Source organism: Shewanella sp. SP2S2-6 (assembly GCF_031931965.1).
Taxonomy (GTDB): domain Bacteria; phylum Pseudomonadota; class Gammaproteobacteria; order Enterobacterales; family Shewanellaceae; genus Shewanella; species Shewanella baltica.
The window spans coordinates 1-57,671 of sequence record NZ_JAUOEQ010000003.1 but is presented as its reverse complement, the minus strand read 5'-3'; the positions used below and the strand labels follow the sequence as shown (position 1 = coordinate 57,671).

Genomic DNA, 57,671 nt, shown 5'->3' with positions numbered 1-57,671 from the left:
TGAAGCCCTTCCCGATTGGCAAATTGTCCAAGCCATTGCCAATGCGATGGGTGCCGCTTGGGATTACCCTAATGAAGAAGCGATTTGGCAGGAAATCAATGAGCTGACACCACAATATCGCGGCATTACTTGGCAGCGATTAAGCACTGGAGATGACGGTAAAATTCCCCAAGGTATTCAATGGCCTTGCCCAGATGAAGCTCATCCGGGAACGCCCATCATGCACCAAGGTCAATTCACCCGCGGCTTAGGCAAGTTCACGCCAGTGAGTTATCGCTTACCCGCAGAAATGCCCTGCAGTGAGTACCCGCTCACTCTGTCGACCGGACGTTTACTGGAACAGTTCCACACAGGCACCTTAACCCGTAAAACGGCTGGACTTGACTTACTCGGCTCGCCTAAAGTAATGATTTCAGTCTATGATGCCGAGCAACTCGGCATAGGCAATGGCGATAAAATCAAACTCACTACCCGTCGCGGTGAAATTGAAATCGACGCCTTTGTGACGAAAAGAGCCCAAGCTGGCGTGTTATTCCTGCCCTTCCACTTTGTGGAAGCTGCAGCGAATAAACTCACCATCAATGCGCTCGATCCTGTCGCCTTTATCCCAGAATATAAGGTCTGCTCTGTGAGGGTAGAACGGCTTGCCGAGAAGATTGAGTAAGACAAATAAGCTAAGGTGAATGAGCTTGGATGAATTCACTCAGCTGAATTAACGGTTAACGCTTTAAAAAAATATATGATCCAAATAAAACGGGAGACCTTAAGTCTCCCGTTTTTAATCAAGATTACTGCAATTAAATCCTAAACTGTCCCACTAAATCTTAAACTGGCCCACTAACTTGCCCAAGTTAATGCCTTCTTCCGAGACTGTCATACTGATCCTAGCCGCATCTTCGCTGGAATGCAGTAGCTCATTCACAATCTCTTGGATGGCATACACGTTACGGTTAATTTCTTCGGTTACTGAGCTTTGCTCTGTCGCCGCAGCTGCAATTTGGGTACTCATGTCGTTAATAGCCGTTACCGCTGAAGTGACTGAACCTAAACTATCGGAAATCGTGCGAGAAGAATCCACCGAACGCACGCAGCTTTGTTGACTCTCTTCCATGGCTTTCACGGCTTGGGTCACTAGCTTATGTAATGCCGATAACATCTCGTTGATTTCTAACGTACTGGCTTGAGTTCGACTGGCTAAATTACGTACCTCGTCGGCAACCACAGCAAAACCTCGGCCCTGTTCACCGGCACGGGCAGCTTCGATGGCGGCGTTTAATGCCAACAGGTTAGTCTGCTCAGCAATACCGCCAATCACAGACAGTACGCTGTTGATTTTTTGGGATTGCTCGCTGAGTGATTTGATACTGCCCGCCGCATTGTTGATTTGCGACATTAAAGAGGCAATCTCCTCAAGTGAAGCATCAACACAGCGTTGGGCATTAGCCACATCGCCAGTAGCAGCATGAGTCGCTTCGGCTACTTGAGTGGTATTCTTAGCCACTTCGCTGGCGGTGGATGACATCTCAGTAATCGCCGTCACCACCTGATCGGTTTCATTGTTATGACTGACTAACTGACTCGACATAACTTTAGTTTGCGCATGAATCGCATTGGCCGCGGTTTTCACTTTAGCGGTCGCCGTCGCCACATCGCCGATGATATTTTGCAGCTTATCGACAAAGAGGTTAAAGGAACGTCCAAGTTGAGCGATTTCGTCCTCCCCTTTTACGGCGAGTCGTTTGGTTAAATCCCCTTCGCCCTTAGCGATATCATTCAAGTTATCGGCCATATTCTTGATTGGCACGACCATACGGTGGGCGGCGATCATGATGATAAAGCCAGTAATACCCGTAAGGAACAGTGCTATCAGTAAAATGGCGAAGGATTTATCTGCCATTTGTTCTGTCACTGTGGCGCGATATTCCTCAACAACGGCATCGATATCATCGATATAGGCCCCAGTACCTAACATCCAGTCAGTGCCCGGGATCATCATGGCGTAGCTGATCTTCTCAATCTGCTCATTAGTATTGGGTTTTTGGTAGTAGTAGGAGAAACTACCATCGCCACGTTTAGCGGCGTCGAGCAGGCCGACGATAATTTTAGTGCCGCGGGGATCTGTCATATCAATCTTATTTTGCCCTTCTAAACTTGGGATTAGGGCATGAAAGATATTTTTACCTTGAGAGTCATACATGAAAAAGTAACCTGCGCTACCAAAACGTATGTCTCTGAGTGCTTGATTCACATTGCCTTGCTCTTTTAGCGATAATTGATAATTCACTATGCCTGCGGCAATTTCGGTGGCTTCTTTAATTTGTTGTTTACGCTCACCGACGAGCTTAGTTTTAAAAGTGACCACTTCAGCGGCAAGTGCATCTTGTTCGACATAATAGGAAACCGACATCAATATGAGTAATGCGAGGATCAAAGGGAACAGCGATAGCAATAGTAATTTATTGCGTAAACTCAACTTAGACATGCTTGAATGCTCCAAAGGAATACAACTTGTATCTTTGGAGTATAGCTAACATTGTTATTTCTCTATGCGCTTAAAGTAACAAAATCTTAATCTTGCTCAAGAAACCTGCAATTAATTGCCCTCAGTTCAAAGCAGATTTAGCAAGATCCCACACAAGCTAAAGCCTAAAACCAGCACCAGCATGGGTGGTTTAAATAACTTCAATGCACCAAAACCGAGCAATACCAAGGCCATATCTTTGCCCGAGAATACCGCCTGAGAAAAAACCGGTTGGTAAAGTGCGGCCGCGAGTAAGCCAACAACGCAGGCATTGACGCCAGCAATCGCACCAGCAATTTTCGGTCTTGCCGCAATCGCATGCCAACTCTTCAGGCCCACCAGCATAAGGAGAAATCCGGGTAAAAAAATGGCAGCAGTCGCGATGCAAGCCCCCATGAAAGGTTTATCTAGCATGACTTCGGCGCCTAAAAAGGTCGCGAATGTGAACATAGGCCCAGGCACAGCTTGGGCAAAGGCATAACCCGTCAGAAAACGATCGCCGCCCATGGTATCGCCCACTGCTGTTTCTAGCAGAGGTAGCACCACATGACCGCCACCAAACACTAAACTCCCTACGCGGTAAAACTCACTGAAGATCCAAGCCTCAGGTCCGAAATCCACCATAAAAAAACTGCCGATGAGCAGCACGAAAAAGAGCAGTAAATAGAGATAATTCAAGCGGATCGGTGCAAGCGGCGCAGTGTCATCTTGCGTCGCACTCAATTTATAAATACCGATAGCCGCAGCGCCGAGTAACAGCAGGATTTGCGTCCACATAAATGGCGCAATCAAAATCGCCGCAGCGCTGACTAGCATTAACAAACGGGCGGATTTGCGTTGGCAGAATTGTTTAAACATGGCAAGAACGGCATCGGCAACCACAACGACGGCCATCAATTTAAGCCCATAAATCATTCCTTGAACATAATGATTAGCGAGCCACGCCGACGTTGTTACCGCCAGTAAGTACATCAAAATAAAGGAAGGTAGCGTAAAACCAGCAAAGGCAGCAAGCGCCCCCACCAGTCCACCTCTTTGATAACCAATGGCAAAGCCCACTTGGCTCGACCCTGGCCCCGGCATAAATTGGCTTAAGGCGACGAGACTGGCGTAAAGCTTATCATCGAGCCAACCGAGTTCATTAACAAAGGTCTGGCGAAAATAACCAATGTGCGCCGCAGGTCCGCCAAAACTCATCAAGCCTAAGGTAAAAAAGCGTAGGAAAATCTGTAGCATAAATCGCCGCCCATCAATGCATAAAGTGCTGAAGATTATGCCACTAAAAAGACATTTTGATGAAGTTTCACGCGAGCAACGCAGATAAAATCATAACAAGGGCCCCACACAGCAGAGCCCTTAAGATAGTTTGAGCGGATTTGCAAGAATCATAAAGCGAGTGAGTACAGATGCTTAGAGATACATTGATGAGCTAAAAGATTAATCCTTCACCAACATAGCTAAGACTTCAAAATGATCCGTATGGGGAAACAAATCAAATAGCTGCACCTTGGTTAAGTGATAACCTTGAATATGCTCGAGATCTTTCGCTAAGGTTTTGGGATTACAGCTGGAATAAAGAATCGCCTTAGGTGCAAACTCGCTTAATGACTGGCATAAAGCCTCGCCAATACCACGCCTTGGTGGATTAACAATGATCAAATCCGGCTTATCGGCAGCGCTTTTGCCCTTGGCAAAGTCGGTGGAATCGAGCGCCATAAATTGCACGTTTTCGAGCCCCATCATTTGCGCTGACATCTGCGCGCAGGCAATCGCCTCGGCTTCAATTTCAATCCCTGTGAGTGCAATGTCTTTGGATGCGCAGTGCAGTCCGAAACCGCCGACGCCACAAAACAGATCCCATAACGAGCGAGGAGAAAACTCGGCAACCCACTCACGGGCGGTTTGATATAACTGAGCCGCAACCTGTGGATTGGTCTGGAAAAAACTCTTAGGCCGAATGAACAAAGGCACATGATTAAAACGTTCTTCAAGCCTAGTATTCTCAGTTAAGAAAATCTCCTCATCGCCCTCAAGGATTGCCATATGAACTGGTTGGATATTGACTGACACTACTTTTATCTGCGGATATTCCGCCAATAATGCTGGTAATTCGCGTTCGATACGTTCAATGCCATTGTGGGATCGCAGCACAAAACGCAGTAAATACTCGCCGCGCACTTGGCTGCGGGTCAGCAGAATAAACTTAAGCTCGCCCTTGGCTTTATCAACCCGATAGGGAGGAAGCCCCGCCTGCTGCACAAAGCGGGTTAAACGGTGCAACAAGGCTTGCATATCAGCGGTATATAACAGGCAGTCGCAAAGATCCACCGCCTCGCCACTTGGGCTCACAATCCCCAAAATGGGTTCATGGGCGGCACCAAGCACTACCATTTTGGCTTTATTACGAAAGCCGCTGTCATCGCCAGTGATGGGTGGCAGAAAAAGTTCTGCCGAATTTGCGGGAATAAAAGGCGCGAGTAATTGCTGTAACGTTTGGGTTTTAACCGCTACTTGCTGCACTAGAGGCTGCTGAATATGCCGGCAAGAAAGGCACTGACCTTGATTAAAATAACCACATTGCTTGACGGCATTCACAATAGCAGCACTCACGACAGATCCTAGATTCAGTAAAAAAGCGCCACACTGTAGCGGTTTTACGGGTAAAAATCATCTCGAAACACACTCAAACCAGTATCAAGGGCGCAATTTTAGGTTTATTCAAGACAAGCTGAGTTTATCAACATCGGCAATCGCCTCGCGCTTACCAAGGGCCTTTTCAATCCATTCAAGTACTTCTGCCGAGGTGCTGCGAAACGTCGTTAACTTACCGCCGTATAAACTGAGGATGCGCGGATGGGAAATTGATGTTTTCATCAAGGTATCCCGCGGCCGCTCAAAGGCTTGGCTATTTTGCTTAGGTAAAACCCGAATGCCGCAGAAGGTCTGGGTTATCTTCGTCTTAAGCTCATCAATCTCCGGCGTTAGCGGGAAGTAATGCTTATAAATACCAAGCAGATAATTAATTTCAGACTCAGTCGCTTGGGGTGGTTTATCTAAAGACGCCAGTTCCGTTTCTGTGGTGCCAACCAAAGTTTGCCCATACCAAGGCATCACAAATATGACCCGCTTATCAAAGCAAGACTCTAAATACAAGATGCCATCGGGCGCAGGAATATCCAGTAGCACATGGGCGCCTTGCACCCAATCGAGTTCAACACCCGCAAGTGGAGGCAAGACTTTGCTTAAAACCGCATTCACCCAAGGGCCGGCAGCATTGATCACTAGACTCGCTTCGGCTTTATGGATTTCGCCCCAGTGACTAAAACACAGCTCACAAGTTTCGCGCCTATATTCCAGCTCAAGAAATTCAGCCTCGGCATAGACTTCAGCGCCCAGTGCCTGCGCGCTGCGCGCCACCGCTTGAGTGAGTAATTTGTCATCGGTCTGCGCATCCCAATACTGAAAAACCGCCTTTAATCCTTTGAGTTTCAATCCTTTAAAACGATGCCAATGCACGGCAGGCACAGACACAAATTGACCCAAGGGATCAAACTCACTCAGCAGTGCATACATGCTTAAGCCCGCGCGAATAGTCCAGGGACTGCGCTGACTGTTGTCATACACTGGAATATAAAAAGGCACAGCTTTAACCAGAGTGGGCGCAAGATTGAGTAAATGGCGCCGTTCAAGCAAGGACTTACGGACTAAATTGATTTGCCCGGTTTCTAAATAGCGCAAGCCGCCATGGATAAGCTTGCTGGAATTAGCCGAGGTTTGGCCGCCAATTTCGCCCTTTTCAATCAGCAAGGTGGAATAGCCCGCCGCTGCCGCATATTGGGCAATACCGACACCGCAGATCCCACCGCCAATAATGGCTATATCGAAACTGGCCATAACTCACTCTCGCTAACATTCCATAGACGACCGACCTACTGAGCCTCATTCAATCAAGCTCAGTCGAACAGCTAATAAGCGTTAATATGTCAATAAGTTAGTCTTAGATCAAATCTCGACGATAAGAGTTTAATCAATACTGGCATGTAATTGTTTAAGTGCTTGATCGCACATGGCCTTTAAGGCTTTTAACTCGCTCGCCTCGCCGCCGACTTTGCAACGCATTAAATGGGGGATTTCACTTGCCTGCGTTTTGAGGGCAATTCCTGCGGCCGTTAAGGCGAGCACTCTCACGCGCTCATCCTGTTCGCTGCGACCGCGAGTCACTAATCCCTTAGATTCTAACCGCTTTAGCAATGGCGTTAACGTGCCTGAATCAAGGAAGAGTTTATCCCCTAAGGTTTTGACACTAATGCCCTGCTCTTCCCATAACACTAGCATGACCAAGTATTGCGGATAGGTGAGATCCAATTTATCTAACAAAGGGCGATAGGCTCGCACCATAGCATTCGCGGCGCTATAAAGTGAGAAGCACACTTGGTTTTCAAGGCATAAAGCATTATCTACGCTGGTATTTTCGGCCATATCGACAGGATTAACACGGGTGTTGGGTTGAGTTGTTGCCATAGGAAGATCCGACAAATTAAATATATTGCGCACAATATACTTGCATTCACACCAAAGATCGAATTATAGTTTATCACAATTTAATTGCGCGCAATTCAAATCAATTTACTTAATCCTTAATCTAAGAAGGTCAATATTATGAAAACACTTTATGAAACACGTGCCACAGCAAAAGCGGGTCGTCAGGGTCAAGTTAGCACTGATGATGGTTTACTGGATGTGGCGTTAGCCTATCCAAAAGCCATGGGCGGTAGCGGACTTGCCACTAACCCAGAACAACTGTTTGCCGCAGGTTATGCTGCCTGTTTCTCAAACGCCGTTCTGCATGTCGCTAAAATCGGCAAAGTCGATATTACCGAAGCGCCAGTCAGTGCGGTTGTCGGCATAGGTGCCAATGATGCCGGCGGTTTTGCATTAGCGGTTGCTTTAGAAGTTAGCTTAGATTTACCGCAAGAAGCTGCTGAAGCATTAGTGCGTCACGCGCATCAAGTTTGTCCATACTCGAACGCTACACGTAATAATATCGACGTGAAACTGAGCGTAAATGGTGTTGCGTTAGGCTAACCATAATCCATCATAGACACTTGTTGATAACGTCAGAAATAGAGCACCCTCGAGTGCTTTATTCTTTATTAGCCAATAACGACTCAAGCTGAGAGTGAATGTGCATCACACCATTTCACAGGGAGATAAACTGGTTTCAGTTCCCAAAAAATGGTTATTCGCGAGTTAACTAACACTTCTTAATATCTAATTTAATCAAAATGATTGATTTAAGTAGAGTAAGAGCTAATTGAACCGTTTGACGATACTTAAACCCACTCTCAGTGGGAGGCGCTATGACAAAATATCTATCTAAAATCTCGCTGTTTTGCTCTCTATTATTCCTCTTTGCCTTTTCCATCCCGAGCTGGGCCGAAACAGCGCCAGCAAGCTCAGCGGATCAAACTTGGCATTATGTGAATGCTCAAGGTGAACTCAAAATTAAACTGTATTTCTTCTGGTCCAAAACCTGCCCACATTGTGCAGAGGCCCATCCTTTTATTGATTCATTACCGCAAAAATACCCTTGGATAGAACTCGAATCCCATATGGTATCCGCTCCAGGCGTGCAGGATATTTGGCAAACTATCGCCGCAAAAACCACGACAGAGGCGCGTTCTGTGCCCTATATGGCCAGTTGCGAAAAAGCCGTGGTGGGCTATTCGAGCGAAGCGGTCACCGGCGAGTTTCTCGTCAATCGACTGAAGAATTGCTATTTATCCCTTGGCGGTAAACTCGGCGAAGCGGACTTGCCCAGCAAAGGAGTTGTCAGTACGAGCGCGAGTACAGAAACCGATGCGCCGCTATTTGGCACCTGCGGCACAGATACTGGCGAAGGCACCTGCGATGCCACCAGCTTGGGTGACGCTACAGAACCGTCGTCAGTGCAATCGGAAGTACAGCCCGTTGAGTTGCCTTTAGTGGGCGTAGTGACTCCTGAGACTATGTCTTTGCCGCTGCTCACCTTAGTGCTCGCAGGCGTGGATGCCTTTAACCCCTGCGCCTTCTTCGTTTTACTGTTTTTATTGTCGATCATGGTTAATGCCAAGAGTCGCAGCCGCATGTTGCTCGTCGGCGGGATTTTCGTGTTCTTCTCTGGCTTTATCTATTTCCTATTTATGACCGCATGGCTGAACATCTTCCAGCTGTTGGGCGCAGGCAGTGATGGCGGCATGATCATCTTAGCGGCGGGTTGTTTGGCCTTAATCGCTGGGGTCATCAACATTAAAGATTACTTCTTTACTAAGGGGGAAGTGACGCTATCTATGTCGGCAGAAAACCGGACGAGCTTGATAAAGCGCATGGGTAAACTGTCAAATTCGAGTAGCTTAGGCGCCTTACTTATTGGCTCTACCGTACTAGCCGTTCTCGCCAACGCCTATGAACTGCTCTGCACCGCGGGCTTCCCGATGATTTACACCAGCGTGCTTTCTATGCACAATCTGCCAGACATTGAACGCTATATGTATCTGGTTTTATATAACATTGTTTACGTGATTCCGCTGGCGATTATCGTTATCGTCTTCAGCGCGACCTTAGGTAAACGTAAACTGACTGAAAAAGAAGGCCAAGCCCTAAAACTCATGTCAGGTGTGATGATGTTGGGTATGGGTATCGCGCTGGTTATCGACCCTACTGCACTGCAAAATGTGGCGCTGGCACTGGGGTTGATCTTAGGCTCATTGGGGATTACAGCCATTATTGTCATCGGCCGCAAACTGTTCTCGGCTAAGGCCAAGTAATTGACGAAACAATCGGCGAAATAATTGGCAAAATAATGGAAGATTGGCAAATTTATGGCTAACGACTAAAGTTAACCTTGGGTTTGCCGATAAAGGGATCCAGCTTACAATCGAGGTTAGTTATGTCTATTTCACTGAACACCCAAGCTATCGCACCTAATCTAGAAAATGGTGCAGTTGGCGTTAAGGTTGCTCAATTAGCCAAAGAGCAGCAAAAAGCCGAAGGTAAAATCGCGGTAGATTTAATTGCAGCTGCGGCGCCAAAACCGGTAGGTAATGCAGGCCACAACATCAACACTACGGCCTAATTGTTAGCAATACAGCATTTAAAAAAGCGCCTCTGACTATAAGGGCGCTTTTTTTTGTTATTTTTCTCTAAATCGTCAGGCGAATTTAAGAAAAAGCGTTGCCATTCACATGCATAATTGTAAATGTCCACACCACGAACGCCAGTGGGATATGCACTAAGGCATAGAAAAACTGATCGAGTCGTCCCATTCCTTTTGCTAACCAAATCAAATACAAGTGTAATCCAATCACCAGCGGGAACAGGGCTAACAGCGGATACAGAGCGACAGGGCTGGCATCGGAAAACAGGCTATGACTAAATAAAGCCCAAGCCACCATGACAGCGGTCGTTAGCGGTGGTGTTGCAATGCGATATTGCTCTGGATAGGGAAACATCCTACGACCTCTTGAGTCTCAATCGGTAAACTTACGTTTTAGGTTTTCGCGCAATCAACTGTGCTTTATAACTGCTGTGACTGGACTGCGGATCACATAATCGACCTTCAAAGTAATGTAAAGGTTGCCAGTTAGCAAACACTGATTTGAGTTCATTTTCAGTGAGTAAGAAATCGGGGTTACGTGGCCGCCCACTCTGAGCTTGTTGTGTGGTAAAGGTTTCATAGACGATAAGGCCTGTAGCCTTAACCGCCTTGGCAATTTGCGGCAATAATGGCCGATGCAGATAATTGAACACTAAGACAATGTCGTACTCTTCAATCGGTAGCGATGGCGCAGCCTCGGCTTCTAAATCCCATTGATATTTGTGGGCGTTCACATGCTCAATGTGCGACATGGCAGACAAGTCCCTGTCGATAAACGTCACCTCAGCCCCTTGCGCTAGAAACCACAAGCCATTACGCCCAGAGCCGCAGGCAAGATCGAGTACTTTAAGTCCATCGAAGCGAGAAACAGGCCAAGCAAACTCAGTGATTAAGGCTGCGGGTGTCACGATTGGCGCATGGATTACAGACATTAGCATTAGCCCTTAATTTCTTTTTTCGAGTCGATTTGCCGACGATGCACAATAGAATAATGCCTCAGTCCAGCAGGACCATGGGACACAATCACGGACAAAAAGAGTATCACGATTAACAGCTCAGGCTTGAAATTAGCCAAGGGTACAAACAGACCAAGTAAGCCTACTTTTACTAAGGTTAACACACCCTTAAGCTGAATTAACCAACGCCAATCACGCACAATTTCCCACAACATTAATATGCTGCCCGTCGTCATGGCGAGATACCAATAATTCAGCCATTGCGTTTTATCTACACTTAATAAAATGCCACCGCCAACACCGACTATTCCTAAAATATGCAATGCCCTTAAACTGGTTTTACTCAAACGTTGAATCCAAAAACGTTTTTCTGATATGCCTTGTTTCTGCATTACATCCCCTTAAGAATCAACTACGTAACATTTAGTTAAACTAACAACATAATTCCATACAATAAAGGCTGGATAAATAACATTATTTATAGAATACTCAAAAATAAATAATTGAAATTATTAATATGCAAAGTCACATTATAATATCTATAAAATACAAATAGATAAAATACCTCGCAAAACCCACAATCAATACCACTTTTATTTCATAAAGTTAAATCCAATCCATTCAACATGTTAACTCGCGCAAGTTATACCGCATTCAATCAGTGATTAGCTTCAACTTGATTCATATTTTCCGCACTATTGCACATTTTAAATATGTTATTTCCGTTGTAACAAAGGTTATGTGACCTGAACACATATATACCTCTTTAGATAGTGATAAATTTGCAAATGGAGAATGCTCTAACAGTGCGTGAATGACGTAAAAAATAAATATCACGCCACGATGAATAACCCTTATTAAGTAGATGAATGTACGGCGGAGGAACTACCATGTTCACAAGAAAGATTCAAAAAACAGCACTAGCCATGCTGATCTCTGGCGCAATGGCAGGAACTGCCTATGCTGCACCAGAAGTGCTAGCCGATTTTCACGGTGAAATGGGCAGTTGCGACAGCTGCCACGTCTCAGACAAAGGTGGCGTCAGCGATGACAACCTTAGCCATGAAAATGCCCAATGCGTTAGCTGCCACGGCGATTTAAAAGAACTGGCCGCCGCCGCACCTAAAGACAAAGTCTCACCCCATAAATCTCACTTGATTGGCGAAATTGCTTGTACAAGCTGCCATAAAGGCCATGAGAAATCAGTCACTTATTGCGATGCTTGCCACAGCTTCGGCTTCGATATGCCTTACGGCGGTAAATGGGAACGTAAGTTTGTTCCTGTTGATGCAGACAAAGCGGCACAGGATAAAGCCATTGCTGCTGGCGTAAAAGAAACCACTGATGTGGTTGTTATCGGTTCAGGTGGTGCAGGCCTTGCTGCTGCAGTATCAGCCCGTGATGCTGGCGCAAAAGTAATCCTGCTCGAAAAAGAACCTGTCCCAGGTGGTAACACTAAGTTGGCCGCTGGCGGTATGAACGCTGCCGAAACGAAGGCGCAAACTAAGTTAGGTATTGAAGATAAGAAACAAATCATGATCGACGACACCATGAAAGGTGGCCGTAACATTAACGATCCTGAATTAGTGAAAGTGCTTGCAAATAACTCATCTGACTCTATCGATTGGTTAACCTCTATGGGTGCCGACATGACTGACGTGGGCCGTATGGGTGGTGCAAGTGTTAACCGTAGTCACCGCCCAACCGGTGGTGCTGGCGTAGGTGCACACGTAGCGCAAGTACTGTGGGACAACGCAGTAAAACGTGGTACTGACATCCGCTTAAACAGCCGTGTTGTCCGTATTCTTGAAGATGCGAAAGGCAATGTGACTGGCGTACTCGTTAAAGGCGAATACACTGGTTATTACATTATTAAAGCCGATGCTGTGGTTATTGCTGCCGGTGGTTTTGCGAAAAACAACGACCGCGTTGCTAAGTACGATCCTAAGTTAAAAGGCTTTAAAGCCACTAACCACCCAGGTGCAACCGGTGACGGCTTAGACGTGGCACTGCAAGCAGGCGCAGCTACTCGCGATTTAGAGTTCATTCAAGCTCACCCAACATACTCACCAGCGGGTGGTGTAATGATCACCGAAGCGGTACGTGGCAACGGTGCTATCGTGGTTAACCGTGAAGGTAACCGCTTTATGAACGAAATCACTACCCGTGATAAAGCGTCTGCCGCGATTCTGCAACAAAAAGGCGAAAGCGCTTATTTGGTATTCGATGACTCAATCCGTAAGAGCTTAAAAGCGATTGAAGGATATGTGCATCTGAACATTGTTAAAGAAGGCAAAACCGTCGAAGAGTTAGCAAAACAAATCGATGTGCCTGCCGCTGAACTGGCGAAAACCATCACGGCATACAACGGCTTCGTGAAATCAGGTAAAGATGCGCAATTTGAACGTCCAAACCTACCACGCGAATTAGCAGTAGCGCCTTTCTACGCATTAGAAATCGCACCTGCTGTTCACCACACTATGGGTGGTGTTGTGATTGATACTAAAGCCGAAGTGAAGAGCGAAAAAACCGGTAAACCAATCCAAGGCTTATATGCTGCCGGTGAAGTGACTGGCGGGGTTCACGGTGCTAACCGCCTTGGCGGTAACGCAGTATCTGACATTGTGACCTACGGCCGTATCGCCGGTGCTGAAGCGGCTAAATTCGCTAAAGATCACTAGTCACAAACCGTATAAGGGTTAACGGACTAACCCTTGGCTCTCAAAGCACGGTTTTAAATATGAGAGCCCTAGCTTGAATAACTCAAGCACTGCTAGTCAATCCATAAGCGAGCCATCAGGGCTCGCTTTTTTTATCAAGCGTTTTAGCTAATTGATGACAAAGCTCACTCTTTTAATAGTCAATTTTCTAAGGCTAAGGACAAAAAGCCCTAACTCACTTACACTCTTTGGCTGATAACTACATCACAATCCGTTAGGTGACTGAAATGAGAATTGGATTCTTTAGCGCAAAACATTACGACATGCAGCATTTTAACCGCACAAATGCCGCGTTTGGTGCACAAATTGAGTATTTCGATTATCGCCTCTGCATGCAAACGGTGAAACTTGCTGAAGGGTTTGAAATCGTCTGCGCCTTCGTTAACGATTCACTCTGCGAAGAAGTCCTCGTTGAACTCGCCAATGGCGGCACAAAAATTATCGCCATGCGCTGCGCAGGTTTTAACAATGTCGACTTAGTCGCCGCTAAACGCTTAGGCATGCAAGTCGTCAATGTGCCCGCTTATTCTCCTGAATCCGTGGCCGAACACACAGTCGCACTGATGTTGACACTGAATCGAAAAATCCACAAAGCTTACCAACGCACCCGCGATGCCAATTTCTCCCTCGAAGGTTTAGTCGGTTTTAACATGTTCGGCAAAACCGTCGGCGTGATTGGTACAGGTAAAATCGGCGTAGCCACCATTAAAGTCTTGCTCGGTTTTGGCTGTAAAGTCATCGCCTACGATCCCTTTATCAATCCAGCGGTTGTCGCGCTGAATGTGGAATATCAAGATCTCGATGCGATTTATGCCAACAGCGATATCATCAGCTTGCATTGCCCGCTCACGACCGATAACCGCCATTTACTCAACCAAGCCAGCTTCGCCAAGATGAAACCCGGCGTCATGGTGATCAACACCAGTCGCGGTGGTTTACTCAATGCCTTTGATGCGATGGAGGCCTTAAAACTCGGCCAAATAGGTTCACTTGGACTCGATGTGTACGAAAACGAAAAAGGCTTATTCTTCGAAGACAAATCGAATGAGATCATTCAAGACGATGTATTCCGTCGATTATCTGCCTGCCATAACGTGATTTTTACCGGTCACCAAGCCTTCCTCACCGAAGAAGCCTTAGGTGCCATCGCCCAAACAACCTTGAGCAATGTAAAAGCGCTATGTGCGGGGGAACGCTCAGGTAACGAATTGTTTTAACTGACAGATAAAATCCTGCCTGCTAAAGTGAGGCTTCAACGTTTGAAGCCTCACAGAGAGAACTAAATATGTTAGTCACTCAGGAAACTCAGGATATCTCCACGCCTTCAGGGCTAATGCGCACCTATATCTACCGCCCAGAAGCACAGGGGCAATTTCCAAGCATCATCTTTTATTCCGAAATATTTCAGCAAACTGCGCCTATTGCGCGCACTGCGACAATTCTTGCTGGCCACGGTTTTGTCGTGTTTGTGCCGGAAGTGTTCCATGAACTCAATCCTTTAGGCACAGTGCTCGCCTACGATGAACCGGGTAAAGACAAAGGCAACGCCGATAAATTTGCGAAACCTTTAGAACACCACGACAGCGACACCCAAGCATTAGTCGACTTTGCCCATCAACAAGCCTACTGCAATGGCAAAGTGGGCAGCATGGGCGTGTGTATCGGCGGCCATTTAGCCTACCGCGCCGCACTCAACCCCGCTATTTTAGGTGCATTTTGCCTCTATCCAACCGACATTCACTCCAACACCCTGCCCTGCGCCTACGGCAATGACTCTCTGAGCCGCAGCGGTGATATTCAAGGGGAATTAGTGTTAGTGTTCGGCAAGCAAGATCCCCATGTATCGGCGGAAGGTCGAGTGTTAATCCACCAGCAATTAATGGCGCTGAACCGTAATTTCACTTGGCTTGAAGTCAACGCTCAACACGCCTTTATGCGTGATGAAGGCGATAGATACGATCCGGCTTTAGCGCTGCAAATGTACTTACAAGCGACGGCATTTTTTCAGCGAGTGTTGCGATAGAAGAGTTAAATAAACAACAAGGAAGTGATTATGAGAGAGCGTATTTTTAGATGACTAGCTGGAATACTCAGTGTAAGCCTGTTGCTTGCGACTGGCCAACAAATCAATTCTGCGATGCTTTCAGCCATTGATATTGGGATATATTTCGCGATTTGTGCTGTGTTGTTATATTTTTCAATCAAAGGTAACACTGGATTTAACTATCCAAGACTGCAATTTTTTGTCAAATCAATCGACAAAAATAAGTCTGCTTCGTTACCGCAAACAGGTAGCACCTTAACTAAGATTTAGGTGCTACAGCTTCTGTCAAGTTGGTTCCCAGTCGGTTTACGCACCTAACAAAGGTAGATGTTTGATACTTTTGTATTTCAACGATAATTCAATACATTGAGAAATTGCGGTTATTGGCAGAGGATCATGGATACTTAACACTATGGCTCGATTCCCTTCAAAATGCAGCACATCGGAATGCAGCTCTCGAAATGTATCAACCAGCTTAGTTTTACAATTAAAGAATAGGCAATATTGTTCGGGATATTTTGGCTTCCAGTCAAATCTTACTGTGCTGCCCTTTTTAACTGAATAACTCGGCTCGCCCCATTTTAAGCTCTCTTCCACCGCACCTAAATCCTGCGCTTCAGCAATCGCAAAAACCAAGGTTCGGATCCGTAATAGCAGGGGCGTTATATGCTCAGGATAGCGTTCAAACTTGTTCTGCACTAGCGCTTGCATGCTCTTACCCTCCCATTTACACCATGCCGAATCATCATATCTGTAAAACAACAAACCACGCTGGGGGCCCACATGGTTGAACTTCCAAACCTTTAGTGAGCGGTGATTATATCAGCACTTTATTATAAACCGCGCATTAGGGGGGTGTGACACAGTGTCGCAGGTCGTTGAGTTTTTATTGAGATACCCACTTAATCCTATATAAAACATACCATTATTTAAACAGACCTTTCATAGGCTTATTATGACCCGCTCAGCAGTAATGACTTCAATGGCAATATCCCTAGCAAGCATGGCCACTTTTTCAGGGATAGCAGCCGAAGCCGAAACTGAAGCAATGTTTCCAGCATCTGCAATTAAACCTCAAGTATCAACTCCCACTGCTATCGAAAGAATAGCCATTACAGGGAGCCGAATTCAAAGGGAAGAGATGGCATCCACTGCGCCTATGACCGTTTTTACCGCGCAAGATATCGAGAAAACCGGTGCCACCTCAGTTGAGGTATTGCTGCAAAGAATGACAGCCTCTGCGGGGTTTGCGGGTAATCAAACGAATGCCTATTGGACTGAAGGTGGCTATGGTTCAACCCAAGTTAATCTGCGTGGATTAGGGGTGAATCGCACACTCGTACTGCTCAATGGTCGACGTATGCTGAACAGTGGCACTGGGGCAAACTCCTCCGTTGATCTTAATACTATTCCCATTAGCGTGGTTGAACGAATCGAGGTATTAAAAGATGGCGCATCCGCCATTTATGGTGCCGACGCGGTTGCTGGCGTGGTCAATATCATCACTCGGCAACAAATCGAAGGGGTTGAGTTTCAAGCACGAACGGGCATAACCGAGCAAAATGATGGTGAACAGTACAAGCTCGACCTTGCCCTCGGTCATGTCGGTGAGCGTGGCAATGCATATGTGGCAATGAGTTACGATAAAACCCAAGCCGTCGATATGCTGAGTCGCGCGTCTTGTCCGCTTGAGGAAGTGAATGGTGAGCTAGTGTGTGGCGGTAGCTCGGCGCTGCCGGGAGGCAGAGGCCATTTCATTGATACCAATGGTAATCCAATCGGCGATCCGTTAATGCTATTGCCAACGGGAAGCGCACCATACACAAGTAGCCATAAAGATAATACTTATCAGTATTTTAATGCGGTTCAACCTAACGAGCGAGTCAATCTGTTTGCCTACGGTGAATATGACTTAACGGCGAGCAGCCAAGTGTTTGCTGAGGCCATGTACACTCACCGTAGCTCACAATTACCCGCTACCCCGCAATCGGTGTCAGGAATAGTCATTCCTGCTTGGCATGAGTCAAATCCGACAGATGCAGACTTTCTACTCCAGAGCCGCAGACTGGCTGAAGCGCCCCGACAATTTAATATTCAAGCGGATACTTGGCGCTTAGTGACAGGATTAAGAGGTGATTTAGATAACGGTTGGCAATGGGATGCTGCGGTTAATTTCGGCAGTAACCGTGGCTCCTATGAAGTGACCAATGTCATTAATAAGGTTCGTCTTGCCGAGGCGACTGACTATAGCAGTTGTAATATTGATCCTAATGTCCCCTGCGCAAACTTTTGGGGAGCTGGCTCACTCACACCTGAAATGCTGGACTATTTCTTGTTCAACATGCGTGATCGCGGCGGTAATGAGCAGTTTAGTCTCACGACGAATATCACAGGCGATCTATGGCAGTTACCCGCGGGCATGATGAGTTTTGCTGCAGGACTAGAGTACAGAAACGAGAAAGGATGGAATGATCCTGACCCACTTAAAATCAGTGGTGAAGCAAACACTGCCCAGCAAGATCCGATTGATGGTCGTTATACTGCCGACGAAATCTATCTTGAAACCTTGTTACCTATTTTAAGCGGCCTGCCCTTTGCTAAGTCGGTCGAATTAACTGCGGCGTTGCGATATTCCTATTTTGATACCTTCGGTGGCGATACCAATTATAAAATGGGGCTGCTGTGGGTCGTCAATGACGCAGTGACGCTGCGGGCCACGCAATCAACGGCATTCAGAGTACCGAATATTCCTGAGTTGTTTGGCGGCATAGATCAAGGCTCCATGAATACCACAGATCCTTGTAGCGAGTGGGTTAAGCTCGACCCTAGCTCGAATCGATACGCTAATTGTATGGCATCAAACGTGCCAACGAATTATAAGCAAGAAGGCACAATATTAACCGACCGTGGTGGCAATGCTGAACTTGAACCAGAAGAAGCCAATACCTTTACAGCCGGTATTGTTTGGGACCTGGGGTTTATTGAAGGGCTCAATATCACGCTCGATTACTACAAGATAGAGATTAATAACGCCATTAATTCAGTCAATGGTTCGAGCAAATTAGCCGCCTGTTACGACAGCAAAGGGATGACGCATCCTTTCTGTAGCGACGAGCACTTTGTGCGAGACGCAATGACAGGCAACATCACCTATTTACAAACACAACTGGGCAACGCCGCCAACGAAGTGGTTTCAGGTATTGATATGGCAATGTTTTACCAGAAAGAGATGGGCAGCGTTGTGACTAATACGACTTGGGAGCTGAGCTATTTAGATCAATACGATCTGCAAACCTACGCCGGCGCCCCCGTTGAATCTCGAGCAGGCACCATTGGTTATGATGGTAGCTATACCAAATGGCGCTCAAACCTCTATTTTGATGTCACTAATGACAATTGGCGCTTTAGCTACAACATTCAATATATCGGCGCGGCGGATGATCAATATGCTAATGCCGGAGAGATAGGCGACTCAGTTGATGCGATCACTTACCATAACGCACAGGTTCATTATCAAATGGACAACAATATTGCGTTCACAGCAGGTATCGATAATCTGTTCGACAAGCAAGCGCCATATCATCAAAGCTATACCGACGGTAATACCAACACTATGACGTACGACCTAATGGGACGTCGTTACTATGTCGGGATGAAATGGGCTCTGTAGTGCTTTGAGCTTAAGGGGCAGCCCCTCTTAAGCAAGCTGGCTAAATTAGTTATCAAAATAAAAGGTGAGTCATCAACTTGAAGCGGGTTAACACACTTAAACGAGTCTCATCGGCGCACTTTCTGCACAGATGGTTGATGCTATTGCTGGTACTGCCGATTGGGATCTGGTCAGTCACCGGCAGCTATTTCGTCTTAATGGATCTTGGGTTTATCCGTGGCGATCATATTAAAGTGCAAGACTCACGGCATATCGATCCCAGCCAGATCCATTACCCAATCGCAGCGGTTTATGAACGTTTCCCCAAGGCTCAAGCAATCACGTTAACCTCAGTTACCGATAGCCTCTACTACCGGATTAAACTGAGCGATAAGTCCATTCTCGTGAACGCAGATTCGGGTGAGTTATTGCCTTCAATAACGGAGAAACAAGCCCGAATGATAGCTTCAAACTATCAGCATCACGGGTCTTTAGCCGTCGAGGCTAAGCTTATTAGTGCAACCCTGCTCACCGATATCGCCCCTGCGGAATTAGCGCCGCGATACTTGCCCGTTTGGAGAATGGATTTTAACGATAGCGCTGCTACAAGCCTTTACCTATCAGCGACAACGGGAGAGTTAGTCACGCGTAGACATGACTATTGGCGTTTATTCGATCTCTTTTGGAAATGGCACATTATGGATTACGACGAAGGTGAAGCCATCGACAATCTTCTGCTACTGAGTACGGCTCTAATCTCTATTGTGGCTGTGTTAGCTGGCTTCATTTTACTTTGGCAGCGCAGAAGGAGGTATCTGAGATGATGCCGAATCTTAAACTTAAGCCTAAGCCTCAAAGTAAACGCTTCAAACGCTGGGTCAAAATCGCTCACTATTGGCTCGGTGCCATAGTTAGCATTCAACTGCTACTTTGGCTTGTTACTGGGGTCTATTTCAATTTGACGCCCCATGATGAACTCAAGGGAATGGAGTACCAACAGAGTCATTATCCTGAGCTGCAAAGGCAAGCGTTTGATCCACAAAAGCTTGTGGATATAACTCCCTTGCTAGCTAAGCATACTCAAGTAGAAAGCCTGACATTAGTGGCGATCGCAGGTAAGCCCGTTTATGTACTCGATGCAAAGGTGCAGCGCTATGCACACCAGTGCCAACAGCAAACCTTGATTGATGCTTATACAGGCAATGTCTTACTTATTAATAAACAAAGCGCGCAACAACTGGCATTTGAAAGTTACACCGGGCCGGGCAAGATTAGCCAAGTTAAGCAAATCTCAGCCCCCATTAGCGAATGGCCAACCCAGTGCAATTCACTGTGGCTAATACGTATGGATGATGACCTGTCGACGCGGATTTACATCAATGCAATTAATGGTGAATTAGTTGGCCATAAAAATGACCACACAGACATCGCCGACTTGATGTTTAAATTGCACTTTATGGATTACCTCAATCAAGGCAGCTTCAACAACCCCCTTAGCTGGCTGTTTGGCATACTGACCTTATTGTTATCCCTATCAGGCCTGTATTGGGTTGTTGAGAATCTGGTACTCAAGCGCTATCGAATTAGTATTGGTTAAATGGCTAAATACGGTCTTACATCGGCCTATGGAGAATAAAGCCCCTATTGAGGGGCTGGAATAAATTCGCTAATTTTGATACCCAATAACAAATTGGGCTTCAGCTAATCGCCTTATGCTGCAGGGTTTACCTCAGCATCCAGCAAACGACTTTCGCTATAGGCAACTAATTCTTGATTGCTAACACGGGTAATAAAAATATTATCAAGAAAAAAATCTACATCATCACCGGATTTACGGCCCGCTAATAACTGAGTGCTGCCGTCTTCATAGGCTAAGGTCATAGCGACGGTTTGTTCATCAGGATAGGTAATTTGTGCCTGTGTGAGTTTTACAGGGGCTGACTTTAGCTCATCACTTACATGGGGGTTAAGCTTGAAAATAGCATCGACGGGCATATCTACCACAGCAGGAGATTTATCGGTAATGGGATTTTTACCCGTCCAAAACTCGATAGTATTCACGATAAACAAATCGCCTGTAGCCGCAATGCCATAAATCGGGCTCAATAGAATAAACAGCCCAGCACGACCATAACGGTTATCCACTGCACTTAAATTTCCCTTAGTCACCATTTGGCTTAAACCCATTTGCCCCATACAGGCCGTTAATTGAGTCGTTAACACCGCCGCGATAGTCACAGCTAGAAGTTTAGATTTCATTGAATTCTCCCTTAAAAACAAAAGGGCGAAGTCTAAGCAGAGTGAATAACTAAACCGTGCGTTCAAGCACAGTATGAGGTAAAAAAACAGCGTGGCATGTAATAAAACCCCCTGTATTTGTTAGTAAACACTCAGTAAGCAAGCAAACATAATGAGAAGATAATAGGATTAAGAGCCCCGGCAATCACTCACAACAGTTTGATAATCAATGTAGCACTGGGCAGCTAGCCAAACTACTCAGGATCAAACTTCTTCTTGCCTTCGAGTAACGCCTGACGTTCGGCTAAGGGCGTTTGATCGGCCAGCTTTAACACTGCCTTTTGCAGCATTAAGTTATTGGGATAAGTAATGGTATCGCCGTTATCGCGGTGGATTAGCACATGGAATAACGCGATTTCGATAATCACACCGCTAATATCTTCATCCTTATCCACGACTCGAATGCGCTCGCCGATACGGTAAGGAAACACGAAAAAGATCAGCACGCCAGCGGTTAAATTACTCAATATCGACCACTGGGCGACTAATGCCACGCCCATCACAGCGAAGGCGGATGACACAAATAGCGACACATCTTGATATCCCAGCCCGAGCGAGACCGCCATCAATGACAGAGTAATAAAAAACATCACATAGGAAATAAAACGGGTGACTAAACTGGTCCGCGCCACACTCACTTGCTTCATTTGCGCCAGTTTTCTCACCCAATGGGTTAAGGCGCGCTGTAAAAAGAGAAACACTGCAAGATAAATACAGGCAAGCAGGATTTGATTTGTCATAATAGCGGCTCAATTAACTAAAACTGTCTGAATTCTAACTTTTTTGCGCGAGCAGTTATAGCCTGTGCAAGCGAGCCAAACAGCTAAACCGAGTAATAAACCCAATATGGCCGACTCTACCCTCTTACATGAAACCCAAGACGCACTAGGCCCTATCCGCGTAATCGATTACGACGACTCACGGATCCTGTCCTTTGGGGATAACGACGAGCAGAGTAAAATCCTCAAGGCGGCGCCCCATATTCCCCAGCACACTTATGTGCAAGCCATGTTGTTGGTTTTGCTGTTTTGTAAGCCAAAGAGCGCCATCGTATTAGGTTTAGGCGGCGGCTCGATTATTCACTCTCTGCGCAATTTCGACGCGGCAATAAAGTTAACGGCGGTGGAATTACGCCCCGCGGTGATTGAGTTAGCTAAGCGCTATTTTCAACTGCCGATAGGTAAAAAACTGAATCTTATCAATGATGATGCCATCGCCTTTTTGGCCGCAGGCGATCATAAAAAAGTCGATGTGATTTTTGCCGATATCTACACAGCCAAAGGCGTTGAAACAGGACAGCTTTCGCCAGTATTCCTTAAGCAATGCACTAACCTCATTAAACCCAACGGTTATTTAGTGCTGAACTGCTGGAAAGAACATAGCCAAAATCGCGAGTTATTAGCCGACTTACAACAGCACTTTTCCCATGTGAATGCTTGTCTCACTGGCGGCGGTAATTGGGTGATATTTGCGAGCCAATCGCCACAGCTTTTAGGCACGTCGGCCCTGAAAAGTCAGGCTCAATCTTTGTCGCAACAATTGGGTTTTGCCCTTGAGCGATCACTGACACGCTTTGGGCCTTGGATTTAATATTAATATCAGCAAAATAGCTTAAATTAGTTAACCCTAAGGCTGAGCTTTGATATTCTTCTCACACTCCTATGATATGAGCTGTCACCATGAAAAATAAGCACAAATTTATGTTAAGCGTTATGGCTCTGGCGTGCCTTAACTCTCTCAATGCTAACGCCGAGATTTTTAGTTTTGACACTCGTAGCTCACTGAATTCAGATACATTAGTGCTATTCCAAAGCGCTGATGCTACTACCTATGGGATCGACTATTTACCTCAGTCGACCCAAGACCAATTAAACCTAGCGACAGCAGATAACAGCTTTTCTGGTAAGCAAGGTGAAATCCTTGAGATTTTAGTACCGAGCGAAATCGATGCTAAGCGAGTTTTATTGGTCGGTATTGGCGATGCTAAAACTTTAACACCCGGCGACATTAATACAATCGGCGGTAATGTTGCAGCCAAACTCGATACGGTTCCCCAAGCCACAGTGCGTGTGCTTACCCAAGGTTTAACGGCCGCGCCGTTATTTGCCTCAGAGCTGGCCCACGGTATTGAACTGCGCAGCTATCGTTACACTCAGTTCAAGGCGAATACTCGCGCCGAGAAGAACTACCAAATCGCCGTTGATGATTTAAGTGGCAACCAGAAACACCATAAAAATCTGCAAGCGGTTGAAGCAGGTGTGTTTTTAGCACGCGATCTCACCAACGCGCCCGCGGGCATTATGTATCCCGACAGCTTTGCCAATGAGGCGAGAAAGCTCAAATCCCTCGGCGTTAAAGTCACTGTATTAGAAGCCAAAGATATTGAACGCCTACAACTGGGCGCCTTAGCAGCAGTCGGTAAAGGCAGCGAACGCCCACCTAAATTAGTGGTGGCCCATTGGCCGGGCAGCAAAGACGCGCCAATCGCACTGGTCGGTAAAGGTATCACCTTCGACTCAGGCGGTTACAACATTAAGGCGACGGGCACTTCAATCGCGCGAATGAAGTCAGATATGGCGGGCGCAGCCACTGTGCTTGGCACAGTTAAAGCCATGGCACTGCAAAAGGCGCCAATCAACCTAGTGGCGATTATGCCGATGGCGGAGAACATGGTCTCTGGCCACGCGATGATCCCAGGGGACGTGATTAGAACAGCCCAAGGGCTCACCGTTGAAGTGCTTAATACCGATGCCGAAGGTCGCTTAGTGCTGGCCGATGGGCTCTGGTACGCCAGAGAAAACTATAAACCTTCTATTATTGTCGATGTCGCGACCTTAACGGGCTCCAAAGTTAGCGCACTCGGCAGCGTGTATGCGGGATTATTTACCGACTCTGAGACCTTGGTTCAACAGTTAACCTATGCGGGACAACAGGTTGGCGAGAAAGTGTGGCGTCTACCCTTAGATCAAGCCTACGATGATGAGCTTAAATCCACTATCGCGGATCTGAAAAACACAGGTAAAGAAGGTAGCGCGGGCGCTTCCTCTGCGGCCATGTTCTTAAAACGCTTTGCGGGCGAACAGCCTTGGGCGCATCTCGATATCGCGGGCAACGCCTTAACCGCCACCGATACCGCCGTTGTGCCTGCGGGCGCCACAGGTTACGGCGTGCGCTTGCTCAGCACTTGGTTAACTCAGCCTAAAGCTAAGTAATCACGGCTCACTTGCCGAACACCTCGGCATTCGCAACGCGGCCTTGTTTTAATTGAATTTATATTTAAGGGATATCATTGATATCCCTTTTTTATGCCTGAGATTTAGCTCAACCTATCCACTGAAAAGTCATCGCATACAATCCAGATCCAACCCCAATCACACCAAGTCCGCAGCAGCTGTGGAAAAACCGATTGAGTCCGACCGAATCGCATTTGCATTCGATTAAATCGATTAGGATAATAGCTTTTATCCGTTATCTTAATTTTAAGCGAGTCGGTAATATGCTTCACATCGACAGGACGCAAGCAAATGTCCTCGTTATGAACTTAAGCAATCATCAACTAAATGGAAGCATAAAATGACTCAATCAATTATCAACAGCACAATCAAACCATTCAAAGCCACTGCGTATCACAATGGTGAGTTCGTTCCAGTAACGGAACAAGACCTGTTAGGTAAATGGTCAGTTGTATTCTTCTACCCTGCTGACTTCACCTTTGTTTGCCCAACTGAATTAGGCGACATGGCTGATTACTACGAGCAGCTGAAAGGCATGGGCGTTGAAGTTTACTCAGTATCAACCGACACTCACTTCACTCACAAAGCGTGGCATGACACGTCAGACACCATCAAGAAGATCAACTTCCCAATGCTGGCTGACCCAACAGGCACCATCAGCCGTAACTTCGGCGTGATGATTGAAGAAGACGGTTTAGCACTGCGTGGTACTTTCGTGATTAACCCAGAAGGCCAAATCAAGGTCAGCGAAGTTCACGATTTAGGCATCGGCCGTAGCGCTCAAGAGCTAGTTCGTAAAATTCAAGCTGCTCAATATGTTGCGACTCACGATGGTGAAGTTTGCCCAGCTAAATGGCAACCAGGTGACGACACATTAGCACCGTCTTTAGACCTAGTTGGCAAAATCTAATTTAGCCTGCAAAGCGTCAACCCCGCCAGTCTAGCGTCCCAAGCTGATTGGCGTTACAACCAACACAGTTGTAGCGCCACGCAGCAAAGGATTAAGCCCGCCCCTGCAAGGGCCTAGACTGGCCCCCTTACCTCTCCCTTTTACGCGATTTTGGAGTCATCACATGTTAGATGCGAATTTAAAAAATCAACTGCAAACCTATCTGCAAAACCTCAAGAGACCAGTTGAACTTGTCGTGTCTGCAGATGAGAGCAAAAAGTCTCAAGAATTAAAAAGCTTAGCGCAAGACATTGTCAGCCTATCTTCTCTGGTGAGCCTGAAAGAAACTCAGGGCGAACGCACCCCGTCGATGACAGTGATTAACCCAGAGCTTAATACGCAAATCAGCTTTGCTGGTCTGCCTATGGGTCACGAATTTACCTCACTTGTGTTGGCCTTACTGCACACGGGTGGACACCCAATCAAACTCAGCGATGACATTATCGAGCAGATCCGCAATCTGCCGGGCAAATATGCCTTTGAAACTTACGTCTCACTGACCTGCCAAAACTGCCCAGACGTAGTACAGGCACTGAACATGATGGCGGCGATTAACCCGAATATCACCAACGTGATGATCGACGGCGCCCTGTTCCAAGACGAAGTGGCGAGCCGTAACATTATGGCCGTGCCTTCTGTCTACTTAAATGGCGAAGTATTTGCAGCCGGTCGTATCAGCATTGGCGAGATCCTCAATAAATTGGACACCAATGCCGCAAGCCGCAAGGCCGATGAAATTAATGAAAAAGCGCCATTCGAAGTCTTAGTGGTGGGTGGCGGCCCAGCGGGCGCAGCCGCCGCCATTTATGCAGCACGTAAAGGCCTTCGCACAGGTATTGTTGCCGATAAGTTTGGCGGACAAGTGGCTGAAACTGTTGGTATCGAGAACTTTATTTCGGTCAAAGCGACCGAAGGTCCAAAGCTAGTTGCAAACCTTGAAGCCCATGTACGAGACTACGAAGTCGACATCATGGACAACCAAAAAGCCGTGTCGTTAGGCACAGATGGCTTGTTCGAGCTTGAACTGGCAAGCGGCGCTAAATTACGAAGCCGCACTGTATTGTTAGCCACAGGGGCACGCTGGCGTGAAATGAACGTCCCAGGCGAGAAAGAATACCGCGGCAAAGGTGTCGCTTACTGCCCACATTGCGATGGCCCGTTATTTAAAGGCAAACGTGTGGCGGTGATTGGCGGCGGTAACTCAGGTATCGAAGCAGCTATCGACCTTGCCAACATAGTAGAACATGTCACTGTGCTAGAGTTTGATAAAACCCTACGCGCCGACGATGTGCTGCAACGTAAAGCAGCGTCTATGGGTAACATCAAAATTATTACCCAAGCCATGACCACAGAAGTGACTGGCGATGGCACTCGGGTTAATGGCCTAAACTACACAGACAGAGCAACAGGCGAGAGTCACCATGTCGCACTAGCAGGTATCTTCGTACAGATTGGGCTAGTGCCGAATACCGAGTGGCTAAAAGGTGTGGTTGAACTGACGCCACGTGGGGAAATCGTTGTTGATACCCGTGGTCAAACATCCATCCCTGGAGTATTTGCGGCAGGCGATGTCACTGACACGCCGTTTAAGCAAATTATCATTGCCATGGGCAGCGGCGCGAGTGCATCACTGGGCGCATTTGATTACTTAATTCGTCACAGCGATGAAGAAATCGCCGAGACGAAAACCACAGATACGAAAGCGGCCTAATCGTTAAAAATTAACCGCATAAGCTAAGAAGCCAGTGCAAGCTGGCTTCTTGTTTTTAATAGGATTTATTCGAGTCTTGTGAGTTTATCGAACGCTTTAAACTATGGTACAAACAGGCAAATCCCATGGTTGAAAGCAACAAGATTAAGCAAAGCAGCCTCACCCAAGGCACTTGCCCATCAAGTAACCAATTAAGAAAGGCAGACGAAACAGAAAAACTGGCAAGATAGGCATATTGTAGTTGTGTCATGCTAGGTACCGCTATCGACTTTTTTCGTTAATAAAATACGCCACCAGCGCATTGGCATGCCCATGACCGAGTTGATGATCACTCTTAAGCCAAGCCACCATTTCCATATGTTTTTTACCTTCGAGACCTTGCAATAACGTTAGCCAGTGGGCAATCGGCTGACCATAGGTTTTCTCGATAGAAGGGAAATAAGATGCGGGACCTTTCACTTTTACGCTATCGGCTACTGTCGTTGGGTGAGTTTTTCCTGTCATAACAGATGTCCTTATCTTGATATTTATAGAATTTACGTCAATAAAATCTAGCCTAAAGGTAGGGATTCTCAAGCCGAATTTGCATTAAGGTTTCAGGCGTATCGACTGCGTTAAAACCAAACTGGGCGTAGAGTCCATGGGCATCGCGGGTGGCGAGCATTATCCGCCTTAATCCCTGTAAATCAGGATGTTCCATAATTGATGTCATCATCAACTTACTTAAGCCTAAGCCACGGTGCGACTCAAGAACAAACACATCGGCAAGATAGGCAAAGGTGGCTTTATCTGTGATTAAGCGGCCAAAAGCCACTTGTTTAGCTTCACTATCAAGCACAGCAAAACACAGGCTATTGGCTAACGCTTTACGCAACAATGCCTTTGGCATGCCCTGCGCCCAATAGCTATTACTGATAAAACCATGAATAACCTCAAAATCCATTTCCGCTTGATCACAACTCACACTATATGTCGGCATGACTCAATTCCCTTTTTATCCCCAATTAAGTGCAGTATTTAGCATTCAATACCTAGGCTATAACCACGTTATCTATTACTGCAACTACATAGCTTCAATCTGCTCAACCATGAGTTGCAGCGAGAAATTACCGCGATACTCATTCACATCAAGCTTATAAACGATACGAGCATGGTGAATGGTCGCATCGGGCCAAGTGTGTAAATCCACATTAAAGGCAATCGCATCGAGCATCACTGTACCGCATTGAGTTTCAAGCACGAGTTTAAGGTGGCGCTCACCGACTATCCGCTGCTGGATAACCTTAAAATAGCCATCGAACAACGGCTCCTCGAAGGCTTGCCCCCAAGGCCCAGCATTGCGCAGTAACTGGGCCATCTCAAGATTCAGTTCCGTGGGAGTGAGTTCACCATCTGACCACAGCTCGCCGGTTAATAATTCAGGTTTAAGCAGTTCACGCACCGCATCATCATAGGCTTTGGCAAAGGTCGCAAAACTGCCGGCTTTGAGTGATAAGCCCGCCGCCATCGCATGGCCACCAAACTTGATAATCAATCCTGGGTGGCGCGTGTTGACCAGCTCCAGCAAGTCGCGCATATGCAAGCCTTTGATTGAACGCGCCGAGCCTTTGATTTGACCATTGCCGGCATCGGCAAAGGCGATCACGGGTCTGTGGTATTTGTCTTTAATGCGCGAGGCCAGAATACCAATGACGCCCTGATGCCAATCTTCTTGAAATAGCGCGATACCCCAAGGTAACTCTTCTTCGTTGAGCTTTAAGTGCTCAAGGCTTTTTAAGGCTTCCTGCTGCATGCCGACTTCCAGCTCACGGCGCTCTTGGTTTAACCCATCGAGCTCGGCCGCCATACGTCGCGCGTACATCATGTCTTCACAGAGTAAGGTTTCGACCCCAAGCGCCATTTCATCGAGCCGGCCTGCGGCATTAAGCCTTGGGCCCACGGCAAAACCAAAGTCGGATGCAACAATACGCGCAGGATTTCGCTTCGCCACTTCAAGCAGTGCGGTAATCCCCACACGGCAGCGGCCCGCTCGCACTCGCTGCAAACCCGCTTCGACTAAAATGCGATTATTGGCATCTAGCGATACCACATCGGCGACTGTGCCGAGGGCAACGATATCGAGCAGCGTCCCTAAATTAGGCTCAGCAATACCGCGCGTTTGATACCAGTTTCGCGTCCGCAGTTCTGCCCTTAATGCTGTCATCAAATAAAAGGCGACACCGACACCGGCAATCGATTTACTCGCAAAGGGGCAATCGGGTTGATTCGGATTCACTATCGCATCAGCTGCGGGCAACTCGTGTCCGGGTAAATGATGGTCAGTAATCACCACTTGCATACCAAAGGCTTTGGCCGCAGCAACGCCATCAATCGATGAAATACCGTTATCGACAGTGATCAGCATTTCAGCCTGTTTAGACGCCGCAACCGCAACAATTTCAGGGCTTAAACCGTAGCCGTAATCGAAGCGATTGGGGATCAAATAATCCACTTTCACCGCGCCCATCATCCGTAGCGCCAGCATACATACGCTGGTTGAGGTCGCGCCATCGGCATCAAAATCACCAACGATCAGAATCGACTTATTCGCCTGCATGGCATCGGCAATAAGCGCCGCAGCTTCGGGCAGGCCTTTCATGGTTTCAGGCCTTAATAGACCCTTAAGGACAAGTTCGCATTCGTGGGTGAGCGCACCGCGGCGAGCGTAAAGCTGCTTCAATAGCGGCGAAAGATGAGCAGGTAAATGGCTATCATCAACGGTTGGGCGACGGACTATCTTATGGATCAAGGGACTCAAACTCTCATGAAATCGTGGCGATAAGATAACAAAAAGGTGAGCCTTAAGCTCACCTTTCGTGGGATAAATTTGATTATTTTGACTGTTACTGACGCGCTTCTAAGGTGCGTAATAAGTCCGCAGGGGGTTGATAACCTGGGATCATATTGCCATCTTCTAACACGATTGCCGGCGTACCATTCACACCAAAGGTGGTGCCTAAAGCATACTGCTCGGCAATTTTAGCATCGCATGTTGCTGCGGCAACTTTGCTGCCCGCTTTAGCGTCTGTCATGGCTTTTAATGGATCTTTAGCACACCAGATGGCTTGCATTTCGTCGGCGTTGGCTGACGGCACGCCCGCACGCGGAAAGGCTAAGTAACGCACGGTAATGCCAAGCTTGTTGTAATCGGCCATTTGGCTATGCAATTTACGGCAATAACCACAACTGACGTCGGTAAATACAGTGACCACGTGTTTTTCATTTTTAGCTTTGTAAACCAACATATGGTCTTCAAGCGGCTTCATCATTTCTAAACGTGGGCCAGCTAATGCCGCTTCCGTTAAGTTTTTCATGCCTTTATCTAGGTCATACAAACTGCCGTGGAACAGTTTTGAACCATCACGACTAATATAGAGCACGCCGCGGTTGGTCATGGCTTGATACAACCCCTCAATCGGCGAATCCTGCATAGAAATGACTTCAACATCCAACATCTCAGTCAGTTTTTGCTTAATAGCAGCGGTATCTGGCGAGGTCGCTGTTGCGGCGTGAGCAAGAGGAGCTACAACAAGGGCAAAAATTAAAGATAATGCTCGGGTTAACTTCATGGGACATCCTATAAATTGGGTCTCGACGAGGAGATTTTGGGGTCGTTCAAACGCGATATACTTAATAGACCCCGTATGGGGGCAAAAAGTTACAGACAAGCCGCGCGGAAAGCAAATTTATGCTGTAACTAAATCCTTTTTCAGCCTCTTGGATGATGCTGTTGATGCAATTCCTGCAACCTTGCCCGCGCCACATGGGTATAAATCTGCGTGGTCGACAGGTCGCTATGGCCTAACAGCAATTGCACCACCCGCAGATCGGCACCGTGATTGAGCAAATGGGTAGCAAAAGCATGGCGCAATGTGTGCGGTGATAATGCGGTTTCAATCCCAGCACGCAGGGCATACAACTTAATCCGATGCCAAAAGGTTTGCCGCGTCATCATCTGCCCGCGTTTTGACGGAAACACCACATCGGACTGTTTATTGCCAAGCAACTCTTGGCGCGCAAACTTCATGTAGCTCTCGACTTCGGTAATCGCTAATTCACCCAGTGGCACGAGACGCTCTTTGCCGCCCTTACCCACAATGCGCACTAAGCCTTGGCGCAGGCTCATCTGCTCCATCGTTAGGCCAACGAGCTCGCTCACCCTCAAGCCTGTCGCATACAACAGCTCTAGCATGGCTTTGTCACGACATTCGACCGCATCTTCCACATTGGGCTCAGACAACAAGCGATCGACCTGTGATTCACTCAATGAATCGGGTAAATGGCGGGTTAATTTAGGCGACTCGACTAGGGCCATAGGATCGGCTGAAATCTGCTTGGTCTGCACTAAATAGGTATAGAAACGCCGTAAACTACTGAGCAGCCGAGCGCTACTGGTGCGCGCAAAATCCTGCTCAACTCTAAAGGCTAAATACGCCCTGACATCCGCCTGAGAAACCGCGAGCAGCGTTACCCCTTGCTGAGCTTGATAACGATCAAAATGGCGCAAATCGGTGCGATAGGCCGATAAGGTGTTGTCACTCAGTCCCTTGCTCGACCAAAGATCATCAAGAAAAACATCAATGAGCGGATCGGGCTGATATGTCTTAGGCACAAAAACTCCATAAAAAAACGGCGTCATCAAATGATACGCCGTTGATATTAACTTAACTACATTTAAGCCTACATCAGCTTAACTGAGTCCCGCGTAAAAACGCGAGTACAAGGCTTAAGCAGCAGCCGTTTGATCACGACCACGACCAAACACTAAACACAGTACTATGGTTGCAATCGTTGGCAGTAACCAAGCCATGCCTTCTTCATAGAGTGGCAGCTTAGATAACACGGGAGACATCACATCCACGACATGGATAAAGCCCTGCGCTAAGCCATTCACCGCTTGACCATCAGCGCCAGTCAAACTGCTCGCCGCCACTTTAAGGCCATCGAAGATGCCGAAAAACAGTGCCACGCTCAATACTGCACGGTGTGCAAACTGCGGATTAGCAAAATAAGCGGTCAAGAAAGTGATGACCACTAAGGCGATTGCCACAGGATAAATCGTCATTAACACAGGAATACTGATGGCGATAAGCTGCGTAAGACCCACGTTAGCAATCACAGCACAAATCACGCTTAAGAAGATCACCAGGAAACGGTAAGACAGTTTAGGCATCAGCTCATTAAAGAACTCAGAACATGCACTTACAAGGCCAACCGCTGTGGTTAAACAAGCTAAGGTCACGACCGATGACAGTAAGACTGAGCCTAAATCACCAAATTCACGGGTCACATAGTTCGTTAAAATCTCGCCGCCATTTTTAGCACCGATGGCGATATCGCCTGCGGTCGCACCTAAAAAGAACAGCGACACATACACAAAGGCTAAACCAGCGGCAGCGATAAAGGCGGCGCGGATCAGATATTTAGTTTGAGCACTCGGTTGATCAATCCCCTTTTTGCGCAGGATATCGATAATCAGCATACCAAACATTAAGGACGCTAACGTATCCATAGTGTTGTAGCCTTCCAAAATACCTTTGGTCAGCGGATGGTTTTGATAATCGCCTACGGCTTGGCCCACTTCGGATGCGGGTAAAAACATCACAGATGCCGCTAATCCAACCAACAAGATCAATAAAATAGGCGTTAATACTTTACCTACGCTATCGAGCAGCTTGCCAGGGAAAAGCGCCAATAACATAGTGACGGTGAAGAAACACATGGTGAATAACAGTTGCGACAGATTCAGTTCTAAACTGCCCAGTAAAAATGTGGCCGTGGTGTCATCGATAAAGGGCTTAGCGCCAATCTCGTAAGCCACTAAACCGGTACGCGGCGCAGCAAACGCAGGGCCGATAATGATATAAATCGCGATAGCCAATGTCGTTGCTGCAAATACTGGCAGCATAGCCATAACCTTACCTTGAGCCTTAGCGACAGCAATCAGTCCAACTAAAGGTAAACCTACGGCGGTAATCAAAAAACCCAACATGGCGAGGGGCATATTACCGCCCGCTAACATTCCCGCGAACGGTGGAAAAATTAGGTTACCTGCCCCTAAAAAGAATGCGAAGGTCATAAAACCTAAGCCCAATGTATCTGCGATACTCATCTGATTGTCTTGCACTGGAAGCCCCATCTTGTCTTATTGTTTTTTTACAAACTTAAGTGATTATGTGTCGATTAGCCATAGCTAAAACAAAGCCCATCCGGAGTGCAAATCTTTGTTTACACAATTCCGTGGTAAATATGTTCGATATCTGTCGAGTTTATAATCTATGACAAACTTTTGCGCAGCTGTACTGACTACTAATTCACCACTAAACTCGTTTACCTATCCGTTAATCATAAAAGTGATTAAAAATGGGGGCGAAACTAATACCAGACTTAAAGCACCAATACAAGACAACAAGACCGTTAGGATAAAAAAAGCGAAATAATGCTAATTAACTGCTAAGAAAAGGTTTCTAAGGCAATAAAATAAAGCGTTAATTAAGTAAAATCTGTATTGCGCCGTAAAAAATAAAATCTTATGCCGACACAAATTCATACATCTAGCGCAACATCTTCTGTTTAAAAGCATTGGCTAAAAACAAGGGCTAGAATTAGAATACTGCCCGCCCAATATTGGGCCTAACCACCTTAGAACGGCAAAAATTAACTCTCCATGGCATTCACTTTTAAACAATTTCATATCGATGATATGAATTGCGGCATGGCCGTAGGCACAGACAGTGTCGTCCTAGGCGCGTGGGCTCAACTGACCACAGCGAAAACAGTTTTAGATATTGGTGCTGGCAGTGGCTTACTCAGTTTAATGGCAGCGCAGCGCAGCCAAGCACACATTACCAGTGTCGAGTTAGACACAAGTGCAGCCGAGGCTTGCCAGCATAACTTCCACAATAGTCCGTGGGCGAATCGACTCACTTTAGTCAACAGCAGCATCCAAGACTTTTGCCAACAGATTGAGTATCAAGAGTATTTTGATCACATCATTTGTAATCCGCCCTATTTTGAGCAAGGCACACAAGCGATACAATCCCAGCGCGCTATGGCCCGTCACACAGATAGCTTAAGTTTTACCGCGCTACTCGATGCCATTCATGTGTGCCTAGCACCGCAAGGAAACGCAAGCCTCATATTACCAATGCAAAGCATGGCGCGTTTCAATGAGATTTTGGCGCACTCACAGCTCAGTCTGATTGAAATAACGAACCTTATTAGCATCGTAGGGAAAAGCGCTAATAGAGTACTCTGCGTACTCGCACACAAGACTCACCCTCAAATTGCCCCTAAGATCAGTGATATCACTATTCGAGAACTTTCAGGCCAATACACCCAAACCATGGTGCAATTGATCCGAGATTTTTACCTTAAATACTGATATCGAGCCCAGCCCTGACACGTTAAGTAAAGGCCGCTAAGTTTGGCAAAGGTAACGAAGGGGCCAATTCCCCTAAAATTAAATGCTAATACATTGACCTTAAAGTAATTAACTTATGCCTATTACCATAAAACTTTACCGGCTAAGAAGATAAACACCGGAGATCTAGATAAGTTATTTAAGTTAACCGCCATAACCTTTATAATGCTTCGCTATTATCCGTCGAGACGCTGCGCATGCAATTTGAAGATTTCCAGCTTGACCCTAGCTTATTAGAGTCGCTTAATGCCATGGGGCATCATTCACCCACCACTATTCAGCAAGAAACTATCCCTTATGCCCTAGAGCAAAGAGATATTCTCGCGCGCGCCCCGACAGGAACAGGTAAAACAGCGAGCTTTTTACTGCCATCGCTGCAACATTTAATCGACTTCCCCCGCCGTTTTGCAGGGCAAGCACGTATCCTGATCCTCACGCCAACCCGTGAGTTAGCCAGCCAAATCCACCGTTATGCGTGTCACTTAGCCACAGGCCAAGGTTTAGACATAGCGATCGTGACCGGTGGTGTGCCTTACGGACCACAAGAAGAAGCCTTAGCGGGCAACGTCGATATTCTGGTCGCGACCCCTGGCCGCCTAATGGAATATTTAGACAAAGGCAATTTCAACGCCCAAGAAGTCGATATCTTAATTATCGACGAAGCCGACCGCATGCTAGACATGGGCTTCTCTTCTGTGGTGCAAGCGATTGCTATCGAAGCCCAAGGCCGCAAACAGAACATGTTGTTCTCTGCCACCTTAGAAGGCGGCGGTGTACAACGTTTTGCCCGTGAAGTATTGAACGATCCGATTGAAATCGATGTTGAAGCACCTCGCAGCGAAAAAGCCAAGATCCACCAATGGATCCACTTAGCCGATGATAAAGAGCATAAATTTGCCCTGTTATGTCATCTGCTGCGCCAAGAAGATGTTAAACGGACTATCGTGTTCGTAAAAACCCGCGACATCGTTTCTAGCTTAGAAGGCCAGTTACTTAAAGTCGGTATTGCCTGCGCTTTCATGCGTGGCGATATGGAACAGAAAAAACGTTTCCAAGCTTTGAGCCGCTTTACCAAAGGTGAAGTGAACGTCTTGCTGGCAACCGATGTGGCTGCACGCGGTATCGATATCGACGATATCACCCATGTGATCAACTTCGACATGCCACGCTCTGCCGATACCTATATTCACCGTATCGGTCGTACTGGCCGCGCTGGCGCAAAAGGTACTGCGATTTCGTTGGCCGAAGCACACGACATGCGTATCGTCGGTAAAATCGAGCGTTATATCGAGCAACCGTTGAAACGCCGCGTGATCGAAGAGCTGCGTCCAAAGAACAAAGAAGCGCGTACACCGGGTAAGAAAAAAGCCAAAGTGAAAGCGAAAGAAGCAGCGAAAAAAACCAGCAAGAAAGAAGCGGCAAAGAAAGCGAGTAAAATCGCCCGCAAGAAGAAGTAACCTCAGCTTGAAATAATCCAACTAAAGCCGCTATATGCGGCTTTTTTATTACCTAAATTTAACTCAATGCAATAAATCAACTGGCGAGTAAAAGCTAATCACAAAATATAGAGCATGAAATACGGCCCATTTAGATCTACAAGCTCACAAACGTATTCATTCTTATTTCAATATATTCCAATCACCTAAGTGAACCTTTCATCATTTACCTGCTCTAATTTTCGCCAAAACATCGGTACCTAGTGAGCACATGTGTCAAACCATCACTTTTAGACACATTTAATTTACAAAAATAAATTTATTGGCGCGGCCGACTCTGCTACTTTAACCCCATTACGCGATTAGCATGGATGTAACAATAATATGATGAAGACTCTACTGAGGAGAACATCTCCTTTATTAATTTTGCTGCTATTTGGCTTAGGCGCAAAAATATTAATGCAAACCAAGGAAGCGCCAGAACAAAAACCTGAAGAGATGCCCATTCCTATCGTTGATGTGACGCAAGTGACTCAGCAAACGGTATCGCTAAACTTACCTTCCTACGGTGTGGTTAATCCAAAATATAAAACCCAACTGGTGACCGAAGTTCAAGGCAGAATGCTGACCATTTCCCCTAATTTTGTGGCGGGCGGCATAGTTAAGAAAGGCGAACAACTCGCGCAGATCGAGCCCTCAGATTACGAGGCGGATTTAATGCAAGCCGAAGCGACACTGGCCCAAGCCACCGCAGCGCTGAACGAGGAAATTGCCCGCGGTGAAGTCGCTAAAATCGAATTCAAAGGCTACGACAAAGGTTTACCCCCAGAGTTAGGTCTGCGTATTCCACAGCTTAAAAAAGAGCAAGCCAACGTTAAATATGCGCAAGCAGCACTGGCGCGTGCCCAACGTAACCTTGAGCGCACGGTTATCCGCGCGCCGTTCGATGGCATAATCAAAGCGCGCAATGTCGATTTAGGTCAGTATGTTAGCTTAGGTACAAATCTAGGAGAACTCTACGACACTAGCGTTGCTGAAATCCGCTTACCGATTTCGAATGACGATCTAGCCTATCTAGAGTCGGTTGATAATCCCGATACTCAAGTGACGCTGAGCGCCTCTTTGGCGGGTAAAGAAAATACTTGGGATGGCAATATTATCCGTAGCGAAGGCGTGATCGATGCTGAAAATCGCATGGTGTATTTAGTCGCTGAAATCAAAGACCCTTACCTGCGCGCCAATAAAGTTGCCGGCAGCTTACCGCTTAAATATGGCAGCTTCGTCAATGCAGTCATCAAAGGTCGCACCGTCGATGGCATAGTTAAACTGCCCCGCCATGTGGTTCGTAACGATCACGTCGCCTTAGTGAACGACAAAAATATTGTTGAAATGCGCCATGTGAATATCGTTCGTAGCGATCTCGACAATGTGTATATCAAGGACAGTCTAAAAACGGGCGAGCGCGTCGCCACCACTCACTTCAACAGCATGGCAAACGGTCAACTGGTCAAGGTCTTAGGTGAAGCGGCATTGCCGACTGAGACGCCAAAAGAAGACACGCCTGAGTCGAGTCTTGCGGCCACTGGAGTGAAATAATGGACACTCAAAAAGGGATCTTAGCCTGGTTCGCCCGCAACAGTGTGGCCGCGAACCTGTTAATGTGGGCATTGCTGGTCGGCGGTTTGTTCAGCACTGTCTTGATCAATAAAGAAGTGTTTCCTTCTTTCGAACTCAATTTGCTGAATATTTCCGTCGCCTATCCGGGCGCGGCGCCACAGGAAATCGAAGAAGGCATCAACATCAAGATTGAAGAAGCCATCCAAGATATCAACGGTATCAAGAAGGTCACGTCAGTGGCTAGCGAAGGGGTAGGCTCGATTACGGTTGAAGTTGAAGACGGTTACGAAGTGCAAACCGTGCTCGATGAAGCCAAACTGAGATTAGATGCGATTTCGACCTTCCCAGTGAACATCGAAAAACCCAATATCTATCAGATTAAACCTGAAAATAACGTCATTTGGGTGTCCGTCTATGGTGATATGACACTGCACGATATGAAGGAGTTGGCTAAGTCGGTGCGTGACGATTTAACCCAACTGCCAGCCGTGACCCGTGCCAAAGTCACCGGTGTGCGCGATTATGAAATCGCCATCGAAGTATCAGAAGATAAACTACGCGAATACGGCCTAACATTTACACAGGTCGCGTTAGCGGTGCAAAACTCTTCCTTTGACTTACCCGGCGGTTCGATTCGCGCCCAAGATGGCGACATCCTGCTGCGCACCAAAGGCCAAGCCTACACAGGTGATGACTTTGCCAATATCGTCGTCACCACTCGCCCCGACGGTAGCCGCGTGATGTTGCCGCAAGTGGCAACCATCAAAGATGACTTTGAAGAACGGTTAGAATATACCCGCTTTAACGGTAAACCGGCCGCGATTATCGAAGTCACCAGTGTTGATGATCAAAATGCCTTAGACATTGCCGCTCAAGTGAAACAATACGTCGAGGATCGCCGCGCGACGCTTCCTGCCAACGCGCAACTCGATACTTGGGGTGATATGACTCACTACCTCAAGGGCCGCTTAAACATGATGATGTCGAACATGTTTTACGGTGCCTTGCTGGTGTTTATCATCCTAGCTATGTTCCTCGATCTTAAGTTGGCGTTTTGGGTCATGATGGGTCTGCCGGTGTGCTTCCTCGGCACTATGCTGATCATGCCGCTCGAACCTTTCTCGATGACGATCAACATGTTGACCTTGTTCGCCTTTATTTTAGTGCTCGGGATAGTGGTGGACGATGCGATTGTCATCGGCGAGAGCGCCTACACAGAGGTCGAACGCCACGGTCACTCGGTTGAAAACGTGATCCGCGGCGCGCAAAAGGTGGCAATGCCCGCGACCTTCGGAGTATTAACCACAATTGCGGCCTTTATTCCAATGTTGATGGTTTCTGGCCCTATGGGAATTATCTGGAAATCCATCGGCATGGTGGTCATCCTCTGTTTGGCCTTCTCGCTGGTCGAATCTAAGTTCATCCTGCCAGCGCATTTAGCGCACATGAAGTTTAAAAAGCCCGGTGCGCCAAGGGGATTCTTTGGTCGCCTCAAAGCCAACTTTAACGACAGAGTGCAGCACTTTATTCACCACAGTTATCGCAACTTCCTCGAGCGCTGTATCAAGCAAAGATACAACGTGGTCGCGGCCTTTATCGGTGTGTTGATCCTCTCCATTGCCTTAGTCGCCAGTGGCAAAGTGCGTTGGGTATTCTTCCCAGATATTCCATCGGACTTTATTCAAGTTCAGCTGGAAATGGACGAAGGCAGCTCGGAAGAGAACACTTTGAAAGTGGTGCAGAGCATAGAAGAAGCCCTGTACAAGATGAACGACAAAATGGAGAAAGATAACGGCTATCAAGTGGTGAAACACAGCTTTATCAATATGAGCTCCCGCACCTCTGCCTTTATTTTTGCCGAACTGACGAAAGGCGAAGACCGCGTAGTCGATGGTGTGACGATTGCTGCCGCATGGCGTGAACAATTGCCCGAGCTTCTATCGGTCAAAAAACTCAGCTTTAACGCGAGCACCAATGATGCCGGTGGCGATATTTCCTTCAGGTTGACCTCAAGCGATCTCGATGAACTATCCGCTGCCTCTAAAGAGTTGAAGCAAAAACTCGCCAGCTACGAAGGCGTGTACGATATTGCCGACAACTTCTCCTCGGGTAGCCATGAAATTCGCCTGAAGATACGTCCAGAGGCTGAAGCCCTTGGCCTGACCCTTTCCGATTTAGCCCGCCAAGTGCGTTACGGTTTCTATGGTTATGAAGCCCAACGTATTTTACGTAATAAAGAAGAAATCAAGGTAATGGTGCGCTATCCATTAGAGCAGCGCCGCACTGTGGGTTATCTGGAAAACATGCTGATCCGCACGCCAACGGGCACCTCTGTTCCCTTCTCGACCGTGGCACAAATTGAGAAAGGCGAATCCTATGCATCAATTACCCGTGTTGACGGTAAGCGGGCGATCACCATCACGGCAAATGCCAACAAAAACATAGTCGAACCTTCAAAAGTGGTACAGGAAATCCAAAAAGATTACCTGCCACAATTACAGGCCAAGTATCCTAAAATCCAAACCGCGTTAGATGGCGGCAGTTTGGATGAACAGAATGCTATGGTCGGTTTGATGCAAGGTTTCTTCTTTGCGCTGTTTACCATTTATGCACTGATGGCAATCCCGCTAAAATCCTACAGTCAGCCGTTGATCATCATGTCGGTGATCCCCTTCGGGATTATCGGCGCCCTGTTCGGTCACTTGATTCAGGGACTCGCGATGAGCGTATTAAGTCTCTGCGGCATAGTGGCACTCGCGGGTGTGGTGGTGAACGACTCTTTGATTTTGGTGGACTTTGTTAACCGTGCGCGGGAGCAAGGTCAATCGGTTAGACAGGCGGCAGTGGATTCGGGCTGTTATCGCTTTAGGGCGATCATCTTAACGTCACTCACTACCTTTGTCGGCTTAGTGCCTATTATTCTCGAGCGCAGTTTGCAGGCGCAAATTGTGATCCCTATGGCGACGTCCCTCGCCTTCGGTATCCTGTTCTCGACTGTAGTGACGCTGATCTTAGTGCCGCTGCTGTACATCATACTCGACGATGTTAGCCGCTCTAGCAGCCGCTTCTTCAACTGGTGGTGGCAGCCTAAAAAAACCAATGATGAAGACGTTAAGCATCCGGATTTTGAGCAAGCTGTCACGACTGACTATAAGAAAGACTATTTATAGGCTGTTAACGACAGACAGTTAGCGATAGGCAGTTAGCGATAGACAGTTAATCAATATCTTGGACCTTAAAAAGAGAGCTTAGGCTCTCTTTTTTATTGCCTGTGTTCATTCAATTCCACATCAGCATCAAAGTCACTTTGCCGTGAGTTAGTTTGAGCTTTCAAGTTGCGATCTAGCTGACAGTTATGCCATCGGGCTTTCGCTACACTGTGCTCAAGTCGTCAGTTATCGTTAGAATGAAGCCATCATTATGTCTGAGCATCTGCATAAGCAACACCTTGATAACCCGCACGTTGTCACTACTGAAACCCTAGCGAACGGTCACATTACAGATGAAGTTTGCACAAATGAAACCTGTGCGACCGAAACGCTAGTCTATGATATTCGCCGCAGTCGTTACCTCAATATCACTGGTCGCTGCACCCTGCGCTGCGCTTTCTGCCCAAAACATAATGGCAGTAAACAAATCCACGAATACCAACTTGCACTGTGCCATCAACCTAAGCCAGAGGAAATTATCCCTCTGCTTGGCGATGTAAAAGACTTCGAAGAATACGTGTTTTGCGGTTATGGCGAGCCCACTTTAAATCTTCCAACGCTACTCACTGTGGCAAAAGAGATCAAACGCAGGGGCGGACGAGTACGGATTAATACCGATGGTTTAGGCAATCTGGTCCATAGACGCAATATTCTGCCAGAACTTGCCGACTGCGTTGATAGCTTATCGATTTCACTCAATGCGGATAATGAAGCTGCCTATATTGAACATTGCCGCCCAAAACTCGCCGGTTCCTACGCCGCCGTGCATGCCTTTATCGCCTTGGCACCACACTATATTGAAACGGTACAAGTCTCCGCCATCGAAGGATTAGCGGGCGTCGATATTGATATTTGCCGTGAACAAGTGGAGTCCTACGGCTGTGAATTTAAGCATAGAGTGCTAGGCGCATTAGGCTAAACACCATTCCAATACGGCCAAAATCGACTGAAGCACTGAGCCGCAATAACTCGCCATTGAGCGAATGAGTAGAGATGTAAATCTGTCTTAACTTTTACTAAGGAAATCTTGCTTAGTAACTTGGCACTGTCGTAACAATTCTTTCGTGTTAACATAGCGAAATTAACAGATCACCCACTCATAATCGGTTCATGCTGAAGAATAACCCAAGCACGTATCCCCTAGCGCCGCTGCTCTCTTTAACTCAAGGGATCCATTGGTCGCATCAACGCTTATTAGCCGTTGCAAGCCAGCTCTCTATGCTGGTGATTGGCATGATCATTTTAACCAATTTAATCATTACCTTGGGTGAGCGACGTCTACAGGAAGAATGGGCGACGCAGAGATACAGTGAACTGCAGACCATAGGCACACTGATCACAGATAAAGTGTCTTTCCAGCAATTTCGCACCCAAATTTTTGCCAATGGTGAGCTGCTAAAGCAGTACTTGAGCAATCCTACCGCCAAGCAACAACTCAAATTACAGGAAGCCTGGCTAGATCTGGTGAAGCATATTCCTGAACTGCTCGGCATTGCGCTGTACGATCCCCAAGGCAATTATAAGTTCTCTACCCCTTCTAATTTCAGTAAAGATGCCTTACCGCCGACCTTGCTTGGCGCGAGTCGTAATATGGGCGGTAAAGAGGTTTACACCTCGCCACTGGAGTTTGTTCCAATTGAAGGCATGCTAGAACCCTATATGTATCAAATGGCCTGGCTCGAAAAGCCCGATCAAAGTTCTATGGGTTATCTGGTGACATACAACTCTATGGTGCAAATGCTCGAAGCCATCAAGCCGGCTTTTTCGAGTAACAAATCGCCTATGTTAGTACTCGACACGCAGGGATTACTCTATGCTGGCGCGAGCGATCTCGCCCCGTTAAGCAATATGCCAGAAACCTTAGGGGCAAGTTTAAGACAAAGTTATCCTGCTCTGTGGCGTGATATGTCCATGAGTAATTTTGGTCAATTCCACGGTGAAGAAGCCACCTTTGTTTACCTTAAGATCGAGCTTACCGCCCAGCCAGAAACCCGCAGAGAATACTTTTTACTCTCCTATGTGCGTAACTCCGACATAGCCGCACGTTTTTCCCAGTGGCAAAACATTGTCATAGTGGCATCGCTAATCTTAACCGTACTCGCCGCTTGGGTTGTGTTACTCAGCCACATGTATCGCTTACAACAGCGTTCACGCCAATACAGTATCGATGTCGCCAATGGCTTATTTAACAGTGATATCGGCTTTATGATGGTCAACGAAAACGCCAGAGTGATCAGCGCCAACACCAAGGCGGCAGAAGCGACCTTAGTGCCACTCGATGAACTCACGGACCGCAGCCTACAACGCACCTTATGCCTCGATGACAGAACCTATGCCGAGCTGATGGAGCAAGTGCATAAAACCGGTCAATGGTCTGGTGAAATCAGCCTAGAAAGTATCAATGGCCCCACGCTGCGAGTGCATATCCGCCAAGCACCAAGGGCAAGCCGAGGTTCACCACATCTACTAATCACCCTTGAAGACATCAGTGAATTAGTCAGCAGTAAAGAACAAGCATTTCTCAGTGAGCTTTTATGCGATAGCACAGTGGCGACAGCGCTGACAGATGCCAATGGTAAATTGATTAAAATCAACCCCGTATTTGATGCGCTAATGCAACTCAATGGCGATTTAAATCAAGATTTAGCCTCGCTGCTCGCCAACGATTTAGGTAATCAATGGCAAAGAATTAGCGCTCAAATCGCCATGCAAGGTCAGTGGCAGGGGCAAATTCTGTGCTCACCTAAACAGGCGCATTCCAATTGTTTGCAGGCGACCTTAAAGGGCCATGTGGCCGCCGATGGTGAGATTGATTATATCGTCTGTACCTTAGAACAAGCCGCCGAACGCGGCCGAGGCACAGAGAAACGCAGCCTTGTGCCCCATCGCAGCACGATTCTGCTGAGCTTAGTTGATTTAGAGCGTTACTTTAACTCGCTACCACCGCCAAGCCGCCTGAGTTCAAGCTTACTGTTAATGGATATCAATCCCGAAGGTTTGCTGAGCCACATGAGTGACATCGACCAGCTGGCAAACCGCCAGCAGGAAGTCGAAGTTCAATTACTGCTTGAAATTCCTGCTAATTATCAGATTTTGCATTGGCAACTCGGGAAACTGATTGTGATGTTACCTGACACAGATGCGACCCATGCGCACAACTTTGCCCTCAATATGATGGAAAAGCTCAATGGCAATGGCTTAGGCGAAGGGATCAGTATCGGGATTGCGGGTTATCAAGAAGGCCAAACACTTGAGCAGTATCTAAATAATGCCGAAGTCGCCCTAAAACGGGCGAAACAGAATAACGATCAAAATATCGGTCAAGCCTTTACTCGTCATCAATCGTAGATTCGGGCATGTTGACCGAATCGGGCAATTGGCTCTGGGTAATCTCAATAATCGTCGAGCGGTTCATGGTGATTTTGTAGCGAATATACTGCGGGGCTTCGCGGCCATCGCGTAGCACTAAAATCAAGTTAACTTGATAGCGTCGCTCAACCGATTCATGGCTGATTTTACCTTCAACTTCCTTATAAATCTTCGCCTTACCCCGCTCTAAGTAGCGGGCAAAGGGCACTAAGCTAAAGTTCACTTGCTCTTGAATGGTGGAGTATCCCGCTTGGAACTCACTCTGATTCACCTTAGTGGCAATTTTATAGTGCAGGATTTCCGCATCGACCTTATTTTGGCTATGCCTGTGCTTTAAAATTTCGCTGACTTTATCGGGCAGATCTTGCTGGCGCATAAACTCAAGCCATACTAACTGCTTCGCGATAACTGCCTGACTAGTGGTATCGCGCAAAATCCGGCTCCAGCGTGGCCTGCCCCGCTGAATAAAACGCCACATGGCATTACGCACGTCATCCTTAAAGATTTCCCTGAAGCCGTAAATCACCGCCAAGGTCAGCACTAAGGCAATGGTAAAGCCGCTGAAGGCGCCCTGCGCTTGAATAATCAACGCCGACACCACCAGCATAACTAACGCCGTCGCCAGTCCCGTCGTGAACTTTTTAAGGCCAATCCCTAAGGGCTTTAACTCTTCTTTGAGTACCACACCTTGTTGGATTAAACGTCGTAACAACAACATCTTGTTTGAGATGCGGTTAGGATCTTGCTTAGTCTGCGCCGAGTTGTAGTTATGCTCATCCCGATAGGCGCACTCATTGCGACACAGTGTTAGCACCCGTTCTTGGATATCGTTGAAATCACTGGTACGTGTAGCATGGGCGAGCACTTTTAGTAACTGCTGCTCGCAGAACCAAGACAGGTAGTTGTCGGCATTTTCGAAGTAGGATTTCCATTTAGGATCGCCCGGTTCGTTACGGCGAAACTTTTTCAGCAGTTGGCCAACTTGTTCGCGTAATTCGTCGAGGGCAAAATAAAAATGGGTTACATCTGTGATTTGATTGAGTTCTTTAACGTCGTTTTCGACTGCAACGGCAAACTGATAGGCGAACAGATTCAAGTACAATCTGAATTCTTCAACGGTGCGGCGATTTAAACTGGCAAAGCGGCCCTGTACCAAAGGTAAGTGCAAGCCTTCTGAATAGTAAGAACGACGGCCGACAATCGCGCTGTAGTAGTACTCTTCTTCATTGAGCGTGTGCGAGCCTATGCCCATTTCCTTTGGTAAAAAGAAATAGAGATCGAGCTGACGATTATCGCCCTTTTCCATCTGGTGGCTGAACTTAATCGACAGGGATTCTTCTTGCTTTACACGTATCTTAGACACAACACCCTTTTCATGAGCCCTCACAGAGACTCATCGCAGTAGACATAAATCAATGAGCACTAATCTTAACTGAAATAAACTCAAATTCACTGATTAAATTCGGCTATTTACGATTCGGCATCCACAAATCGTATTGCTGGGTTGGAATAACACCACGGCATAATCCTTAGTGTCATCCATATCTAACACTTCAATACTGAAATTATTCACCCCAGAATCGCGAAACGGTAAACTGCTGATGTTAGATAGATATTTCATGTGTTCTGGCCAGTTCTGTTGCTTTTCCATTTCCGATTCAGTTTTCGTCTCCACTGCCACCCTATAGGTCATGCTATTGGCCTCAATGCTGTCGACCTTGCCACGCATCGAAATATGGCCCGCACTGGTGCCATCAAAATTAAAGTAACGGTAGTTGATTTGCGCTTTGTCGGCGGCAATCAATACGTCCACGAGCAGGTAAAATTTGTTGTCACTGCTGGCGCTGATACTGGGATTCGCACTCGAATGGCGATCAAACAGTTCTGAACTGCAACTCAACATCATGGTCCGGCTCGTTGCCGACTGTTTATAAATCACCCCGCAAGCCGCAATCAAGGCCGACAAAATAACAATATTGATGGTCCACTTGAGCCATTTAGCCACAGATATCCACCTCGCGTAGCCAGGCTGAGTCGATGAATGCTTTGGGGCGAGAAAAATCGCTGATACTAATATTGCGGAGCACTGACTGGTCGAGTTTTTCACCGCGAAACGTCATATTAAGCACCTGTTTATCATGGGATAAAGACGCATAAACATCCGCCCAATCGCTCTTGCCACAGGCAATGAGGCCCGCACTTAAGCGCTCGCCCATTTCGAACAGTAAGGTGTTACTCGCACTGGAGTCGGCATATAAGTTCAAGCGCACTTGCTGACCCGAGGCTAACGACAGTATCGACGTCATCAAGGCTTGGGTAGGCTTGCTGTGATCTGTGTGTTTCAGATAAAACACCGAAAACGCCAACATCACCCCGAATAACACTAAGGCACTCCACAAAGGCACAGTGTGTAGTCTGAGGTAATTGACGCCTCGATATTCGCTGCCGTTTGATGGCCGCAACAAATAACCTTGGCCTTTAACGGTTTCGATCAAGCCCTCGTGCTGAGGGCCTAGAAAGGAGCGGAGCGTGGATATGGCGCGGGACACAGAGGCATCGGTTAATGGCGGACCTTGTCCATCTCCCGTTTTTAGCATGTGCTTTGAAACTAACTGACCTTGGTGTTCAAGCAATAACGTGAGCACTTGTAACTCGGCCCGAGAAAGATGCCAAGATTCATCGCGAGACAACTCAATCAGCATGCCTCGTTCTCGATCAAACCTGCAGTCTCCCAATTGCATACACATTAACTCAACTCCATAAAAACACGGAGTTAAGTCTATGCAAGCCAACCAATGATTAATGTGATCTTGCTAACCCAAGCCAGCAAATAGTTAATTTTCGTGAGACAAGCCGCAAGCCTGTCTCGATAAACGATAATCAAGCTAACGCAGTGTTAGAACATTGCGGCGTTTAACCACATGTGCACTAAAATGCTCGCCACATAACCTAAGGCAATCACAGGTGTCCACCGTAGATGTGCCCCAAAGGTGTAAATGCCGCGCGCTTGCCCCATCAAGGCAACTCCTGCCGCACTGCCAATCGAGAGCAAACTGCCGCCCACACCCGCTGTCAGGGTAACCAATAACCACTGTCCCAAAGCCATATCGGGATTCATGGTCAATACCGCAAACATCACAGGAATATTATCAATCACAGACGAGAGCAAACCCACGGCAACGTTGGCATAGGTGACATCCCAATGTGAGTACATGGCCTCAGACACTAAGCTCAAATATCCCATAAAACCTAGGCCGCCGACGCATAACACCACGCCATAAAAGAACAACAGAGTATCCCACTCGGCGCGGGAAATGCGGCTGAACACATCAAATGGCACCACACTGCCAAGTTGCTGCAGGCGTAATTTGTCTTGTCTTAATTCCGCCTTTTCACGTTCGCGGGCAACGGAACGATTGAAGGTTTTACGCAGGTAAAATCCAAAGAATTGCAGGAAGCCTAATCCCGTCATCATGCCCAGTACAGGCGGCATACCTAAGAAGGAATGGGCACACACTGCCGTAGCAATGGTAAGTAAAAACAGCCCTACAATACGCTTAGCACCGGGCTTAGTGTACACATGCTCTTTTTCAGGCTCAGGCACAAAATGCGGGATGAACACACTCATAATGGCGGCGGGTAAGGCAAAGTTAACGAGGGCGGGAATGAACAGATTAAAGAAATCGCCAAAGTGCACTAGGCCCTTTTGCCATACCATTAAGGTCGTGATGTCACCAAAGGGGCTGAACGCGCCACCCGCGTTGGCGGCAACGACAATGTTGATACAGGCAAGGGTAATAAACTTGCGTTGCCCTGCCCCAACCTTCATCACCACAGCGCACATCAGTAAAGCAGTGGTTAAGTTATCGGCTACTGGCGAGATGAAAAACGCCATAAAGCCCGTTAACCAAAACACGGTTCGTAGGCTAAAACCACGGCCCACAAGCCAGCCGCGGATCGCATCGAACAGATTACGTTCTTCCATGGCATTGATATAGGTCATAGCCACCAGCAAGAAGAGCAATAGCTCGGCGTATTCGAGCAAGTTTTGCTTGAATGCCGCTTCCGACACTTCGGACATGCCGTTTTGCATATAGACAAAACCTATCATGCCCCAGATGATCCCTGCCGCAACGAGCACAGGTTTCGACTTGCGTAAATGTAATGTCTCCTCAGCCATCACCAATACGTAAGCCAGCACAAACACACAGACAGCGACATAACCCACGCTCGCGGCGGTTAAATTAAGCCGATCTGCCCCTTCTGTCATAGCCCATGCTGCAGGTGAGAATCCGCTCAATATTGCAACGCAGAATAGACTCCACAACGCCATTCCACTGCCTTTAAACAACCGCTGTAATTTCATTAAAGTTCATCTCTACGTAGGAAATTAGTCGAAAATTACCATAGCTTCGGCATAGCAAATGTTGATAAAACGCAACTTTCTATGCATTACCCTATAACCAAAGGCATTTAAAACATTAATTTTTGTATAACTACAGATGTTACTAATAAAGAAAAGCTTAACGTATATTCAACTTAGTCCAAAAACAGCCAATAAAAAAGCACCTCGAAGGTGCTTTTTTGTTTTAAATCAGTGTCACAGCATTAGAAAGCATATAACAAGGTCATATTGGTTTCGGTATCTGTGCTTTTCTTATCATCCAGCGGCTCGCTGTTGTAACGCACAATAATGGCAAACTTCATCGCCAATGCGCCGATAATATTTGCCGTTAATGAGGTTTCAGAACGGGCATCTAACTTGTCACCGTAATCGGCAACGAAACGCTGTTGGAATTTAGAGGTCTCAGTGATTTCAGTTTCGAAGTTGATCACGCCGTGGGCAACAACGCTGTCGTTGGTGTCATAACCTTCGATAAGCGCTTGCTCAGTATCGAGACGTTGATAGATATAACCCGGACCCACTTCAACATCTAAAAAGGTCTTGCTGGTGTCATACAGTCTATGACCATAACCCGCTGCGCCAGATAGGGTGTAGTCATAACCGGTAAACGGGTCGACTTCATAATTGGCATTCGCAAACAGGTAACTACGGTCTGTCATCTTGTAGTTACCCTGTGCTCCTGCTAAATAGCGTTTCGCGGTGACAGAACCGGTATCTTCTTTATATAAACCTTCTAGTAAGTACTGATTTTCCCAATCGCCAAGCTCATGCTTAAGATTTAAACGTCCCTTAAATGATGAGGTTTCAGTGTTACCTGTGGTTAAGGTAGCACCTAACTCAGCTTCACCAGCGAATGTCTTGTCGCCTTTTACAAAATCGGCCCCTGCAGTCGCCATAAAAGGTGCAGTCATTAATATCGCTGCGGTCAGTACTTTTTTCATGTTTATCCGTTCCTGTTCCGTTAAATCCAATCCCTATAAATATCTGTTCGTCCCAGCGAAGCTGGATAAGCACATATTAATATGGGTTAGTTTTTTCCCCTGAAAATCTGCGCAATATTAGCATTGACGATTAAAAAATGAAAATTGCATCTATTTTAAGCATAAAAAAACCCGCATTAGCGGGTTTTTGTCCTAGCGATAACGCTTACATGTTGATCTTAGGATCTAAGGCGCCAGACTGATACGCTTTATACATTGCTTGTAAAGACAATGGCTTAATCTTAGATGCTTGACCAGCACAACCGAAAGCTTCGTAGCGAACAGTACAGATGTCTGCCATGGCTTCCATTGACGCTTTCAAGAATTTACGTGGGTCAAATTCACTTGGGTGTTCCGCTAAGAACTTACGTACCGCACCTGTTGATGCTAAACGTAAGTCAGTATCGATATTCACCTTACGCACACCGTGCTTGATACCTTCAACGATTTCTTCTAATGGCACGCCGTAGGTTTCTGGGATCTGACCACCGTATTGGTTGATGATCTGTAACCATTCTTGTGGCACTGAAGATGAACCGTGCATCACTAAGTGAGTATTAGGAATACGCGCATGGATTTCTTTGATGCGGTCGATACGCAGTACATCGCCCGTAGGTTTACGGCTGAACTTGTAAGCACCGTGGCTAGTACCGATAGCGATGGCTAATGCATCTACATGGGTATCGGCAACGAAACGCGCCGCTTCATCAGGAGTAGTCAACATTTGATCCATGCTTAATGTACCCACTGCACCAATACCGTCTTCTTCGCCTGCTTGGCCAGTTTCTAAACTGCCTAAACAGCCGATTTCGCCTTCAACTGACACACCACACGCATGGGCAAATGCCACTGTGCGACGGGTGACATCGACGTTGTAGTCATACGATGCAGGGGTTTTGCCGTCAGCCATCAAAGAGCCATCCATCATCACTGATGACATGCCTAATTGGATAGAACGCTGACAGATATCAGGATCGGTACCGTGGTCTTGGTGAATACACACAGGAATATCTGGGTACTGCTCAAGAGCCGCTGCCATCAGATATTTTAAGAACTGTGGGCGAGCATATTTACGCGCACCAGCAGAAGCTTGCACAATAACAGGGCTGTCTGTTGCTTCAGCGGCCTGCATGATGGCACGCATCTGCTCTAAGTTGTTAACGTTGAACGCAGGCACACCGTATCCATGTTCTGCCGCGTGGTCGAGTAGTTGTCGTAGGGAAATTAACGCCATTTTGTAACTCCAATAATAGGGTGACTATCGCATTCTGCAACGCTTGGTCACCGAGGTCGCTATCGTTTGGATGGATTTTTATACCCGTATTTAACTCGATATATTTAATCAATATCTAAGATAAACACGGGCGGTTTTTTTATAATTCTTTATTATCAAAGCGTTGATCTTATCAGCGCTTTCGCGGCGTCTTATGCGCCGCGTATTTTAAAACTTAATAATTAAGCGCCGCGCTTTTCTAACATAGCCACAGCCGGTAATTCTTTACCTTCGAGGAACTCGAGGAAAGCGCCGCCGCCAGTCGAAATGTAAGACACTTTATCGGCAATACCGTACTTATCAACCGCAGCCAAAGTGTCACCACCGCCTGCGATAGAGAAGGCTTTTGAATCGGCAATCGCTTGGGCAATACGCTTAGTACCTTCACCAAATTGGTCGAATTCGAACACGCCCACAGGGCCGTTCCATACTATAGTGCCAGCAGATTCGATGATTTTAGCCAGTGCTTCAGCGCTATCAGGGCCAATATCAAAAATCATTTCGCCATCAGCGACTTCGCTAACCGATTTTAAGGTTGCCGCAGCCGTTGGGCTAAACTCGCCTGCTACGACTACATCAGTCGGCACAGGAATATCGGCGCCGCGGCTTTTCGCATTAGCGACTAAACGTTTAGCTTCGTCGATCAAATCCGCTTCATACAGCGATTTACCGACATTGTAGCCCGCCGCCGCGATGAAAGTATTGGCAATACCGCCGCCAACCACTAACTGATCAACGATACCTGAAAGGCTTTCTAGCACGGTCAGCTTAGTCGACACTTTAGAGCCACCGACAATCGCCACCATAGGACGCGCAGGATTATCTAATGCCTTGCCTAAAGCATCTAATTCTTGCGCCAGTAATGGGCCAGCACAGGCGATGGGGGCAAACATGCCCACGCCATGGGTCGATGCTTGGGCGCGATGTGCAGTACCAAAAGCGTCCATCACATAGACATCACACAACGCAGCCATTTTTTGCGACAGCGCTTCGTTGTTCTTACCTTCGCCCACGTTAAAACGCACGTTTTCGAATACCACGACTTCACCGACGGCAACGTCGACGCCGTCTAAATAATCCGTCGCTAAACGCACAGGGCACGACAAGGCTTTAGCCAAGTAGTCGACCACAGGTTGCATAGAATATTCGGGATTGTATTCACCTTCGGTCGGACGACCTAAGTGCGACATCACCATCACAGCGGCGCCTTTAGCAAGGGCCAACTCGATAGTTGGGAGAGAGGCGCGCAGACGTGCATCACTGGTGACGACGCCGTTGCTGACAGGCACATTGAGATCTTCACGAATAAGCACGCGCTTACCTTGTAGATCCAAATCTGACATATTGATAATTGCCATAGTAACGCTTCCTTTTATAATCAAAAAACAAACTGGTTTCACTCATGGCCGGTATCAGTTTACTGCCGCTAGGCGCTCGACATCCCGTCGAATTGGCATACAACTGAGTGACCCACCGGTGAATAATCTACTTTTTATCAGCCTCGCTTGGCTGCGATCATCGCCAAACTCGTATCTAACATACGGTTGGCAAAACCCCACTCGTTATCGCACCACAACAACAGCTTCACCAACTGACCGGCGCTGACACGGGTCTGGGTACCGTCAACAATACTGGAGCGCGGATCATGGTTGAAATCACATGAAACCAAGGGCTCATCAGTATAACCCAAAATGCCGTTAAATCGCCCATTGGCGGCCGATTCCAGCACCTGGTTTACAGTGGCAATATCGACGGTTTTCTCAAGCGTCACAGACAAATCGATCGCCGTCACGTTGATGGTGGGCACGCGCACTGAAATCGCTTCAAACTTATCTTTCATGTGCGGCAAAATCCGCTCAATACCGCGGGCAAGCTTAGTGTCTACAGGGATAATCGATTGACCAGCGGCGCGGGTACGACGCAAATCATCATGATAAGCATCAATCACTTGCTGATCGTTCATCGCCGAATGAATAGTGGTAATGGCACCGCTTTTAACGCCGAAATGGCGGTCGAGCACGTCGATCACAGGTACGATACAGTTAGTCGTACAAGAAGCGTTGGAAACCACTGTGTGTTCGGCGCGGAGTAAATCGTGGTTCACACCATAGACAATCGTGCCATCGACATCGGCTGAGGATGGATGGCTTATCAGCACTTGTTTAGCGCCAGCATGAATATGGGCTTCGCAGCTTTGACGATCGAGTAATACACCTGTGGCCTCATAGACAATGTCTATGTCCATTTCATGCCAAGGGAGTTTTGTGGGATCGGGCTCGTGGAGAATTTTTATCGCATCGTCGCCAATCAGCATGTGATCATCGACGAGTTTCACTTTGTGCGCAAACCGACCGTGGGTGGTGTCGTACTGGGTCAGATGAATAATGGCTTCAGGTTTAGCTAATTCATTAATCGCGACAATCTGCATTTGCTGCCGTTTTCCAGACTCGTACAAAGCACGAAGAATAGAGCGGCCAATACGGCCATAACCATTGATAGCGACTCGGATCATTGAGGTCTCAATTTCCTCTAAATACAAAAACGGCCTGCAAAAGATTGCAGGCCGCATTATACAGATTAACACTTAAAAAGTTTAACCTTTTGTATTGAATCTAATCCCTTGAGCGATTAGCCCAATGATTTTGCAGCATTCAGCACATTTTCAACGGTGAAACCGAAGTGATTCAATAACACGTTACCCGGCGCTGACTCACCAAAAGTGGTCATGCCAACAACAGTGCCTTCAAAACCGACGTACTTGTACCAGAAATCGGTATGCGCCGCTTCGATAGCCACACGTTTAGTCACAGCACGTGGTAATACCGATTCTTTATACGCTGCATCTTGCTTATCGAACTCAGTTGTCGATGGCATAGAAACTACGCGAACCTGTTTACCTTGCTCAGTCAGTGCAGCGGCGGCATCCATTGCCAATTGTACTTCGCTACCGGTTGCGATCAGGATCAGTTCTGGTGTACCCGCACAGTCTTGCAGTACATAAGCACCTTTAGCCACGTTGGCTAATTGCTCAGCACTGCGTGCTTGGGCTTTCAGGTTTTGACGGCTGAAAATCAGTGACGTTGGCGCATTGCGACGTTGAATCGCAGCTTTCCAAGAAACTGCCGTTTCTGCCGCATCACATGGGCGCCATACAGCCATATTTGGCGTCATACGTAGGTTAGCTAATTGCTCAACTGGCTGATGCGTTGGACCATCTTCACCTTGACCGATAGAGTCATGGGTATAAACGAAGATGTTTTGAATGCCCATCAGCGCCGACATACGGACTGCGTTACGGGCGTATTCCATGAACATCATGAAAGTTGCGCCGTAGTTGATGAAACCACCATGCAGCGAAGCACCGTTCATAATGCCGCTCATGCCGAATTCACGCACGCCGTAGTAAATGTAGTTACCGGCTGGATCGTCTTGAATGCCTTTAGAACCTGACCACAGTGTCAGGTTAGAACCTGCTAAGTCAGCAGAGCCGCCTAACAGTTCAGGTAACATAGCACCGAAAGCACCGATGGCATTTTGTGAGGCTTTACGGCTCGCAATACCTTCGGCTTTATCCTGTGATGCTTGCACGAATGCCTGCGCTTTTTCTTCGAAATCAGCAGGTAATTCACCTTTCAGTACACGACGCTCATATTCAGCAGCCAGTTCTGGGTGAGCTGCGCTGTAAGCCGCAAACTTCTCGTTCCATGCCGCTTCACGGGCAGCACCGGCTTCTTTGGCATCCCAACCAGCATAAACGTCAGCAGGGATTTCAAATGGTGCATGTGGCCAGCCAAGGAATTCACGGGCTGCTGCGATTTCCGCATCGCCTAATGGCGCGCCGTGGCAATCGTGGCTGCCAGATTTGTTGGGTGAACCAAAACCGATAATGGTTTTGCAGCAAATCATGGTTGGTTTATCGGTAACCGCTTTCGCCGCTTCGATAGCAGCACGGATTGCCGCGCTATCGTGACCGTCAACACCGGCAATCACATGCCAGCCGTAAGCTTCAAAACGCTTTGGCGTATCATCGGTAAACCAGCCTTCAACATGGCCATCGATAGAAATACCGTTGTCATCCCAAAATGCGACCAGTTTGCCTAGACCTAAAGTACCGGCTAATGAACAGGCTTCGTGGGAAATACCTTCCATCAAACAGCCGTCGCCGACGAAGCAGTAAGTGTAGTGATCAACGATATCGTGACCATCACGGTTAAACTGTGCCGCTAAGGTTTTTTCAGCAATCGCCATACCGACAGCATTGCTGATGCCCGCGCCGAGTGGACCCGTTGTGGTTTCAACACCTGGGGTGTAACCGTATTCTGGGTGACCCGGGGTTTTTGAATGCAATTGACGGAACTGTTTCAGTTCTTCGATTGGTAATTCATAACCTGTCAGGTGAAGTAAAGAGTAGATCAGCATTGAACCGTGACCGTTAGAAAGGACGAAACGGTCTCTATCTACCCATTTAGGATTGGTCGGGTTGTGCTTAAGGAAATCATTCCACAGCACTTCAGCAATATCTGCCATACCCATTGGGGCGCCGGGATGGCCTGAATTTGCTTTTTGAACTGCATCCATACTTAACGCACGGATTGCGTTTGCGAGTACTTTACGGGAAGACATGCTCTCTCCTGCTTGTTTGTGGGGTCTAGCGGGCAATTTGGATGCATATTTTCCCCTACATGCCAGTGTGACGCAAACTAAAATTATCATTCACTCAGCAAAAGATGGCCGAATCGTAAACTCGCAGAAACAAACTAGTCACTTTACTGGCGTTTACTTGAGTGGGCCTCGCAAGGATCACTTGTAATGGAGAAATAAATTTCTCAAAAAAAGAGTAAACTTAATGCTATGAAATATAAGTAAAATAACCATTTCAAGACTGAACATAGTCGTTTTCAGGTCACAATCTGAGAGGATTTTTTCTCACTGGGGGTGATCGGCAATCGGATTTAAACTAAAATAGCCGTCTAGATGTAGATGCTTCTACACGTTTGAATGCTAACGACGAGATTTTCCTACTATGGCAAAGCACTTGTTTACTTCTGAGTCGGTCTCAGAAGGTCATCCCGATAAGATTGCAGATCAGATTTCTGATGCTGTGCTAGATGCAATTCTGGCTCAAGATCCAAAAGCACGCGTGGCGTGTGAAACTTATGTCAAAACTGGCATGGTATTAGTCGGTGGCGAAGTCACGACTTCTGCTTGGGTTGATATCGAAGAAATCACCCGTAAAACGGTGCGTGAAATTGGTTATACCCACTCAGATATGGGTTTTGATGCAGACTCGTGTGCGGTATTAAACGCCATTGGTAAGCAATCACCTGATATCAATCAAGGTGTAGACCGTGCTGACCCAGCTGAGCAAGGTGCAGGCGACCAAGGGTTAATGTTTGGCTATGCCAACAACGAAACCGACGTCCTAATGCCAGCGCCTATCACTTATGCCCACGCATTAGTGAAGCGTCAGTCTGAAGTGCGTAAAAACGGCACCCTGCCTTGGTTACGCCCAGATGCGAAAAGCCAAGTCACGTTTGCCTATGATGATGGCAAAATTGTTGGTATTGATGCTGTAGTATTGTCAACTCAGCACAGAGATGACGTTTCACAAGCCGACTTAATTGAAGGTGTGATGGAAACCATCATCAAGCCAGTATTACCGGCTCAATGGCTAAACAAAGACACTAAGTTCTTTATCAACCCAACTGGCCGTTTTGTTATCGGTGGTCCAGTAGGCGATTGCGGCTTAACCGGTCGTAAGATCATCGTTGATACCTACGGCGGCATGGCCCGTCATGGTGGTGGCGCATTCTCTGGTAAAGATCCATCAAAAGTGGACCGTAGCGCGGCATACGCTGCCCGTTATGTGGCAAAAAACATCGTTGCAGCAGGTCTTGCTGATCGCTGTGAAATCCAAGTGTCTTACGCTATTGGTGTGGCAGAGCCGACTTCTATCAGCATCGAGACCTTCGGTACGGGTAAAGTGTCTGAAGATTTGCTGATCAAGTTAGTACGTCAACACTTCGAACTGCGTCCATACGGTTTAACGGCCATGCTAAATTTAGCACGTCCAATTTATCAAGCGACTGCCGCTTATGGCCACTTTGGTCGTAACGAATTCCCTTGGGAAGCAACGGACAAAGCTGAAGCACTGCGCGCTGACGCGGGTCTATAATCGGTTTCGATTAAAACCCGTTAAGATTGCAAAATATAAAAACCGCTACCCAGCGGTTTTTTTATGCCTGCAATTTGGGTTCCCCAAAGCAAGATAATGGTATCGTCAGTTGTGCATCATTCATTATCATTGTTTTCCCTGTGACTTCAGCCCGTTCGTTTAACAAAATATCCCTATAGGCTCGACGGCGACATCTGCTGTATAGGACATACTAATGTCGCGATCACATGGATGTGAATAAGCGACCATGTCGCCAACGGTCACTGTTGCAACAATACCAATCTCAGCCAACCTTTTCGCTGATAGTTCAGCTAAAAAGCTATTGCCCCAAAGTCTGTTTCGTAGTTTGAATGCTTTAATCAAAATCAAAGTCGTGGGGCTTCACCCCACACCCGACCAAGGAGGACTGCTCGTCCTATCCTCCTTGGATGCTCCAAGACGCCCCCAACGGAGTTGAAAGCCCCTTGGGCTCATTGACAAATTTGCTATCGCTTCCGAAGGATGCGTCCCTGCACCTGCGAAAGCTAGC

General features: G+C 47.1%; 47 protein-coding genes (1 of these 47 running past the window's edge). 21 read left to right on the top strand and 26 right to left on the bottom strand.

What is annotated here, in order from left to right; all coding sequences use genetic code 11:
* Window positions 1-664, top strand: the end of a protein-coding gene (gene fdhF / locus Q4Q57_RS03525) for a formate dehydrogenase subunit alpha (protein ID WP_311889792.1). 3,602 nt of this gene lie to the left of the window's left edge; the window shows 664 of its 4,266 coding nt (coding positions 3,603-4,266); its start codon lies off the left edge, out of view; it ends in the stop codon at window positions 662-664.
* A 153-nt stretch (window positions 665-817) separates the two neighbouring features.
* Here fdhF and Q4Q57_RS03520 read toward each other — a convergent pair whose 3' ends face one another.
* From Q4Q57_RS03520 to ohrR, 5 genes are all read right to left on the bottom strand, one after another.
* Window positions 818-2,482 carry a methyl-accepting chemotaxis protein gene (locus Q4Q57_RS03520; RefSeq protein WP_311889790.1) on the bottom strand — a complete coding sequence of 555 codons (1,665 nt, stop codon included), beginning with the start codon at window positions 2,480-2,482 and terminating at the stop codon, window positions 818-820.
* A 126-nt stretch (window positions 2,483-2,608) separates the two neighbouring features.
* A complete protein-coding gene (gene chrA / locus Q4Q57_RS03515; protein ID WP_311889788.1) occupies window positions 2,609-3,757 on the bottom strand; it encodes a chromate efflux transporter in 1,149 nt (382 codons plus the stop codon).
* A 201-nt stretch (window positions 3,758-3,958) separates the two neighbouring features.
* Window positions 3,959-5,131, bottom strand: a complete 1,173-nt coding sequence (gene rlmC, locus Q4Q57_RS03510; RefSeq protein WP_311889787.1) for a 23S rRNA (uracil(747)-C(5))-methyltransferase RlmC — start codon at window positions 5,129-5,131, stop codon at window positions 3,959-3,961.
* Window positions 5,132-5,239: 108 nt separating this feature from the next.
* Window positions 5,240-6,415 (bottom strand): FAD-dependent oxidoreductase, encoded by a 1,176-nt coding sequence (locus tag Q4Q57_RS03505; protein WP_311889785.1) that lies wholly within the window; start codon window positions 6,413-6,415, stop codon window positions 5,240-5,242.
* Window positions 6,416-6,544: 129 nt separating this feature from the next.
* Window positions 6,545-7,042, bottom strand: a complete 498-nt coding sequence (gene ohrR / locus Q4Q57_RS03500; RefSeq protein WP_261272200.1) for a hydroperoxide resistance transcriptional regulator OhrR — start codon at window positions 7,040-7,042, stop codon at window positions 6,545-6,547.
* Window positions 7,043-7,180: 138 nt separating this feature from the next.
* Between ohrR and Q4Q57_RS03495 the strand changes: the two genes are divergently transcribed.
* The 3 genes from Q4Q57_RS03495 to Q4Q57_RS03485 all read left to right on the top strand — a co-directional run bounded on the left by Q4Q57_RS03495 (window position 7,181) and on the right by Q4Q57_RS03485 (window position 9,635).
* Entirely contained in the window at window positions 7,181-7,606 is a 426-nt protein-coding gene (locus Q4Q57_RS03495; protein ID WP_006080380.1) for an organic hydroperoxide resistance protein, read from the top strand.
* A gap of 275 nt (window positions 7,607-7,881) precedes the next feature.
* Window positions 7,882-9,327: a cytochrome C biosynthesis protein gene (locus Q4Q57_RS03490; RefSeq protein WP_311889782.1), complete on the top strand. Its 1,446-nt coding sequence runs from the start codon at window positions 7,882-7,884 to the stop codon at window positions 9,325-9,327.
* A 122-nt stretch (window positions 9,328-9,449) separates the two neighbouring features.
* Window positions 9,450-9,635, top strand: a complete 186-nt coding sequence (locus Q4Q57_RS03485; RefSeq protein ID WP_006080378.1) for a hypothetical protein — start codon at window positions 9,450-9,452, stop codon at window positions 9,633-9,635.
* Window positions 9,636-9,720: 85 nt separating this feature from the next.
* Here the strand turns inward: Q4Q57_RS03485 and Q4Q57_RS03480 are convergent, their stop codons facing one another.
* Genes Q4Q57_RS03480 through Q4Q57_RS03470 form a run of 3 tightly spaced genes read right to left on the bottom strand, consistent with a single transcriptional unit; the run spans window position 9,721 to window position 11,004 of the window.
* Entirely contained in the window at window positions 9,721-10,011 is a 291-nt protein-coding gene (locus Q4Q57_RS03480) for a hypothetical protein (protein WP_006083993.1), read from the bottom strand.
* Between the two features lie 31 nt (window positions 10,012-10,042).
* Window positions 10,043-10,588 carry a methyltransferase gene (locus tag Q4Q57_RS03475; RefSeq protein WP_311889781.1) on the bottom strand — a complete coding sequence of 182 codons (546 nt, stop codon included), beginning with the start codon at window positions 10,586-10,588 and terminating at the stop codon, window positions 10,043-10,045.
* 5 nt (window positions 10,589-10,593) lie between these two features.
* Window positions 10,594-11,004 carry a hypothetical protein gene (locus Q4Q57_RS03470; RefSeq protein ID WP_006080374.1) on the bottom strand — a complete coding sequence of 137 codons (411 nt, stop codon included), beginning with the start codon at window positions 11,002-11,004 and terminating at the stop codon, window positions 10,594-10,596.
* Window positions 11,005-11,502: 498 nt separating this feature from the next.
* On the opposite strand from Q4Q57_RS03470, the gene fccA reads away from it, so the two are divergent.
* The 3 genes from fccA (at window position 11,503) to Q4Q57_RS03455 (ending at window position 15,355) form a co-directional block, all read left to right on the top strand.
* The gene (fccA, locus tag Q4Q57_RS03465) at window positions 11,503-13,293 is read left to right on the top strand and encodes a fumarate reductase flavoprotein subunit FccA (protein WP_107948940.1); all 1,791 of its coding nucleotides are present in this window, start codon (window positions 11,503-11,505) and stop codon (window positions 13,291-13,293) included.
* A 266-nt stretch (window positions 13,294-13,559) separates the two neighbouring features.
* Window positions 13,560-14,549: a 2-hydroxyacid dehydrogenase gene (locus tag Q4Q57_RS03460; protein WP_311889778.1), complete on the top strand. Its 990-nt coding sequence runs from the start codon at window positions 13,560-13,562 to the stop codon at window positions 14,547-14,549.
* Window positions 14,550-14,617: 68 nt separating this feature from the next.
* Complete coding sequence (locus tag Q4Q57_RS03455) at window positions 14,618-15,355, top strand: dienelactone hydrolase family protein (protein WP_006083997.1); 738 nt, start codon at window positions 14,618-14,620, stop codon at window positions 15,353-15,355.
* A 327-nt stretch (window positions 15,356-15,682) separates the two neighbouring features.
* On the opposite strand, the gene Q4Q57_RS03450 is transcribed toward Q4Q57_RS03455, so the two are convergent.
* Window positions 15,683-16,087: a DUF1801 domain-containing protein gene (locus tag Q4Q57_RS03450; RefSeq protein ID WP_311889776.1), complete on the bottom strand. Its 405-nt coding sequence runs from the start codon at window positions 16,085-16,087 to the stop codon at window positions 15,683-15,685.
* A gap of 244 nt (window positions 16,088-16,331) precedes the next feature.
* Between Q4Q57_RS03450 and Q4Q57_RS03445 the strand changes: the two genes are divergently transcribed.
* The 3 genes from Q4Q57_RS03445 (at window position 16,332) to Q4Q57_RS03435 (ending at window position 20,622) form a co-directional block, all read left to right on the top strand.
* Window positions 16,332-19,046, top strand: a complete 2,715-nt coding sequence (locus Q4Q57_RS03445; protein ID WP_409438183.1) for a TonB-dependent receptor — start codon at window positions 16,332-16,334, stop codon at window positions 19,044-19,046.
* A gap of 137 nt (window positions 19,047-19,183) precedes the next feature.
* Window positions 19,184-19,849: a peptidase gene (locus tag Q4Q57_RS03440; RefSeq protein ID WP_311889979.1), complete on the top strand. Its 666-nt coding sequence runs from the start codon at window positions 19,184-19,186 to the stop codon at window positions 19,847-19,849.
* Window positions 19,846-20,622, top strand: coding sequence for a PepSY domain-containing protein (locus tag Q4Q57_RS03435; protein ID WP_311889772.1), 777 nt, complete (start codon window positions 19,846-19,848; stop codon window positions 20,620-20,622). Before Q4Q57_RS03440 ends, Q4Q57_RS03435 begins: the two co-directional genes overlap by 4 nt.
* A gap of 113 nt (window positions 20,623-20,735) precedes the next feature.
* Here Q4Q57_RS03435 and Q4Q57_RS03430 read toward each other — a convergent pair whose 3' ends face one another.
* On the bottom strand, window positions 20,736-21,284 hold the full coding sequence (locus tag Q4Q57_RS03430) for a DUF3332 domain-containing protein (protein WP_261272210.1): 549 nt from the start codon (window positions 21,282-21,284) through the stop codon (window positions 20,736-20,738).
* A gap of 233 nt (window positions 21,285-21,517) precedes the next feature.
* Complete coding sequence (locus Q4Q57_RS03425) at window positions 21,518-22,063, bottom strand: mechanosensitive ion channel family protein (protein ID WP_006080363.1); 546 nt, start codon at window positions 22,061-22,063, stop codon at window positions 21,518-21,520.
* 106 nt (window positions 22,064-22,169) lie between these two features.
* Here Q4Q57_RS03425 and Q4Q57_RS03420 point away from each other — a divergent pair, with 106 nt between their 5' ends.
* The 4 genes from Q4Q57_RS03420 to ahpF all read left to right on the top strand — a co-directional run bounded on the left by Q4Q57_RS03420 (window position 22,170) and on the right by ahpF (window position 27,216).
* A complete protein-coding gene (locus Q4Q57_RS03420; protein ID WP_071938772.1) occupies window positions 22,170-22,913 on the top strand; it encodes a spermidine synthase in 744 nt (247 codons plus the stop codon).
* Between the two features lie 89 nt (window positions 22,914-23,002).
* On the top strand, window positions 23,003-24,535 hold the full coding sequence (locus Q4Q57_RS03415) for a leucyl aminopeptidase (RefSeq protein WP_311889768.1): 1,533 nt from the start codon (window positions 23,003-23,005) through the stop codon (window positions 24,533-24,535).
* A gap of 361 nt (window positions 24,536-24,896) precedes the next feature.
* On the top strand, window positions 24,897-25,466 hold the full coding sequence (gene ahpC / locus Q4Q57_RS03410) for an alkyl hydroperoxide reductase subunit C (protein WP_006080359.1): 570 nt from the start codon (window positions 24,897-24,899) through the stop codon (window positions 25,464-25,466).
* A gap of 163 nt (window positions 25,467-25,629) precedes the next feature.
* Window positions 25,630-27,216, top strand: coding sequence for an alkyl hydroperoxide reductase subunit F (gene ahpF / locus Q4Q57_RS03405; RefSeq protein WP_311889766.1), 1,587 nt, complete (start codon window positions 25,630-25,632; stop codon window positions 27,214-27,216).
* A gap of 261 nt (window positions 27,217-27,477) precedes the next feature.
* Here the strand turns inward: ahpF and Q4Q57_RS03400 are convergent, their stop codons facing one another.
* From Q4Q57_RS03400 to brnQ, 6 genes are all read right to left on the bottom strand, one after another.
* Window positions 27,478-27,720, bottom strand: a complete 243-nt coding sequence (locus Q4Q57_RS03400) for a DUF4287 domain-containing protein (protein ID WP_311889764.1) — start codon at window positions 27,718-27,720, stop codon at window positions 27,478-27,480.
* Window positions 27,721-27,772: 52 nt separating this feature from the next.
* Window positions 27,773-28,195 (bottom strand): GNAT family N-acetyltransferase, encoded by a 423-nt coding sequence (locus tag Q4Q57_RS03395; protein WP_006080355.1) that lies wholly within the window; start codon window positions 28,193-28,195, stop codon window positions 27,773-27,775.
* A gap of 84 nt (window positions 28,196-28,279) precedes the next feature.
* Window positions 28,280-30,004 carry a single-stranded-DNA-specific exonuclease RecJ gene (gene recJ / locus Q4Q57_RS03390; RefSeq protein ID WP_311889762.1) on the bottom strand — a complete coding sequence of 575 codons (1,725 nt, stop codon included), beginning with the start codon at window positions 30,002-30,004 and terminating at the stop codon, window positions 28,280-28,282.
* 94 nt (window positions 30,005-30,098) lie between these two features.
* Window positions 30,099-30,824 carry a bifunctional protein-disulfide isomerase/oxidoreductase DsbC gene (dsbC, locus tag Q4Q57_RS03385; RefSeq protein ID WP_006080352.1) on the bottom strand — a complete coding sequence of 242 codons (726 nt, stop codon included), beginning with the start codon at window positions 30,822-30,824 and terminating at the stop codon, window positions 30,099-30,101.
* A gap of 140 nt (window positions 30,825-30,964) precedes the next feature.
* Window positions 30,965-31,867 (bottom strand): site-specific tyrosine recombinase XerD, encoded by a 903-nt coding sequence (gene xerD, locus Q4Q57_RS03380; RefSeq protein WP_006080351.1) that lies wholly within the window; start codon window positions 31,865-31,867, stop codon window positions 30,965-30,967.
* Window positions 31,868-31,981: 114 nt separating this feature from the next.
* The gene (gene brnQ, locus Q4Q57_RS03375) at window positions 31,982-33,394 is read right to left on the bottom strand and encodes a branched-chain amino acid transport system II carrier protein (RefSeq protein WP_259585569.1); all 1,413 of its coding nucleotides are present in this window, start codon (window positions 33,392-33,394) and stop codon (window positions 31,982-31,984) included.
* 528 nt (window positions 33,395-33,922) lie between these two features.
* Between brnQ and Q4Q57_RS03370 the strand changes: the two genes are divergently transcribed.
* The 6 genes from Q4Q57_RS03370 (at window position 33,923) to Q4Q57_RS03345 (ending at window position 44,288) form a co-directional block, all read left to right on the top strand.
* Window positions 33,923-34,639 (top strand): tRNA1(Val) (adenine(37)-N6)-methyltransferase, encoded by a 717-nt coding sequence (locus Q4Q57_RS03370; protein ID WP_259514330.1) that lies wholly within the window; start codon window positions 33,923-33,925, stop codon window positions 34,637-34,639.
* Window positions 34,640-34,875: 236 nt separating this feature from the next.
* Window positions 34,876-36,135, top strand: coding sequence for an ATP-dependent RNA helicase SrmB (srmB, locus tag Q4Q57_RS03365; protein WP_006080348.1), 1,260 nt, complete (start codon window positions 34,876-34,878; stop codon window positions 36,133-36,135).
* 363 nt (window positions 36,136-36,498) lie between these two features.
* Window positions 36,499-37,710 (top strand): efflux RND transporter periplasmic adaptor subunit, encoded by a 1,212-nt coding sequence (locus tag Q4Q57_RS03360; protein ID WP_107948970.1) that lies wholly within the window; start codon window positions 36,499-36,501, stop codon window positions 37,708-37,710.
* Complete coding sequence (locus Q4Q57_RS03355; protein WP_311889758.1) at window positions 37,710-40,901, top strand: efflux RND transporter permease subunit; 3,192 nt, start codon at window positions 37,710-37,712, stop codon at window positions 40,899-40,901. The genes Q4Q57_RS03360 and Q4Q57_RS03355 overlap by 1 nt, the downstream gene beginning before the upstream one ends.
* 250 nt (window positions 40,902-41,151) lie before the next feature.
* Window positions 41,152-41,859 carry a TatD family nuclease-associated radical SAM protein gene (locus tag Q4Q57_RS03350; protein ID WP_071938513.1) on the top strand — a complete coding sequence of 236 codons (708 nt, stop codon included), beginning with the start codon at window positions 41,152-41,154 and terminating at the stop codon, window positions 41,857-41,859.
* Window positions 41,860-42,050: 191 nt separating this feature from the next.
* Window positions 42,051-44,288 carry a PAS domain-containing protein gene (locus Q4Q57_RS03345; protein WP_006080344.1) on the top strand — a complete coding sequence of 746 codons (2,238 nt, stop codon included), beginning with the start codon at window positions 42,051-42,053 and terminating at the stop codon, window positions 44,286-44,288.
* Here Q4Q57_RS03345 and Q4Q57_RS03340 read toward each other — a convergent pair.
* From Q4Q57_RS03340 to tkt, 9 genes are all read right to left on the bottom strand, one after another.
* Window positions 44,269-45,672: a hypothetical protein gene (locus Q4Q57_RS03340; protein ID WP_012090100.1), complete on the bottom strand. Its 1,404-nt coding sequence runs from the start codon at window positions 45,670-45,672 to the stop codon at window positions 44,269-44,271. The two genes, Q4Q57_RS03345 and Q4Q57_RS03340, sit on opposite strands and share 20 nt — an antisense overlap.
* A gap of 93 nt (window positions 45,673-45,765) precedes the next feature.
* Entirely contained in the window at window positions 45,766-46,314 is a 549-nt protein-coding gene (locus Q4Q57_RS03335) for a hypothetical protein (RefSeq protein ID WP_300476536.1), read from the bottom strand.
* On the bottom strand, window positions 46,307-47,056 hold the full coding sequence (locus Q4Q57_RS03330) for a transcriptional regulator (protein WP_011845923.1): 750 nt from the start codon (window positions 47,054-47,056) through the stop codon (window positions 46,307-46,309). Before Q4Q57_RS03330 ends, Q4Q57_RS03335 begins: the two co-directional genes overlap by 8 nt.
* 149 nt (window positions 47,057-47,205) lie before the next feature.
* Window positions 47,206-48,675 carry a sodium:proton antiporter NhaD gene (nhaD, locus tag Q4Q57_RS03325; RefSeq protein ID WP_006080339.1) on the bottom strand — a complete coding sequence of 490 codons (1,470 nt, stop codon included), beginning with the start codon at window positions 48,673-48,675 and terminating at the stop codon, window positions 47,206-47,208.
* 242 nt (window positions 48,676-48,917) lie between these two features.
* On the bottom strand, window positions 48,918-49,655 hold the full coding sequence (locus Q4Q57_RS03320; RefSeq protein ID WP_006084019.1) for a YdiY family protein: 738 nt from the start codon (window positions 49,653-49,655) through the stop codon (window positions 48,918-48,920).
* Window positions 49,656-49,860: 205 nt separating this feature from the next.
* A complete protein-coding gene (fba, locus tag Q4Q57_RS03315; RefSeq protein ID WP_006084020.1) occupies window positions 49,861-50,928 on the bottom strand; it encodes a class II fructose-bisphosphate aldolase in 1,068 nt (355 codons plus the stop codon).
* A gap of 221 nt (window positions 50,929-51,149) precedes the next feature.
* Complete coding sequence (locus Q4Q57_RS03310) at window positions 51,150-52,325, bottom strand: phosphoglycerate kinase (RefSeq protein WP_006080336.1); 1,176 nt, start codon at window positions 52,323-52,325, stop codon at window positions 51,150-51,152.
* Between the two features lie 137 nt (window positions 52,326-52,462).
* Window positions 52,463-53,479: an erythrose-4-phosphate dehydrogenase gene (gene epd / locus Q4Q57_RS03305; RefSeq protein WP_006084022.1), complete on the bottom strand. Its 1,017-nt coding sequence runs from the start codon at window positions 53,477-53,479 to the stop codon at window positions 52,463-52,465.
* Between the two features lie 116 nt (window positions 53,480-53,595).
* Window positions 53,596-55,590, bottom strand: a complete 1,995-nt coding sequence (gene tkt, locus Q4Q57_RS03300) for a transketolase (RefSeq protein ID WP_311889745.1) — start codon at window positions 55,588-55,590, stop codon at window positions 53,596-53,598.
* Between the two features lie 400 nt (window positions 55,591-55,990).
* Here tkt and metK point away from each other — a divergent pair, with 400 nt between their 5' ends.
* A complete protein-coding gene (gene metK / locus Q4Q57_RS03295; RefSeq protein ID WP_311889743.1) occupies window positions 55,991-57,142 on the top strand; it encodes a methionine adenosyltransferase in 1,152 nt (383 codons plus the stop codon).
* Window positions 57,143-57,671: the final 529 nt, after the last annotated feature.

What these genes read in the sequence shown, in the direction of transcription:
- Q4Q57_RS03330 (WP_011845923.1), bottom strand. Translation starts at nt 47,056, where the DNA reads ATGTGTATGCAATTGGGAGACTGCAGGTTTGATCGAGAACGAGGCATG.
- Q4Q57_RS03520 (WP_311889790.1), bottom strand. Translation starts at nt 2,482, where the DNA reads ATGTCTAAGTTGAGTTTACGCAATAAATTACTATTGCTATCGCTGTTC.
- ohrR (WP_261272200.1), bottom strand. Translation starts at nt 7,042, where the DNA reads ATGGCAACAACTCAACCCAACACCCGTGTTAATCCTGTCGATATGGCC.
- Q4Q57_RS03350 (WP_071938513.1), top strand. Translation starts at nt 41,152, where the DNA reads ATGTCTGAGCATCTGCATAAGCAACACCTTGATAACCCGCACGTTGTC.
- Q4Q57_RS03480 (WP_006083993.1), bottom strand. Translation starts at nt 10,011, where the DNA reads ATGTTTCCCTATCCAGAGCAATATCGCATTGCAACACCACCGCTAACG.
- Q4Q57_RS03320 (WP_006084019.1), bottom strand. Translation starts at nt 49,655, where the DNA reads ATGAAAAAAGTACTGACCGCAGCGATATTAATGACTGCACCTTTTATG.
- Q4Q57_RS03470 (WP_006080374.1), bottom strand. Translation starts at nt 11,004, where the DNA reads ATGCAGAAACAAGGCATATCAGAAAAACGTTTTTGGATTCAACGTTTG.
- Q4Q57_RS03395 (WP_006080355.1), bottom strand. Translation starts at nt 28,195, where the DNA reads ATGCCGACATATAGTGTGAGTTGTGATCAAGCGGAAATGGATTTTGAG.
- Q4Q57_RS03450 (WP_311889776.1), bottom strand. Translation starts at nt 16,087, where the DNA reads ATGCAAGCGCTAGTGCAGAACAAGTTTGAACGCTATCCTGAGCATATA.
- Q4Q57_RS03355 (WP_311889758.1), top strand. Translation starts at nt 37,710, where the DNA reads ATGGACACTCAAAAAGGGATCTTAGCCTGGTTCGCCCGCAACAGTGTG.
- Q4Q57_RS03490 (WP_311889782.1), top strand. Translation starts at nt 7,882, where the DNA reads ATGACAAAATATCTATCTAAAATCTCGCTGTTTTGCTCTCTATTATTC.
- metK (WP_311889743.1), top strand. Translation starts at nt 55,991, where the DNA reads ATGGCAAAGCACTTGTTTACTTCTGAGTCGGTCTCAGAAGGTCATCCC.
- Q4Q57_RS03430 (WP_261272210.1), bottom strand. Translation starts at nt 21,284, where the DNA reads ATGAAATCTAAACTTCTAGCTGTGACTATCGCGGCGGTGTTAACGACT.
- dsbC (WP_006080352.1), bottom strand. Translation starts at nt 30,824, where the DNA reads ATGAAGTTAACCCGAGCATTATCTTTAATTTTTGCCCTTGTTGTAGCT.
- ahpF (WP_311889766.1), top strand. Translation starts at nt 25,630, where the DNA reads ATGTTAGATGCGAATTTAAAAAATCAACTGCAAACCTATCTGCAAAAC.
- Q4Q57_RS03420 (WP_071938772.1), top strand. Translation starts at nt 22,170, where the DNA reads ATGGCCGACTCTACCCTCTTACATGAAACCCAAGACGCACTAGGCCCT.
- Q4Q57_RS03445 (WP_409438183.1), top strand. Translation starts at nt 16,332, where the DNA reads ATGACCCGCTCAGCAGTAATGACTTCAATGGCAATATCCCTAGCAAGC.
- Q4Q57_RS03505 (WP_311889785.1), bottom strand. Translation starts at nt 6,415, where the DNA reads ATGGCCAGTTTCGATATAGCCATTATTGGCGGTGGGATCTGCGGTGTC.
- tkt (WP_311889745.1), bottom strand. Translation starts at nt 55,590, where the DNA reads ATGTCTTCCCGTAAAGTACTCGCAAACGCAATCCGTGCGTTAAGTATG.
- epd (WP_006084022.1), bottom strand. Translation starts at nt 53,479, where the DNA reads ATGATCCGAGTCGCTATCAATGGTTATGGCCGTATTGGCCGCTCTATT.
- Q4Q57_RS03370 (WP_259514330.1), top strand. Translation starts at nt 33,923, where the DNA reads ATGGCATTCACTTTTAAACAATTTCATATCGATGATATGAATTGCGGC.
- Q4Q57_RS03345 (WP_006080344.1), top strand. Translation starts at nt 42,051, where the DNA reads ATGCTGAAGAATAACCCAAGCACGTATCCCCTAGCGCCGCTGCTCTCT.
- nhaD (WP_006080339.1), bottom strand. Translation starts at nt 48,675, where the DNA reads ATGAAATTACAGCGGTTGTTTAAAGGCAGTGGAATGGCGTTGTGGAGT.
- srmB (WP_006080348.1), top strand. Translation starts at nt 34,876, where the DNA reads ATGCAATTTGAAGATTTCCAGCTTGACCCTAGCTTATTAGAGTCGCTT.
- Q4Q57_RS03495 (WP_006080380.1), top strand. Translation starts at nt 7,181, where the DNA reads ATGAAAACACTTTATGAAACACGTGCCACAGCAAAAGCGGGTCGTCAG.
- brnQ (WP_259585569.1), bottom strand. Translation starts at nt 33,394, where the DNA reads ATGGGGCTTCCAGTGCAAGACAATCAGATGAGTATCGCAGATACATTG.
- Q4Q57_RS03475 (WP_311889781.1), bottom strand. Translation starts at nt 10,588, where the DNA reads ATGTCTGTAATCCATGCGCCAATCGTGACACCCGCAGCCTTAATCACT.
- Q4Q57_RS03360 (WP_107948970.1), top strand. Translation starts at nt 36,499, where the DNA reads ATGATGAAGACTCTACTGAGGAGAACATCTCCTTTATTAATTTTGCTG.
- ahpC (WP_006080359.1), top strand. Translation starts at nt 24,897, where the DNA reads ATGACTCAATCAATTATCAACAGCACAATCAAACCATTCAAAGCCACT.
- Q4Q57_RS03310 (WP_006080336.1), bottom strand. Translation starts at nt 52,325, where the DNA reads ATGGCAATTATCAATATGTCAGATTTGGATCTACAAGGTAAGCGCGTG.
- fba (WP_006084020.1), bottom strand. Translation starts at nt 50,928, where the DNA reads ATGGCGTTAATTTCCCTACGACAACTACTCGACCACGCGGCAGAACAT.
- Q4Q57_RS03455 (WP_006083997.1), top strand. Translation starts at nt 14,618, where the DNA reads ATGTTAGTCACTCAGGAAACTCAGGATATCTCCACGCCTTCAGGGCTA.
- Q4Q57_RS03415 (WP_311889768.1), top strand. Translation starts at nt 23,003, where the DNA reads ATGAAAAATAAGCACAAATTTATGTTAAGCGTTATGGCTCTGGCGTGC.
- chrA (WP_311889788.1), bottom strand. Translation starts at nt 3,757, where the DNA reads ATGCTACAGATTTTCCTACGCTTTTTTACCTTAGGCTTGATGAGTTTT.
- Q4Q57_RS03425 (WP_006080363.1), bottom strand. Translation starts at nt 22,063, where the DNA reads ATGACAAATCAAATCCTGCTTGCCTGTATTTATCTTGCAGTGTTTCTC.
- Q4Q57_RS03440 (WP_311889979.1), top strand. Translation starts at nt 19,184, where the DNA reads ATGCTATTGCTGGTACTGCCGATTGGGATCTGGTCAGTCACCGGCAGC.
- Q4Q57_RS03485 (WP_006080378.1), top strand. Translation starts at nt 9,450, where the DNA reads ATGTCTATTTCACTGAACACCCAAGCTATCGCACCTAATCTAGAAAAT.
- Q4Q57_RS03460 (WP_311889778.1), top strand. Translation starts at nt 13,560, where the DNA reads ATGAGAATTGGATTCTTTAGCGCAAAACATTACGACATGCAGCATTTT.
- Q4Q57_RS03435 (WP_311889772.1), top strand. Translation starts at nt 19,846, where the DNA reads ATGATGCCGAATCTTAAACTTAAGCCTAAGCCTCAAAGTAAACGCTTC.
- fccA (WP_107948940.1), top strand. Translation starts at nt 11,503, where the DNA reads ATGTTCACAAGAAAGATTCAAAAAACAGCACTAGCCATGCTGATCTCT.
- Q4Q57_RS03400 (WP_311889764.1), bottom strand. Translation starts at nt 27,720, where the DNA reads ATGACAGGAAAAACTCACCCAACGACAGTAGCCGATAGCGTAAAAGTG.